Origin of the sequence: Micromonospora sp. NPDC049274 (assembly GCF_040678875.1) — a bacterium.
GTDB lineage: Bacteria > Actinomycetota > Actinomycetes > Mycobacteriales > Micromonosporaceae > Micromonospora.
Genome location: NZ_JBFAQS010000001.1, coordinates 448267 through 505469, shown reverse-complemented (window position 1 = coordinate 505469; position 57203 = coordinate 448267). Strand labels below are relative to the sequence as shown.

The 57203-nt window shown below is 72.2% G+C and carries 52 protein-coding genes, 1 tRNA gene and 2 pseudogenes (1 of these 55 running past the window's edge); 24 read left to right on the top strand and 31 right to left on the bottom strand.

The window, feature by feature from the left end; genetic code table 11:
• Positions 1-486 carry the end of a glycosyltransferase family 87 protein gene (locus AB0K10_RS02295; protein WP_363679108.1) on the top strand. Its footprint begins 801 nt before the window's first position, so the window shows 486 of its 1287 coding nt (coding positions 802-1287); its start codon lies off the left edge, out of view; the stop codon is at positions 484-486.
• A 27-nt stretch (positions 487-513) separates the two neighbouring features.
• Here the strand turns inward: AB0K10_RS02295 and AB0K10_RS02290 are convergent.
• From AB0K10_RS02290 to AB0K10_RS02280, 3 genes and pseudogenes are all read right to left on the bottom strand, one after another.
• Positions 514-1052 (bottom strand): annotated as a pseudogene (locus tag AB0K10_RS02290) (hypothetical protein); the annotation flags it as partial.
• A gap of 679 nt (positions 1053-1731) precedes the next feature.
• Positions 1732-2469: a YcnI family protein gene (locus tag AB0K10_RS02285; RefSeq protein WP_363679106.1), complete on the bottom strand. Its 738-nt coding sequence runs from the start codon at positions 2467-2469 to the stop codon at positions 1732-1734.
• A gap of 17 nt (positions 2470-2486) precedes the next feature.
• Positions 2487-4151, bottom strand: a complete 1665-nt coding sequence (locus AB0K10_RS02280; RefSeq protein WP_363679566.1) for a copper resistance protein CopC — start codon at positions 4149-4151, stop codon at positions 2487-2489.
• A gap of 202 nt (positions 4152-4353) precedes the next feature.
• Here AB0K10_RS02280 and AB0K10_RS02275 point away from each other — a divergent pair, with 202 nt between their 5' ends.
• From AB0K10_RS02275 to AB0K10_RS02260, 4 genes are read left to right on the top strand one after another with little or no spacing between them, the layout of a single operon-like run.
• Positions 4354-4935, top strand: coding sequence for a sigma-70 family RNA polymerase sigma factor (locus AB0K10_RS02275; RefSeq protein WP_363679104.1), 582 nt, complete (start codon positions 4354-4356; stop codon positions 4933-4935).
• 31 nt (positions 4936-4966) lie between these two features.
• Entirely contained in the window at positions 4967-5491 is a 525-nt protein-coding gene (locus AB0K10_RS02270) for a MauE/DoxX family redox-associated membrane protein (protein WP_363679102.1), read from the top strand.
• Positions 5484-6200 carry a thioredoxin domain-containing protein gene (locus AB0K10_RS02265; RefSeq protein ID WP_363679100.1) on the top strand — a complete coding sequence of 239 codons (717 nt, stop codon included), beginning with the start codon at positions 5484-5486 and terminating at the stop codon, positions 6198-6200. Before AB0K10_RS02270 ends, AB0K10_RS02265 begins: the two co-directional genes overlap by 8 nt.
• Entirely contained in the window at positions 6197-7297 is a 1101-nt protein-coding gene (locus AB0K10_RS02260) for a hypothetical protein (RefSeq protein ID WP_363679098.1), read from the top strand. Before AB0K10_RS02265 ends, AB0K10_RS02260 begins: the two co-directional genes overlap by 4 nt.
• Here AB0K10_RS02260 and AB0K10_RS02255 read toward each other — a convergent pair.
• From AB0K10_RS02255 to AB0K10_RS02240, 4 genes are read right to left on the bottom strand one after another with little or no spacing between them, the layout of a single operon-like run.
• Positions 7273-8031 (bottom strand): ABC transporter ATP-binding protein, encoded by a 759-nt coding sequence (locus tag AB0K10_RS02255; RefSeq protein WP_363679096.1) that lies wholly within the window; start codon positions 8029-8031, stop codon positions 7273-7275. The genes AB0K10_RS02260 and AB0K10_RS02255 overlap by 25 nt on opposite strands.
• Positions 8028-8798, bottom strand: coding sequence for a cobalt ECF transporter T component CbiQ (gene cbiQ, locus AB0K10_RS02250; RefSeq protein WP_363679094.1), 771 nt, complete (start codon positions 8796-8798; stop codon positions 8028-8030). Before cbiQ ends, AB0K10_RS02255 begins: the two co-directional genes overlap by 4 nt.
• A gap of 15 nt (positions 8799-8813) precedes the next feature.
• A complete protein-coding gene (locus AB0K10_RS02245) occupies positions 8814-9260 on the bottom strand; it encodes a PDGLE domain-containing protein (protein ID WP_363679092.1) in 447 nt (148 codons plus the stop codon).
• Positions 9257-9973, bottom strand: a complete 717-nt coding sequence (locus tag AB0K10_RS02240; protein ID WP_363679090.1) for an energy-coupling factor ABC transporter permease — start codon at positions 9971-9973, stop codon at positions 9257-9259. The genes AB0K10_RS02245 and AB0K10_RS02240 overlap by 4 nt, the downstream gene beginning before the upstream one ends.
• Positions 9974-10236: 263 nt before the next feature.
• Here AB0K10_RS02240 and bcp point away from each other — a divergent pair, with 263 nt between their 5' ends.
• The 4 genes from bcp to AB0K10_RS02220 all read left to right on the top strand — a co-directional run bounded on the left by bcp (position 10237) and on the right by AB0K10_RS02220 (position 11628).
• Positions 10237-10713, top strand: a complete 477-nt coding sequence (gene bcp, locus AB0K10_RS02235) for a thioredoxin-dependent thiol peroxidase (RefSeq protein WP_363679088.1) — start codon at positions 10237-10239, stop codon at positions 10711-10713.
• Between the two features lie 31 nt (positions 10714-10744).
• A complete protein-coding gene (locus AB0K10_RS02230) occupies positions 10745-10942 on the top strand; it encodes a hypothetical protein (protein ID WP_363679086.1) in 198 nt (65 codons plus the stop codon).
• A tRNA-Leu gene (locus tag AB0K10_RS02225) sits at positions 10928-11010 on the top strand. Before AB0K10_RS02230 ends, AB0K10_RS02225 begins: the two co-directional genes overlap by 15 nt.
• A gap of 90 nt (positions 11011-11100) precedes the next feature.
• Complete coding sequence (locus AB0K10_RS02220; RefSeq protein ID WP_363679084.1) at positions 11101-11628, top strand: GNAT family N-acetyltransferase; 528 nt, start codon at positions 11101-11103, stop codon at positions 11626-11628.
• Between the two features lie 49 nt (positions 11629-11677).
• Here the strand turns inward: AB0K10_RS02220 and AB0K10_RS02215 are convergent, their stop codons facing one another.
• Complete coding sequence (locus AB0K10_RS02215; protein WP_363679082.1) at positions 11678-12724, bottom strand: expansin EXLX1 family cellulose-binding protein; 1047 nt, start codon at positions 12722-12724, stop codon at positions 11678-11680.
• Positions 12725-12832: 108 nt separating this feature from the next.
• Positions 12833-13651 carry an MOSC N-terminal beta barrel domain-containing protein gene (locus AB0K10_RS02210; protein ID WP_363679080.1) on the bottom strand — a complete coding sequence of 273 codons (819 nt, stop codon included), beginning with the start codon at positions 13649-13651 and terminating at the stop codon, positions 12833-12835.
• 109 nt (positions 13652-13760) lie between these two features.
• Between AB0K10_RS02210 and AB0K10_RS02205 the strand changes: the two genes are divergently transcribed.
• On the top strand, positions 13761-14840 hold the full coding sequence (locus AB0K10_RS02205) for an LCP family protein (RefSeq protein ID WP_363679078.1): 1080 nt from the start codon (positions 13761-13763) through the stop codon (positions 14838-14840).
• A gap of 99 nt (positions 14841-14939) precedes the next feature.
• Here the strand turns inward: AB0K10_RS02205 and AB0K10_RS02200 are convergent, their stop codons facing one another.
• The 6 genes from AB0K10_RS02200 to AB0K10_RS02175 form a co-directional block, all read right to left on the bottom strand.
• On the bottom strand, positions 14940-16394 hold the full coding sequence (locus tag AB0K10_RS02200; protein ID WP_363679564.1) for a sugar transferase: 1455 nt from the start codon (positions 16392-16394) through the stop codon (positions 14940-14942).
• A 172-nt stretch (positions 16395-16566) separates the two neighbouring features.
• The gene (locus tag AB0K10_RS02195) at positions 16567-17781 is read right to left on the bottom strand and encodes an endo-1,4-beta-xylanase (RefSeq protein ID WP_363679562.1); all 1215 of its coding nucleotides are present in this window, start codon (positions 17779-17781) and stop codon (positions 16567-16569) included.
• Between the two features lie 14 nt (positions 17782-17795).
• Positions 17796-18974, bottom strand: coding sequence for a polysaccharide pyruvyl transferase family protein (locus tag AB0K10_RS02190; RefSeq protein WP_363679076.1), 1179 nt, complete (start codon positions 18972-18974; stop codon positions 17796-17798).
• Complete coding sequence (locus tag AB0K10_RS02185; RefSeq protein ID WP_363679074.1) at positions 18964-20286, bottom strand: oligosaccharide flippase family protein; 1323 nt, start codon at positions 20284-20286, stop codon at positions 18964-18966. Before AB0K10_RS02185 ends, AB0K10_RS02190 begins: the two co-directional genes overlap by 11 nt.
• A gap of 46 nt (positions 20287-20332) precedes the next feature.
• Positions 20333-21214: a glycosyltransferase gene (locus AB0K10_RS02180; protein ID WP_363679072.1), complete on the bottom strand. Its 882-nt coding sequence runs from the start codon at positions 21212-21214 to the stop codon at positions 20333-20335.
• The gene (locus AB0K10_RS02175) at positions 21211-22668 is read right to left on the bottom strand and encodes a hypothetical protein (protein WP_363679070.1); all 1458 of its coding nucleotides are present in this window, start codon (positions 22666-22668) and stop codon (positions 21211-21213) included. Before AB0K10_RS02175 ends, AB0K10_RS02180 begins: the two co-directional genes overlap by 4 nt.
• Positions 22669-23110: 442 nt before the next feature.
• On the opposite strand from AB0K10_RS02175, the gene AB0K10_RS02170 reads away from it, so the two are divergent.
• The gene (locus AB0K10_RS02170) at positions 23111-23932 is read left to right on the top strand and encodes a glycosyltransferase family 2 protein (RefSeq protein WP_363679068.1); all 822 of its coding nucleotides are present in this window, start codon (positions 23111-23113) and stop codon (positions 23930-23932) included.
• A 24-nt stretch (positions 23933-23956) separates the two neighbouring features.
• Here the strand turns inward: AB0K10_RS02170 and AB0K10_RS02165 are convergent, their stop codons facing one another.
• The 3 genes from AB0K10_RS02165 to AB0K10_RS02155 all read right to left on the bottom strand — a co-directional run bounded on the left by AB0K10_RS02165 (position 23957) and on the right by AB0K10_RS02155 (position 26954).
• A complete protein-coding gene (locus AB0K10_RS02165) occupies positions 23957-26020 on the bottom strand; it encodes a trypsin-like peptidase domain-containing protein (RefSeq protein WP_363679066.1) in 2064 nt (687 codons plus the stop codon).
• Between the two features lie 75 nt (positions 26021-26095).
• Positions 26096-26311: a hypothetical protein gene (locus AB0K10_RS02160; protein WP_363679064.1), complete on the bottom strand. Its 216-nt coding sequence runs from the start codon at positions 26309-26311 to the stop codon at positions 26096-26098.
• Positions 26312-26495: 184 nt separating this feature from the next.
• The gene (locus tag AB0K10_RS02155; RefSeq protein WP_363679062.1) at positions 26496-26954 is read right to left on the bottom strand and encodes a hypothetical protein; all 459 of its coding nucleotides are present in this window, start codon (positions 26952-26954) and stop codon (positions 26496-26498) included.
• Positions 26955-27472: 518 nt separating this feature from the next.
• On the opposite strand from AB0K10_RS02155, the gene AB0K10_RS02150 reads away from it, so the two are divergent.
• The 7 genes from AB0K10_RS02150 (at position 27473) to AB0K10_RS02120 (ending at position 36600) form a co-directional block, all read left to right on the top strand.
• Complete coding sequence (locus AB0K10_RS02150; protein WP_363679060.1) at positions 27473-28318, top strand: MurR/RpiR family transcriptional regulator; 846 nt, start codon at positions 27473-27475, stop codon at positions 28316-28318.
• A 16-nt stretch (positions 28319-28334) separates the two neighbouring features.
• Positions 28335-29990, top strand: coding sequence for a urocanate hydratase (hutU, locus tag AB0K10_RS02145; protein WP_363679058.1), 1656 nt, complete (start codon positions 28335-28337; stop codon positions 29988-29990).
• On the top strand, positions 29987-31189 hold the full coding sequence (locus tag AB0K10_RS02140) for an allantoate amidohydrolase (RefSeq protein WP_363679056.1): 1203 nt from the start codon (positions 29987-29989) through the stop codon (positions 31187-31189). Before hutU ends, AB0K10_RS02140 begins: the two co-directional genes overlap by 4 nt.
• Entirely contained in the window at positions 31180-32547 is a 1368-nt protein-coding gene (locus tag AB0K10_RS02135; RefSeq protein WP_363679054.1) for a formimidoylglutamate deiminase, read from the top strand. The genes AB0K10_RS02140 and AB0K10_RS02135 overlap by 10 nt, the downstream gene beginning before the upstream one ends.
• The gene (gene hutI / locus AB0K10_RS02130; RefSeq protein ID WP_363679052.1) at positions 32544-33740 is read left to right on the top strand and encodes an imidazolonepropionase; all 1197 of its coding nucleotides are present in this window, start codon (positions 32544-32546) and stop codon (positions 33738-33740) included. Before AB0K10_RS02135 ends, hutI begins: the two co-directional genes overlap by 4 nt.
• On the top strand, positions 33737-35275 hold the full coding sequence (hutH, locus tag AB0K10_RS02125) for a histidine ammonia-lyase (protein WP_363679050.1): 1539 nt from the start codon (positions 33737-33739) through the stop codon (positions 35273-35275). The genes hutI and hutH overlap by 4 nt, the downstream gene beginning before the upstream one ends.
• A gap of 101 nt (positions 35276-35376) precedes the next feature.
• On the top strand, positions 35377-36600 hold the full coding sequence (locus AB0K10_RS02120) for a hypothetical protein (RefSeq protein WP_363679048.1): 1224 nt from the start codon (positions 35377-35379) through the stop codon (positions 36598-36600).
• A 32-nt stretch (positions 36601-36632) separates the two neighbouring features.
• Here AB0K10_RS02120 and rdgB read toward each other — a convergent pair whose 3' ends face one another.
• The 10 genes from rdgB to AB0K10_RS02070 all read right to left on the bottom strand — a co-directional run bounded on the left by rdgB (position 36633) and on the right by AB0K10_RS02070 (position 44893).
• Complete coding sequence (gene rdgB / locus AB0K10_RS02115) at positions 36633-37247, bottom strand: RdgB/HAM1 family non-canonical purine NTP pyrophosphatase (RefSeq protein ID WP_363679046.1); 615 nt, start codon at positions 37245-37247, stop codon at positions 36633-36635.
• 52 nt (positions 37248-37299) lie between these two features.
• On the bottom strand, positions 37300-38025 hold the full coding sequence (gene rph / locus AB0K10_RS02110; RefSeq protein ID WP_363679044.1) for a ribonuclease PH: 726 nt from the start codon (positions 38023-38025) through the stop codon (positions 37300-37302).
• Positions 38026-38164: 139 nt separating this feature from the next.
• Positions 38165-39310 carry a glycosyltransferase family 1 protein gene (locus tag AB0K10_RS02105; protein WP_363679042.1) on the bottom strand — a complete coding sequence of 382 codons (1146 nt, stop codon included), beginning with the start codon at positions 39308-39310 and terminating at the stop codon, positions 38165-38167.
• Positions 39311-39400: 90 nt separating this feature from the next.
• The gene (locus AB0K10_RS02100) at positions 39401-40144 is read right to left on the bottom strand and encodes an MBL fold metallo-hydrolase (protein WP_363679040.1); all 744 of its coding nucleotides are present in this window, start codon (positions 40142-40144) and stop codon (positions 39401-39403) included.
• 224 nt (positions 40145-40368) lie between these two features.
• On the bottom strand, positions 40369-41334 hold the full coding sequence (locus AB0K10_RS02095; protein ID WP_363679038.1) for a cysteine synthase: 966 nt from the start codon (positions 41332-41334) through the stop codon (positions 40369-40371).
• A gap of 11 nt (positions 41335-41345) precedes the next feature.
• Positions 41346-41741, bottom strand: a complete 396-nt coding sequence (locus AB0K10_RS02090; RefSeq protein WP_363679036.1) for a MoaD/ThiS family protein — start codon at positions 41739-41741, stop codon at positions 41346-41348.
• Between the two features lie 65 nt (positions 41742-41806).
• Positions 41807-42295, bottom strand: a complete 489-nt coding sequence (locus AB0K10_RS02085; protein WP_363679034.1) for a M67 family metallopeptidase — start codon at positions 42293-42295, stop codon at positions 41807-41809.
• A 52-nt stretch (positions 42296-42347) separates the two neighbouring features.
• Positions 42348-42842, bottom strand: coding sequence for a DUF2017 domain-containing protein (locus tag AB0K10_RS02080; protein ID WP_007456109.1), 495 nt, complete (start codon positions 42840-42842; stop codon positions 42348-42350).
• Between the two features lie 61 nt (positions 42843-42903).
• Positions 42904-43194: an ATP-dependent Clp protease adapter ClpS gene (clpS, locus tag AB0K10_RS02075; protein WP_039905549.1), complete on the bottom strand. Its 291-nt coding sequence runs from the start codon at positions 43192-43194 to the stop codon at positions 42904-42906.
• Between the two features lie 148 nt (positions 43195-43342).
• Positions 43343-44893, bottom strand: a complete 1551-nt coding sequence (locus AB0K10_RS02070; RefSeq protein ID WP_363679032.1) for a hypothetical protein — start codon at positions 44891-44893, stop codon at positions 43343-43345.
• 196 nt (positions 44894-45089) lie between these two features.
• Between AB0K10_RS02070 and AB0K10_RS02065 the strand changes: the two genes are divergently transcribed.
• Genes AB0K10_RS02065 through AB0K10_RS02050 form a run of 4 tightly spaced genes read left to right on the top strand, consistent with a single transcriptional unit; the run spans position 45090 to position 50979 of the window.
• Entirely contained in the window at positions 45090-47768 is a 2679-nt protein-coding gene (locus AB0K10_RS02065; protein WP_363679030.1) for a LuxR C-terminal-related transcriptional regulator, read from the top strand.
• Between the two features lie 16 nt (positions 47769-47784).
• Positions 47785-49071, top strand: coding sequence for a nicotinate phosphoribosyltransferase (locus AB0K10_RS02060; protein WP_363679028.1), 1287 nt, complete (start codon positions 47785-47787; stop codon positions 49069-49071).
• Between the two features lie 35 nt (positions 49072-49106).
• Positions 49107-49688, top strand: coding sequence for an isochorismatase family protein (locus tag AB0K10_RS02055; protein ID WP_363679026.1), 582 nt, complete (start codon positions 49107-49109; stop codon positions 49686-49688).
• A 40-nt stretch (positions 49689-49728) separates the two neighbouring features.
• Positions 49729-50979: an MFS transporter gene (locus tag AB0K10_RS02050; RefSeq protein WP_363679024.1), complete on the top strand. Its 1251-nt coding sequence runs from the start codon at positions 49729-49731 to the stop codon at positions 50977-50979.
• 347 nt (positions 50980-51326) lie between these two features.
• Here AB0K10_RS02050 and ctaD read toward each other — a convergent pair whose 3' ends face one another.
• Together ctaD and AB0K10_RS02040 are read right to left on the bottom strand one after the other, a co-directional pair.
• Positions 51327-53084 carry a cytochrome c oxidase subunit I gene (ctaD, locus tag AB0K10_RS02045; protein WP_363679022.1) on the bottom strand — a complete coding sequence of 586 codons (1758 nt, stop codon included), beginning with the start codon at positions 53082-53084 and terminating at the stop codon, positions 51327-51329.
• 129 nt (positions 53085-53213) lie between these two features.
• Positions 53214-54320 carry an FAD-dependent monooxygenase gene (locus tag AB0K10_RS02040; RefSeq protein ID WP_363679020.1) on the bottom strand — a complete coding sequence of 369 codons (1107 nt, stop codon included), beginning with the start codon at positions 54318-54320 and terminating at the stop codon, positions 53214-53216.
• A 300-nt stretch (positions 54321-54620) separates the two neighbouring features.
• On the opposite strand from AB0K10_RS02040, the gene AB0K10_RS02035 reads away from it, so the two are divergent.
• Together AB0K10_RS02035 and AB0K10_RS02030 are read left to right on the top strand one after the other, a co-directional pair.
• Complete coding sequence (locus tag AB0K10_RS02035; protein ID WP_363679018.1) at positions 54621-55742, top strand: cellulose binding domain-containing protein; 1122 nt, start codon at positions 54621-54623, stop codon at positions 55740-55742.
• Between the two features lie 313 nt (positions 55743-56055).
• On the top strand, positions 56056-56898 hold the full coding sequence (locus AB0K10_RS02030) for a helix-turn-helix transcriptional regulator (RefSeq protein ID WP_363679016.1): 843 nt from the start codon (positions 56056-56058) through the stop codon (positions 56896-56898).
• A gap of 66 nt (positions 56899-56964) precedes the next feature.
• Here the strand turns inward: AB0K10_RS02030 and AB0K10_RS02025 are convergent.
• Positions 56965-57203, bottom strand: a pseudogene (locus AB0K10_RS02025) (hypothetical protein); the annotation flags it as partial.

The window sequence follows — 57203 nt, the reverse complement described above, 5'->3', positions numbered from 1 at the left end:
CCGGAGAAGCCGGCCCACCTGCTCTGGCTGCTCTGGCTGCTGATGGTCGCCGTGGTCGCCGTGTACGGAATACGGCGGGCCGCCCGCGCCGCGCGCGGCGGTGACCTGTTGACGGGTCTGACGCTGACCGGCCTGGTCGGCGCGCTGGTCAGCCCGATCACCTGGACCCACCACATCTACTGGTTCGTGCCGGCGGTGGTGCTGCTCGTGGACGCGGTCCTGAGCACCGGCCGCCCGGACGAGGTACGCCGGCGTCGGTGGTTGGCCGGGCTCGCGCTGGGCACCGCCGCCCTGATCATCTACGGCGTGGTGACGTTCCAGGACTGGGGCACGGCAGCGGTCCGCACCCACGGCCCGGTGGACTTCGTCCTGCAGAACACCTACGTGCTGCTCAGCCTGCTCCTGCTGGTGGCCCTGCCGGTCCGCGCGGCCCGCCCGATCCGGACCGTGGAAAAGTCGCGCCAAATGGACACAACTCCCCAGTAGCGACGATCGGCGCTAATCTGGACTCACCTACCTCAAGCGTCGCTCGGGTAGCACCGATCCCCCGGTGAGAGTGGCCCTCCGCGTCGGCAGCGCGGAGGGCCACTCGCCGCCGCCAGCTAGTCCCTTGGCACCGGCCGTGCCGTGGGTTCGGCGCCGGCGGGCGGCCACGCCAGGCTCAACGCCACCTCCGGCGGTCGGGGCAGTCGCGACGGCGCGTCCAGGTCGGCGAGGGTGACCAGCCGGGTCGATTCGGCGTCGGTCGCCGACCGGGGCCACTCGGCCGCGCCACAGCCGACCGGAGCGAGCTGCCGCACCGCCGGCGGCGGTGCGTCCGCCTGGGGCGCCCGGGCGCTCAGGCCGGTGAGCGACGTGACCCCGAGCCGGCCGGCGAGCACCGGCACCTGATCCGGTTCGACCACGAAGACCACTTCGCGCGCACGCGGCGGGCGCAGCAGGAGCAGCACCGCGCACGCCACCAGCAGCACCCCCGTCGCCAGCAGACCCCAGGTGACCGGCGCGACCCAACCCGCGCGCAGTTCGGCGTGCAGCTCCAGGCTCAGGTCAGCGCGACCGTCCGGGCGCATCACCACCAGGCTCATCGACTCGGCGTCCAACTCGTCGGCACTCCACTCCAGGGTGCCGACCCCCTCGCGTACCCAGAAGGGAAGCCCGAGCGGCGGGAGCGCCGCACCGGCGGTCGGGGCCGCGGCCGGGACCGCCGGGTCCATGCGGACCGGCAGCGGACCTCGGGCCAGGGCCACCCGGCGGACCGAGGCGTACGGCACGGGCTCCAGCCATTTGCGCACCTCGGCGGTGGGCGCGAGCCCCACGAAGGCCGGTCCGTCGGGCGTACGGGCGTCGAGCCGGAGGCGGGTCTGCGCGCCGCGCGCGAAGGGCGCCTCCCGCCGCAGCAGACGGTCGAGGTCGGTGACCACGACCGCGTGCCCGGGTGTGCGGACCGTCTCGAACCGGGCGGCGAAGGCCCCACCGGGGTCGGCGTGGCGGGTGACGAGCCACAGCCCGCCGCCGACGGACAGCGCCAGAATCCCGATGACCAACAGCAGCATTCCGCTGATCGCCCGCACGAACCGCATTCGCAGCGTCCCCCTCCGTAGCCAGATACCCGGCCGACCTTACCGACGTACATCGGTTGATCAGGGGATATCGACGGCACGGCCAGCTTTGGTTCCGGGAAGCACGCTGGCCCGCCGGAAACTCCGGCGGGCCAGCGGGTGAGCGAGGCGGTCAGGACTTGACGACCGGGCCCCGGCGGGTGCGGGCGAACGCCAACCCGCCGAACACCAGGCCGGCCAGGCCGGTGGCGACGCCGGCGATGCCGAGGCCGACCGCGGCGCCGACGCTCTCGTCGTCGTCATCATCGTCGGCCGCGGCGACGGCCGAGGCGGCCGGGGCGCCCGACGCCGACGGCGCCGCGGCGGCGGCAAGGGTGAGCACCGGAGCGGGCTTCTCCGGCTCCTCGCCGCCCGGCTGCGGCTCGTCGATCCAGCGCACCACGTTGCCGTCCGAGTACGTCTGCAGGGTCTTGAAGACCATGGTCTCGACCTTCGGCAGCGGCCCCATGGAGACGCCGAACTCCTGGAACTGGCCCGGCTTGACCGCCGCGTCCCCGGTGGCCGTCCAGGTGATCTTGGAGACCGCCTCGGTGAGCTGGCTGCCGTGCACCTCGATCGGCGGGTTCACCTTGCGCTTCTCCGTCGCCACGGTCCAGCCGGGCACCGGGATGGTCGACACCGACCCGACCGGAGCGTTCTCCGGCAGCACGACCTCCAATTTGGTGGTCGACGCGGAGTCGCTCTCGTTGGGCACCCGGAAGGCCACCCGGGCGTAGCCGCCCTGGGTCGCCTCCTTCGGGTTCACCGTGACGTGGGCGGACGCCGGCCCGGCGAACCCGAGCACGGCGGTGGCGACGGCGGTGAACGCCAGGGCGGCAGCGGCGGATGCGGTACGCCGGAGTCGGGTCATGAGCGTGGGGAACCTCTCTAACGGATGGGCACGGTGGCGGTCACCGTGGCCTGGTCGATGTCGGACGTGCGAACGGTGATCTTCAACTGCCAGTCGCCGGCGGCCGGCAGGCTGACGTCGCCGTAGGAGTGGCTGTCGGTCAACGGCAGCAGCGGCAGCTCGATCGGCTCGATCCCGGCCGAGGGCAGCGCGGCGGTCGCCCGCCACTCCGCCACCGGCAGCGGCTGGTTGTCCTTGCCGTACGCGTACAGGTGCACCGAGTTGTTGCCCCGCCGCGCCGGATCCAGCTCGACCTGGAGGGTGAAGAGCGAGCTGGTCAGGGTGGTGGAGAAAAGCCCCGACTCGGTGCCGGACGGGCCGGCCACGGCGGTACGGGCGGGCGTGGTCTGCACAAGCGTCGCCGACAGCCCCAGCACCACCACGGTCACGGCCAACTCCACCAGGACCGCCCGGCGCACCCGCGTCGGTTGCTGCGCCGCCGTGCGCCGACGGACCAACTGCCGGGAGTACGCGGCCACGCCGATCACGATCGCGAACAGCGCGATCTTGGCAAGCAGCAGTTGCCCGTACGTGGTGGTGAACAGGGCATCCGGGGTGGCCACCTCGATCAGCGCCTGGACGGTGCCGGCCAACAGCAGGGCCGAGACGGCCAGCGCCGCCCAGCGCGACCAGATCGGCAGGATCGCGCCCAACTCCCGCTCGTCGGCCTGACGCAGCAGGAAGACGGCGAGCATCAGCAGGCCGCCCAGCCAGACCGCCATGCTGCCCAGGTGCACCGCGTCGACGACCACGGAGACCGCCGGCGCCGGGGAGGCCGCCGGGTGCCCGGCCAGCGGCCAGGTCAGCAGGGCCGCCACGCCGAGCACGGCCAGGATGATCGCGTCGGTACGACCGGCCGGCCGGGTCAGCAGCGGCCGCAGCAGGAACGCCGAGGCCGCGAGCAGGCCGAGCCGGACCAGGTGGGCGGCGCCGAAGGCACTGCCGAACACGCTGCCGAACCCCTCGCCGGTCACCTCGAAGAGGCCACCACCGGCGGTGTAGGGCACCTGCAACCACAGGTCGGCGAGGGTGGCGAAGGCCACCAGGCCAAGGCCGGTCCAGGCCAGCCGGGCCGGACCCCGCCGGGGAAGCCGACGCGGCCACAGTGCGGCGAGCACCAGCGCCGGCCCGACCAGCAACACCAGACCGCCGTAGCCGAGGAAGCGCGCCACCTTCACGGCGTTCTCCACCACCGGGTCGGCGCGGCTGTCGTTGCCGGAATCGACAGGCGGCGTCGAGGGCGCCCCCACCGAGTAGGTGAACGCGCCGGAGACCGGGTGACTGTCGGCGGAGATCACCCGGAATGTCACCAGGTACGTGCCGCGCTGACCGGCCGGATCCACCGGAATGGTGACCTTGGCGCCGTCGAAGGACGGCTCACCGCGGTCGGCCCGGGAGCCGTCCGGCCCGATGACCCGGACCTTGTCGGGGACCTTGCGGACCGACTCGCTGAACGTGAGCACCACCTCGCCCGGCCCGCTCGGCACCACCGACGAGGCGGCCGGGCTGGTGCTCGACAGCACCGCGTGGGCGCTGGCCGGGGTGGCGGGCGCGATCAACAGGGCGACGACGGTGACCAGGAGGCCGGCGGCGGCAGCCAGCCGGGCGATCCAGCGGCGGGGTGCGACAGTCATGCCGGCCATGGTCGCCGACGGACCTGTCAGTCGGCGACCCGAGGCGGAGGAACGGCTCACCTCTGGCCAGCCGCCAGCGCCGCGCACGAGGGGTCGCGTGTCATGAGCAGGTAGTCGAACGGCGGCGGGAAAAAGTTCCCGACGTGGTGCAGACCATCCAAGCGGCGAAGAATCCTGACGCCATCCCCGGCGGCGCGTAACCTGGTCTGTCGTGATCCCCGTCCCGCGTGACTCCGCAGCCGCCGGCGCGACAGATGACGTCGCACGGGACCCGGCGACCGAGTCTGCCCTGACCGCGCGCGACGGCGACCCCGCAGCCCAGGCCGTGTTCGTCCGCCTGACGCAGGCCGAGGTGTGGCGCTTCGTCGCCGCCCTGGTGGGCCCGGACAGCGCCGACGACCTCACCCAGGAGACGTACCTGCGGGCGTTTCGGGCCCTCCCGGCGTTCGAGGGCCGCTCCAGCGTCCGCACGTGGCTGCTCGGCATCGCCCGACGGGCCTGCGCCGACCACCTGCGGACGGTGATCCGGCGTCGTCGTCTCGACGAGCGGCTGGCCGCGAACGCGTACACCGACCGTCCACACCCCGACCCGGCCGGGCAGCTCGGGACCACCGACCTCGTGCGTCGGCTGAGCCCCGAGCGACGCGCGGCGTTCGTGCTCACCCAACTGCTCGGCCTGTCGTACGCCGAGGCCGCCGCCGTCGAGGGGGTGCCGGTGGGCACCATCCGCTCCCGGGTCGCCCGAGCCCGCGACGAGCTGGTCGAGGCCGTCGGCGACGCCCAGACCGGTTGAGCCGGAACTTCCGGCACCGACGGGACGACAAATGAACGTGACCGCACCCCCCACCCGGGCCGGCCGTTGGGCGGCCGTCCGGCCCTGGCTCAGCACGGCGGCCCGCCTCGGCCTCGCCGCCGTCTGGTTGGTCGCCGGGGCGTCGAAGGTCGGCGACCTGGCCGCCTCCGGCCGGGCCGTGAACGCCTACCAGGTGCTGCCCTACGACGTGGCGACAGTGGTCGGCGCCGCGCTGCCCTTCGTCGAGCTGGCCCTGGGCGTGCTGCTGCTGCTCGGGCTGGCCACCCGGCTCAGCGCGGCCGTCTCCGTGGCGCTGCTGCTGGTCTTCATCGCGGGGATCTCCTCGGCCTGGGCGCGTGGCCTGGCCATCGACTGCGGCTGCTTCGGCAGCGGCGGGCAGCTCGCCGAGGGACAGGCCCCGAGTTACCTCCCGGAGATCCTGCGGGACCTGGGATTCTTGGGGCTGGCCGGATTTCTGGTGATCTGGCCGCGTACGCCCGTCTCGGTGGACGGGTGGCTGTCCGCCGAACCCGCCGTGGAGGACGAGGATGAGTAGTCGCAAGGGGCAGCGGGACGCGGCCCGCGTGGTCCGCGAGCAACTGGCCCGCGAACGACGCCGCCGCCGCACGCTCTGGGTCTCCGCCGCCGCCGTCGCCGTGCTGGTCATCGCCGGCCTGATCGGCTGGAGCGTCTGGTCCAGCCAACGCTCGGACAGCTTCACCACCCCGCCCGGCGCCAACGGGCCCGGCACCGGCATCGTCACCGGGGGCGGGCCGGTCACCGTCGACGTCTACGAGGACTTCCTCTGCCCGGTCTGCAAGCAGTTCGAGCAGAGCACCGGCGCGACGCTGGAGCAGCTGGTGTCCGACAACAAGGCGAAGGTCGTCTACCACCCCGTCGCGTTCCTCAACCGCTTCTCCACGACCGAGTACTCGACGCGCTCCTCCGCCGCCTCCGGCTGCGCGGCGGCCGGCGGCAAGTTCCGCGAGTACGCCAAGGCGCTCTTCGCCAAGCAGCCACCCGAGGGCAGCGCCGGGCTCGGCAACGACGAGCTGATCGACATCGGCGTCGGCGTGGGACTGGACCGGGGCTCCTTCGGAGGCTGCGTCTCCGACGGCACGTACAAGACGTGGACCGAGCACGTCACCGACGAGGCCGGCCGCAGCGAGGTCACCGGCACGCCCACAGTCCTGGTCAACGGCCAGCCCCTCGCCGACCGCAGCCCGCAGGGCCTCACCGCAGCCGTGGCGGCGGCCGGCAGGTGATCCGTACGCTGCTGGCGCGCGCCACCCTGATCGCCGCCACCGCCTGCGCGGCGACGCTGCTCACCGCGGCGCCCGCCGCCGCGCACGGCGCGGACGCGCCGGACGGCACCGACTACCGCACAGGCGTCACAGGCGTCACGCCGGCCCGGCCCGGCCTGACGGTACGGGCGATCGAGGCGGGCGCCCGGCTGGAGCTGACCAACCGCACCGGCCGTGCGATCGAGGTGATCGGCTACTCCGGTGAGCCCTACCTGCGCGTCGGCCCGGACGGCGTGTACGAGAACAGCCGGTCCCCCGCCACCTACCTCAACCGCACCCTCGCCGGGGACACCGCGCTGCCGGCCGACGCGGACCCGGCCGCCCCGCCGTCCTGGCGGCGCGTCGACGACGGGGTCACCGTGCGCTGGCACGACCAGCGCGCCCTGTGGCAGGAGTCGGCGCCACCCGACGCGGCACGCCTCGCGCCGGAGCGTACGCACCGGGTGCGGGACTGGACGATCCCGCTGCGCGACGGCGCAGACCCCGCGCAGATCACCGGCACGCTGGACTGGGTACCGCCTCCGGACGCGTACACCTGGTGGACCGTGACAATCGTCGGCCTGCTCGCGGTGGGCGCGCTCGGGCTGCTCGCCGCCACCTCCACGGCCGGCGCCCGGGCATTGTCCGCGGTGGGCGTGCTGCTGCTCGTCGGCGGCGCGGTCGCCGTGCTCTACCCGGTGGGGCGGGAACTGGACGCCGGCGCCCGGGGCGTCGGCGGGGTGCTCGCCGGGCTGCTGGGTGGTCAGGTCTGGGCGCTGCTCACCGGCCTGGGCGCGCTCGCCGCCGGTGGTTACGCGCTGGCCCGCCGCCCGGCCGCCGACTTCGCGGTGGCGCTGGCCGGCGCCTGCCTGGCCCTCTTCGCGGGCGTGGCGAACGCGTCGGTGTTCACCCGGTCGGTCGTCGGAGTGCCGTGGTCAGCCGGGGTCGCCCGCGTCATGGTGGCCGCGGTCCTGATCACCGGCGTCGGCGCGACAGCGGCCGGGGTCCTCCGCCTGCACGCCGCCTCCCGCGCCGCCACAGCACCAGCGGGGCGTTACGGCCGGGGAGTGAAGCCGTAGGGGAGTTCGAGACGGTGGCGTGCCAGCAGGGGCTCGTCGCCCAGCAGGTCGAGGGTGGGGGCGTCGGCGACGATCCGGCCGCCGTCCAGGATCACCGAACGTTCGCACAGCTCCGCCGCGTACGGCAGGTCGTGGGTGACCATGAGCAGGGTCACCGGCAGGCCGCGCAGGATCTCGGCCAGCTCGCGCCGGGCCGCCGGGTCCAGGTTCGACGACGGCTCGTCCAGCACCAGGATCTCCGGGTGCATGGCCAGCACCGTCGCCACCGCCACCCGCCGTCGCTGCCCGAACGAGAGGTGCTGCGGCGCCCGGGCCCGATGCTCGCTCATCCCGACGGCGGCCAGCGCCTCGTCCACCCGGGCGGCCAGCTCGGCGCCGCGCAGGCCCAGGTTGGCCGGCCCGAACGCGACATCCTCCGCCACGGTGGGCAGGAACAGCTGGTCGTCCGGATCCTGGAAGACGATGCCCACGCGGCGGCGCACCTCGGCCAGGGTGGCCCGGTCCGGCGTGACGGTCAGCCCGCCGACGTGCACGCTGCCCTCGGTCGGGGTGAGGATGCCGTTCAGGTGCAGCACAAGAGTCGTCTTACCGGCGCCGTTGGGCCCCAGCAGTGCCACCCGGTCACCGCGCGGCACCGTCAGGTCCACCCCGTGCAGGGCCACGTGCCCGTCCGGGTACGCGTACCGGACGCCACGAACGTCCAGCGAGAGAGCGGTCTGCACGACACCGATCATGTCAGCACGACGGCGGCCGCGGCGATGGAGGCCGCCACCACCGGCACGGTCGCCGCGACCAACCACTGACCGGCGGTCGCCGCGCCGTCGCCCTGCCACACGGCGGGCATCCGCCCCGTGTAGCCCCGCGACAGCATCGCCAGGTACACCCGCTCGCCGCGCTCGAAGGCGCGCAGGAACAGCGCCCCGATGCCGGCGGCGAAGCCGCGCAGCTGCCACAGGAAGCGTGGGTCGTCGCCCCGGGAGATCCGCGCCACCCGCATCCGTCGCGCCTCGCCGACCAGCACGTCCAGGTAGCGCAGCATGAACGTGGCGATCTGGGTGAGCACCTGCGGACAGTGCAGCCGGTCCAACCCCACGATCAGGTCCCGGGTGGTGGTGGTCGCCGCGAGCAGCAGCGAGGCGAGCACACCGAGGGTGCCCTTGGCCAGGATGTTCCACGCGCCGTGCAGGCCGTCCTCGGACAGCCGCAGTCCCAGCACCTCGACCCGGTCGCCGGCGCCCAGGAACGGCAGCGCCACCGCGAACAGCACGAACGGCAGCTCGATCAACGCCCGGCTGAGCAGCCAGCGCGGCGCCACCCGGGCCAGCGCCGCCACCGCCGCCACCAGCAGGGCGTACGCCCCGAAGGCCCAGAACGCCTCGCGCGGGGTGGCCACCACGGCGATCGTGAAGACCACCATCGCCACGATCTTGACCTCGGGCGGGAGCCGGTGCACAGGCGAGGTCGACTCGCGGTACAGCACGTGCCCGTGACCGGCACCCATCGACGTACCCCCTGCTCAGCTGGTGTGGCGCGCGGCGGTGACCGCGTCGCCGGTCGCGCCCTCGGCGGCCGTCGCGTCGCCGGTGCTCGACGTGCCGTCGGCCGTGTCGTCGCCAGTGGTCGACGCGTCGCCCCGGCGGCGCAGCAGCCAGAAGGCGCCGCCGCCGATCGCGAAGGTCACCAGCACCCCGAGCACACCGGAGAGACCTGTCGAGACGAAGCTGTTCTCGATGCCCCGCACGCCGTAGTCGGCGAGCGGGCTGTCCCCCAGTTCGTGGTCGCGGGCCTGCTGCGCCGGGCAACTGCCACCGACGATGTTGTCGTCGGCGTCGACGGTGCAGCCCTTGAGCAGGGACGAGTCCAGGCCGTCCGGGTGCGACGAGGCGTAGTTGCTGACGACACCGGCGAGCAGCAGGGCGACCAGCAGACCGCCGGCCAGGAACGCCCAGGTTCGGTTCTTCATCGGACACCTCCGGAGACCTCGACGGCAGGGGTGGCGGGAGTGGGCAGCGCGCGCAGCGCGTACACCAGGTCGGGGCGCACCTTCGCGACGGTGAGCACCGTGGTCGCGGTGATCAGGCCCTCACCGATGCCGATCAGCAGGTGCACGCCGGCCATCGTGCCGGCCAGGCCGGCGAGGTTGCCGCCCAGGTCGGTGGTGCCACCCAGCCAGTACTCGACGACGAACCCCTGGGACGCGACCACCACGCTGAGAAGCGCCGCGACGAACGCCGTGACGGCCAGGCCGGCGCGCGTGCGCGGCAGCACCCGCAACAGCACGGCGATCAGCAGGTACGCGGCGGCGGTGCCGATCAGCGCCATGTTGGTGATGTTCAGGCCGAGCATCGCCACACCACCGTCACCGAAGATCAGCGCCTGCACGACGAGCACCACGGCCACGCAGAGCGCGCCGACCCACGGCCCGACAAGCATCGCGGCGAGCGCGCCACCGAGCAGGTGACCGCTCACACCGGCCGTGAAGATCGGAAAGTTGAGCATCTGGACGGCGAAGATGAACGCCGCGACCAGGCCGGCCATCGGGGCGAGCCGGTCGTCCAGGTCCCGCCGGCCGCGCAGCACGCAAGCGGTGAGCGCGGCGAGCGCCAGGGCCGCGAAGACCGCCGCGACGGGACCGTCGATGATCCCGTTCGAGATGTGCATCGCCAGTGTCTCCACGCGACCTCCCACGCGTCAGCGGACCCTTTCCGGGACCGGCGGGGTCAGCCTATTTCCTAAGACTTGTTGTTGCCAGACTCTGGCAACAACGCATGGCCTTGATCACCTTCGCGGCGCCGGCTCGGTCGCTTGATCGACTCGCTTTCCTGGAAACCGGGGTGTCCGCGGCTCGGGGACACCCCGATTTCACGGAAGGCGAGTTGATCAACGGGCTGGCGCGCCGCCGACGCCGACACCGGCACGCCCGGCGGTAGGGTCGGGCCATGACCGCGCCCGACCGCCTCTCCCCCGGTGACCCCGCACCCGATTTCACCCTCCCCACCGACACCGGCGACCAGCTCTCCCTGGCCGACCTGCGCGGCCGCAAGGTGGTCCTGTACGCCTACCCGGCGGCGATGACCCCCGGCTGCACCAAGCAGGCGTGCGACTTCCGCGACTCGCTCGCCTCGCTCCAGGCGGCCGGCTACGAGGTGGTCGGCATCTCACCCGACAAGCCGGAGAAGCTGGCGAAGTTCCGCGACCGCGACGCCATCACCTTCCCGCTCGTGTCGGACACGGACAGGGCGGTGCTGACCGCGTACGGCGCGTACGGCGAGAAGCAGCTGTACGGCAAGACCGTGACCGGCGTGATCCGCTCGACCTTCGTCATCGACCCCGACGGCAAGATCGAACGCGCGCTCTACAACGTCAAGGCCACCGGGCACGTCGCCAAACTCCGCCGCGACCTCGGCCTGGACTGACCCTGTCGTACGGTCTCGTTACCGTGCGTCAATGGTTCGATACAAGTACACGCCCGAGGCGCCGGCGCAGGCAGCCGCCGTTGCGCGCAACATCACCGAGGTGATGCGCCTGCCCGACGGGCAGTGCACGGTGGGCCACGGCACGATCTCCACAATCCTCAGGGAGGCGGGGCTCAACACCGTCGAAGCCAGACGCTCTAGACTCAGCGAGTTGGCGGGAGTGGCGTAACGGCAGCCGCGATAGGTTTAGGTCCTATTGTCCGAAAGGGCGTAGGGGTTCGAATCCCCTCTCCCGCACAATTCAACACAGGTTTCGTACGCGGGGCCCGCTGTCGAACGCGTCACGGTCGCGGGCCATGAGCCTGGTCGAGCAGCCAGGATGGCGCCGTGACTCTGCGCTTCGTCCTCGATCCCGAGCTGACCCCACGGCTGCGCGCCGAGATCGTCGCCCTCTGGGTGGACGTCAGCAACGCCGGTGGCGCTGTCGGCTTCGTCCCCCCGGTCACCGCCACCGATGTCCGTACGATCGCCGACCCGACATTCGCGGGCATCGCCGACGGGCCGGACCGGCTGCTGGTCGGGTACGACGACGGGCGGCCCGTTGCGGTGCTGGTCTTCTCTGACAACCGGTTCGGCCTCAAGGCGCACTGGTGTGTGCTGAAGCGGGTGATGGTCCACCCGGACACCCAGGGTGCGGGCCACGGGTCGGCGCTCATGCGCGAGGCCGCCCGGCTGGGTCGCGCGTGGGGCCACGAGGCGCTGCACGTGACGGTGCGCGACGGGTTGGGGCTGGACGGGTTCTACCGCCGTCTCGGGTACCGGGAGATCGGCCGGCTGCCGGGAGCGCTGCGGGTGGCGCCGGGCGACGACCGCGACGAGATCCTCATGTGGCTCGACCTGACACCAACCGACTGACAGATCGAACACACCAGGCCGGCGGCCACACCACACCGACACCGACAGATCAGCCGCACCAGCGGGCGGTTGCCCCGGCCGGTCGGGTGGAGGGTCCCTCGGCGGCCGGGGTGGCCGGGGCGTTGGCCTTCGCCACCTCGGCCGGGCGGCGCGCCGGTGTCGGCGTACCGCCGGGTCGGGCCTTCGGCGGGTGGGCCGTGGCGGACGGGCGCGGGATCTTCGCCACGACGCCCCGCTCGTACATCCGCACCACACTGTTCTGGACCTGGCCGGGCGTCATGCGGATGCCGGAGACGGTGACCCGGTGTCCGTACACGTCGGTGACCCGAACGCTGTACGGGCCGGGACCCGCGCCGGAGGCCAGCAGCCAGTAGTTGTAGTCCTGTCGGGCGGTGGCGCGCCACGGCCCGTCGTCGTCCTTGCGCACCTCGACGGCGCGCAGTGGGTTGCCGTGGTTGCCGACCCGCACGGCGAACCAGAACTGCGACGCGCCCTCCTTGATCCGGAAGGTCAGCGGGCCGGGCAGCGGAGGGTTGACCACCGCACGGTAGGTGACCTGGACGAGGCCCTGGACCGGGTCGGCGATCCGGGCGAACGCTTCTCGGGACAGGTCGAGGTGCCCCGGCTCGCACTCCGGGCACTGATCCATGATCAGGACCCGGACGGCGCCCTTCGGGCCGGTGACGTCGAGGAAGCCGCCGCAGGCGGCGCCGGCAGCGTACTCGGTGGGGCCGAGCGCCACGTAGAGCCGGTTGGCCGGCGCCGCGGGGTTCGAGCAGTTACCGCCGGCGCCCTTCGAGTCGTAGAAGGTCGCCTTGCCGCTGTGGGTGGCGGTGCCGGTGGGTGGCGCGGCGGCGAGCGTCCGCCCGGCCGCGCAGGCCGGGGCGGAGCCGGACCGCAGGGCCAGGGTCAGCCCGAGCGCCGCCGCGAGCACTGTGACGCCGGTGGCGACCAGCCAGGGCAGCGGGCCGGACGGGGACGCGGGCCGCTCCTGCGGAGCACGGTCGAGGTCGAGGTCGATGTCGACGCCCCTGACGTCCACACCTCTGACGTCGCTGCTGCTGTCGACGCCGCCGGGAGCGCTTCCGTCCGTCACGTCGGCGATGCTGCCGGACCCCGTGTGAGCGGACAAGCCGGATAAGCGAAAGCTAAGACAGCATCGACGGACGGTGACGGGTGCTCACCTGTTCGCTGAGCCGGCCGGTCAGGGTTCGATGACGACCGGGTCGTCGACCCGCAACGGACCACTGTCGAGGGGCACCACGTTCAGTCCGAAGAGGAGCTTCTTGCCCACGTGGCGGTGGCGTCCGAGGGTACGCAGCGGTTCCTTCCCGCGTACCCCGGTTTCCTGGTCGGTCGTGGTGACCACGCAGCGGTCGCACGGCCCGGCGGCGCGCAGCCGCCGGTCGCCGATGCGCAGTGACCTGCCGGCCCAGCCGTCCTCCGCCCAGGCCGGCACGCCGTCGACGACCAGGTTGGGCCGGAACCGGGTCATCGGCACCGGCTCCTCCCCCGCCTCGGCGAGCCAGCCGTTGAGCGCGTCGAGGGAGGCGACGTTCGTCAGCAGCAGCGGGTAGGCGTCGGCGAAGCTGACCCGGTCGCCGGTGTCGTGCTCGCGCGTGCCTGCGGCCAGGTGCCGGGCCGGGCTGGCCAGCCAGACCAGTCGGACCGGCCGGCCGAGGAGCGCGCCGAGCCAGGCGTCGGCCGCCGGGCCGGCGGGCAGCGCGGGCACCCGGATCGTCCGGCTGCGGAAGGTCCGCACCGGCACCGGTACGCCGCCGGCCGGCTCCGGCACGTCCAGGTCGGGCTGCCCGTCGGCGCGCAGCACCAGGCCGCCCGGGCGCACGGTGGCGCGCAGGCCGACCAGCCTGGTGGTCTCCCGCTGGGTGACGCCGACGCCGTCGGCGTCGACCACCATCCAGCGTCGGTCGCCGGCCAGGCCCCACGGCTGCACGAACGCGCCGTCGTGGTCGAGTCGGTGACAGCCCTTGACGGGGTACGTGTGGATCGAGGTCAACCGCACCCGGCCACCATGCCACGCCGATGCCGGCGCCGGGGCATCGGTGGTGGGCGTGGCTGGCCCGGTGGGCGAGGGTACGCGGCGGAGAACCAGCTTCAGTAGCATCGCGCCCATGCCACATCGTGAACAGACCTCGGAGCCCGGGACGGAACCGACGACCGGCACCGCCGGCTCTCCGGAGCCCACCGAGGGATCCACGCCGGACGGTCCGCGGCCGCGTCGCCGGTGGCGGCGGATCATCCTGATCAGCCTGCTGGTGCTTGTGGTGCTAGGCGCCGGTGGCGCGGTGGCCGGAGGGCTCTACCTACGTTCGGTCGAGTCCGACATCGAGCGGGTCGACGCCTTCGACGGCGTGCCCGAGGAGTCCCGTCCCCAGCCCGCCGTCACGGGTGCCACGAACATCATGATCCTGGGCAGTGACTCCCGTGACCCGGAGCGGACGAGCGGGTCACGTACCGACACGATCATCCTGGCCCACCTGCCGAAGGACCGGTCGAGCGCACAGCTGATCTCGATCCCCCGGGACACCTGGGTGCCGGTGCCGAAGTCGAAGGACGGCAACCACGGCGGACGGGACGCGAAGGTCAACGCGGCCTACGCCTGGGGTGGGGTACCGCTCATGGTGCAGACCGTGGAGTCGTTCACCGGGGTCCGGGTGGACCATGTGGCCCTGATCGACTTTGCCGGCTTCAAGGAGATCATCGACGCGTTGGGCGGCGTCGACATCGACTCGGAGAAGAGCTTCACCTCGATCCATCCGCCGTTTCGCACGTTCAAGCAGGGCGTGCAGCGGATGGACGGTGAGGCCGCCCTGGACTACTCGCGTCAGCGCAAGCAGTTCGCGGAGGGCGACTTCGCCCGGATCCGGCATCAGCAGCAGGTGATCCGCGCGATCATCGACAAGGCGTCGTCCGGCGGCATCCTCACCAACCCCGCCAAACTCAACAGCTTCCTGAAGGCCACCTCGAACTCGGTATCGGTGGACAAGGAGCTGTCCCTGCTGGACATGGCGACGCAACTGCGCGGGGTCCGGGGCGGCAACATGACGTTCCTGACCAGCCCCACCAAGGGCACCGGTCAGGTCGGCTCGGAGAGCGTGGTGTTCGCGGACAAGGCACGGGTCAAGACGTTCTACGACGCGGTCCGGCGGGACTCGGTCCGGGAGATCGTCAGCCTCGGCTCCAAGAAGTGACAGGCGGCCGGCGCGGGACAGGCCGGCCGATCGGGGTATTCGACGGGCGGTGGCCGTGGGGCCGCCGCCCGTCGCCGTGGGGCGGGTGCGGGCACCCGGTCAGTACGCGCCCCTGCGGGCCAGCACCACGCTCACCGTCTTCCAGAGGATGGCCAGGTCGTACAGCAGCGACCAGTTGTCCACATAGTGCAGATCCAGGCGGACCGCGTCGTCCCAGGTCAGGTCGGAGCGACCGGAGATCTGCCAGAGGCCGGTGATGCCCGGTCGCACCAGCAGCCGTCGGCGTACGTCACCGCGGTAGTCGTCGTCCTCGGTGGGCAGCGGGCGCGGGCCCACGAGCGACATCTGCCCCAGCAGCACGTTGATGAGCTGGGGCAGCTCGTCCAGTGAGAGCGCCCGCAGGTGTCGGCCGATCGGGGTGACCCGGGGATCGTCCTTCATCTTGAAGAGCAGCCCGTCGCTCTCGTTGCGGTCCCGCAGGGTCGCCAGCCGCTCCTCGGCGTCCAGGTACATGGTCCGGAACTTCCAGACCTTGAACGCCCGGCCCTCGTGGCCGATGCGGGTCTGGCGGAACATCACCGGCCCCGGGCCGCTGGCCTTGATGGCCACCGAGATGGCGAGCAGCACCGGGCTCAGGACGACCAGGCCCACCAGGGCGGTGACCCGGTCGAGCACGTTCTTGGCCAGCAGTGACAGGCCCGAGATCGTCGGTTCGTCCACGTTGAGCAGCGGCAGACCCTCGATCGGCCGGACGTGGATGCGCGGACCGGTGACGTCGGTGACCTGCGGGACCACCACGAGGTTGAGGCCGGTGCCCTCCAACTGCCAGGCCAGCTTGCGCAGCTCGTACGACTCCAGGCTGGCGGGGCCGCACACCGCGATGGTGTCGGCGCCCAGCTGCTGGACCAGCGGGACCAGGTCCCAGCCCACGTACACCGGCACCGGGGCCGTCACCCGCGCACCCGGGCTCGGGTGACGGGGCAGGTGGATGGCGACCGGGTGCAGCCCGGCACCGTAATTGCGGGTCACCACCTCGTGCAGGGCGAGCGCGTCAGCGAGCCGTCCGACCAGCAGCACCTTCTGCGCCGCCCGCCCGGTACGCCTGATGCGGCGCAGCACCACCCGGGCGGCGAACCGCACCACAAGCGTGTACAGCAGCAGGCAGATGATGATGGCGGCGACCGTCGCCCGGGACAGGTCCTTCTTGAAGCCGAGCGCCAGGAAGGACACCGTGGCGGCCATCGCGAGGTTCGCCCGCGCCACCCGCTTCAGCTCCTCGGTGCCCAGCCCGAGCGCCCGCCTGTCGTACGCCCCGGCCGCGACGAGCAGGACCAGCCACCCCACCGGCACACCGATGTTCGTCACCAGGGTGAAGGAGCTGACGTTGCCCAGCACCCGCTGGTCCCAGAAGCCGGCATCGGCCTCGTCGAGCAGGGCGATCACCGTTCGGCTGGCGGCCAGGGCGGCGAGCACGTCGAGGAGCACCAGCCAGGCCACGTACCGTCGGCGCCAGTTGGCCCGCGGCGCGGGACGCGCGAAAACGGATCGGGCCATGCCGTTGGAGGGGGGCGTGATCACCCCCAGGTCGGGGTCGAACCTCGGTGCTTGCTGTGGGGTGACAGCAGTGAGGAACTGGGTGTGCGCGGACACGATCTTCCTTTCACCGACGCATGTCGTCAACGCTCGGGGGTCGGTGGCCGGCGCCTTCGGCCACCGAGGGGTGGGCTCAGCCCGGGCCTGGCCCGGCTCCGGTGGGTGACGGGAGCCGGCGGAGTTGGTCCATGAGAGCGGCGTGGGCCGGTTTGGGGACCAGGGCCGCGTCGAAGATGCAGGCGGCACCGTAACCCGGGTGGTAGCTCGGGATCCAGCTACGGGCGTCGCTGAAGCCCCAGACGGTGAATGAGACGCAGGCGGTCACGGCGAGGCATGCCTGGAGCACCTGCCGGTAGAGCGCCGCCTGGCGATCCCGCTTCGCGGCGGTCTCCGGCAGCGCGATGCGCACGTCGAGTTCGGTGATCGCCACCGAGACGCCCAACCGCGCGAAGCGTCGCAGGTTGCCCACCATGTCGCGGGGCTGCTCGTCCCAGCGCAGGTGGCTCTGGAACCCGACCCCGTCCACCGGCACACCGGCGCGACGCAGCTCCCGTACCAGGTCCAGGAGTCCATCGGCCTTGCGGGTCCGGCCCTCGATGCCGTAGTCGTTGATGAACAGCCGCGCACCAGGGTCGGCCGCGTGCGCCCACCGGAACACCTCGGCAATGTAGCCGGGGCCCAGCTTGCGCAGCCACATCGTGTCGCGCAGCGAACCGTCCTCGTCGAGCGCCTCGTTGATCACGTCCCACGCCCAGACCCGACCGCGGTAGCGGGACACCACGGTGGTCACGTGGTCCCGCAGGACCGTTCGGAGCTGCTCCGCGGACCACTGCGGGTCCACCCACCGGGGTACGTCGCTGCGCCCCAGCAGCGTGTGGCCGTAGACCGACTGGTCATGCTGCTCGGCGAAGCCGACCAGCTGATCGGCACCCGCCCACGTGTACACGTCCGGCGACGGCTCGAGGTTGGCCCACTTCATGGCGTTCTCGGGGGTGATCGCGTCGAACTCCGAGCCCAGCAGCTCGACGTAATCGGCGTCCAGGCTCACCCACCGGCCGTCCGCCGCCGAGCCGACCCGGACCGTCGGCGGCATCAGGTCGCGCAGGGCCGGCGGTCGGGACGCCGTCGGCGCCGGCACGGTCGGCACAGCGGGGGCGGTGGCCCCCCCGGGCGTGCGCTGGATCCCGTACACCACCGTCAGGCCGGTGGCCAGAAGCGCGACGACCACGAGGACGAGGGCCACGGCCAGCACGGCCCGGCGCGGTCGGCTGGCCGGGGTCGTCGCCGGTGCCACGACAGGCGGAAGGGGCGCGGCCGGCGCTGGTGTGGTCGGCTCGCGCTCCTGCATGGACACCCGGCTGGTCACCCTGCGGACGGATCTGCCACGGCGGCGAGCGCCCAGGGCGCCCGAGTGAAGTTCCACCGTGCCCGCTCGGTGAACTCCTCGCGTGTGAGACCGGGCACCGCGTCGTCGGTGAGCATGCCGGCCAGCACCCGCGTCACCTCGGCCGGATCCTCGGGGACCCGCCCGAGCCGCAGGGACGGCGGCTGGTCGATGTCGTCGAGGAAGTCGTCACACTTCTGCTGGTAGGGCACCAACGCGAAGGGCACGCCGGCCAGATACGCGAAGACCGCGCCGTGCAGCCGCATGTGCAACCCCAGGTCGCAGCGCTTCATCTCGTCCCAGCAGGCTCGTACGCCGTCGCGCGCGGTCACCACGCGCACCTCGCAGTCGTCGGCCACCGCCGCGCGGAGCCGCTCGCTGATCTGCTCGTCGCCGTGCTCGGCATGGGTGTTGAAGACGAAGACGGTGACGTCCACCGGTTCCTTACGCACCAGTGCCCGCACGCCCTCGACCAGTGCGGTCTCGCGCCGTCGCACGTCCGGCGCGGCGGCCTCGTAGTCCACGCCGAGCAGGGTCACCCCGAGGCGGGCCCGAGCGCCTGGCGCCGGGCGGGGCCGGCGGAGTGGGATCGGCTCGCCCAGCGCCTCGGGCAGGAGGCCGGCGAGGTCACCCGCCTGGATGAGCAGACCGGGATAGCCCGCGCGGCGCAGGACCTCCGCGGAGGCGGCGTCACGGACCCCGATGACGTCGATCCGCTTCAGCACCTCGACCAGGCGGCGCTCCGCGGCGGCGGACAGGAACGGGCCGATCGAGACACCGACCGCTGCCATCGGATGCCCGGAGAATCGGCTGAACAGGCTGAACAGCCTCTTCTCGCTCAACGGTCCCATGTCCCGGAAGACCGAGCCGCCACCGAAGATCAGCATCGAGGAGCGGCTCAGCAGGGTCGCCTTGCTCAGCAGCGCCCCCGCGCGATCCCTGGCACCCCGGCCGCCGTACCACCGAGGGCTCATGCCCACGCTCGCCCCGGGCAGGTCGACCATCGGCGGAGCGGCGAAGACCGGGTGAGTGGCACCCCAGTAGCTGCGGGTCGCCCAGTCCAGGACGACACAGAAGGCGTTGTCCCCGACGTTCTCCATGCCGTAGTACCCGACCACGAGGGGACGCCGAGCCGCGGCACTCGGTTCAGGACGCACGCGGGGCCCTCCTCGGAAGTCGCTGGCGCAGATCGTGCCACGACGGCAGCTCGGCGTCCCCGACGACCCGTCGGCGGACCGCCGTCCAGAACAGCACACAGAGGACGATCTCCGCCGCGACGGTCGCCGCCGCCGCACCCATGATGCCCCAGAGCGGCGTGGCGACGGCGAGGGCCACCAGGAACACGAGGGCGCCCACGCCCTGATAGGCCACCTTGCGACGCAGCAGGCCGCCGCTGGTGAGCAGCGAGGCCACCGCCGCGCCGGCGAACCGGAACGGAATGGCCAGGGCGAGCACGGCCAGGACGGCAGCGGACTCCGCGTACTCCCGACCGAGCAGGAACGGCAGCACCGGCATCCCACCGAGCGCCACCAGCGCCGCGATGACCACACCCAGCACGAACATCCCGGTGCCGCCGTAGCGGTACGCCATCAGGATCGCGCCCCGGTCGGTCTGCGACCAGCGGTGCAGCTTGGCCAGGAAGTACTGCTGGAAGACCACGCGGGGCACGAGGTACACGGCGGTCAGCACGGACATCGGCACGGACAGCACCGCGGCCGCCTCGGGACCGCGCACCTCGGCGACGGTCACCGTGCCCAGATAGATGCCGAGCAGGTAGAACACGTTGCCCAGCACGAACGGGGTCGCGGCCCGGGCGACAGCGGTCACCGGCACCGCCGGGCCGGGTGGCCCCGTGGCTGCCGCGTGCCCCTCCAGCGGCATGTCCCCACGGAGGAAGGGCCGCATGACGACGGCACAGGCCACCACGGTCAGCAGGGCGACCAGGGCGTAACCGGCCGCCGCCACCACCACCGAGAACCCGAACAGCCACACCGCCAGCACCACCAGCACCCGGCCCAGGTGCGGAGCGGCCTGCAGAGCCGACAGGCCGGCGTACGCGCCGCGCAGTTGCTGCACCGATGCGACGAGCGCGAGGCCCGCCTGCGCGACGACCACGCTGGCCAGCAGCGCACGCACCCCGCCCTCGGCCGGATCGTGCATCTCGGCGCCGCTCCAGGCCAGCGTGCCCGCGACGAGCAGCACGCAGGCGATAAGCACCAGACGCAGCGACGGGCGCACCCAGCGGTAGGCCCGCTCCCCCTCCTGCCCGAACCGCTGCAACCAGAGCTCGGAGACACCGAAGACCGCCAGCGGCGCGGTCAGTGACACCACGGCGAGGGCGGCGGTGAACGTCCCGAACGCGGCCGGGGGCAGGCTGCGGGCCAACACGATCTGGGTGGCGAAGGCCGCGACGGTGACGCCTACCTGACTCAGGCCCAGCATGCCCAGATGGCCCAGGACCCGGGTCACCCGTCCGCGCGACGCCGCCGGGCGCACCGGGCTGCCGGGGTCGAGGTCAACGGATGCGGGTGACAAGCCACTTGCCCGTCTCGCTCAGCGCCCGCAGCGCCTTCATGCTCAGGCCCACCCCGGGAAACCGCCACGGCCGGTACATGTCGATCAGTCGGAACCAGAAGACCAGGCCGCCGAGACGGCCTCGGGTGACGTTGCCGTCGTGGCGCTGGAACCGCACGATGGGGTGGTCCAGGTGGCAGGGGTGCACACCGGACCGCAGCGCGCGCAGCACCAGCTCGATGTCCTCGAAGAGCCGGAAGGTCTCGTCGTACCCGCCGATGGTGTCGAGCACCTGCCGGTCGATGGTGGTGCCGGAATGCTTGAACGGCAGGCGCGGACGGGTCAGGACGCCGAGCAGCATGCGGTCGGCCGAGGCGTACTCGGGCAGCCGGATGGGCCGGTCCACACCCTGGGTGATCTCGGTGTAGTCGGCGTACACCCAGCTCCGCCCGGTGGTGGTGAGCAGCCGGTGCAGCCGGGCCAACGCGTCCTTGGTGAGCTCGTCGTCGGAGTCGAGCACGGTCAGGTACCGCCCGACCGCGGCGCGCAGCCCACGGTTGCGGGCCTCGGCGATGCCGGTGGGCGGTTGGCTCAGCACCCTGATCCGGCGGTCGGTGGTGAGCCCGGCCTCGGCGATCACCTGCGCGACCGGCACCTCGGAGCCGTCGTCGACGATGACGAGCTCGAAATCCTGGTAGGTGTTGGCCAGCACGCTGCGGACCGCGTTGACGAGCAGGGCGGCCCGGTCCCGGACGACGATGCAGACCGTGAAGGTGGGCCGGACGACAGGTGTGGTGGCCGCGTCCGCCTCGCCCCGGTCGGCCTGTCGGGGCGGGTGGGGGTGGTCCGCACGAAGGGATGCGGGGACCGAGGGGTTCGTCATGTCGGCCCGCCCGACGCCACCGACCCGCTGTCGTCGGACCGCAACGACGACCCCGGCCGCGTGTCGTCGTCGTTCTCCGCGTCGACCGCGAGCACTGCCAGCATGCCGAGGAAGAAGAGCCAGAGGAAGTACGGGTACGCCAGGGGCTTCTGGGTGAGCCCGAAGATGAGGAGCGTGGCGAAGAGCACCAGCAGCGGCAGTCGACCGGACGGGCCGAGCTGCGCACGGGCGAGGCGGTAGAGCCCGACGAGGATCGCGCCGACCAGGACGAGCCCGGTGACTCCCCAGATGATCATGACGCGGATCAGGTCGTTGTGCATGTCCCACGGCTCGTAGCCGAAGCCGAACAGCCACACGTCCGCGGACGAGCGACCCAGGATGTCCGCCACGTCGTTCCAGATCGCGCCGCGGCCGTGCATGAAGGTGTCGGACCGGACGTCGAGCGACCCCACCTCCGTGAGGGCGACCCGGACCCGCTCCCAGATGGCCCCGCCCCACAGGCCACCGGCAGTGGCAGCGACCGCCGCCACCCCGCCGCCCACCAGCAGCGCCGACCTGCGGTCGACCCGGCCACCGGCGCGCCGGGACGCGATCAGGCCACGGACGCGTCGCGCCTCGAAGGCGGCCACGATGACGATCAGGCAGAGGATCGTGAAGCGGTGCAGGGACACGGCGCCGGTGGCGACGAAGAGGCCGATCAGCGCGTACCGCACGGCGGCCGGCACGCGGAGCCGATCGCCCAGGACGTAGATCAGGAAGACCGAGAAGATGAGCAGCCGGCCGAGCGACATCGGGTGGTAGTAACCCCCCGAGGCACGCCCGATCTTCTGCCAGTTGGCCAGCTCGAAGTAGAACGAGTACGGAATGACTCCGGCGACCTGAAGCCACGCCAGTGCACAGTGGACGACGGCGCCGGCCAGCACGACCCCGGTGACCAGGACGAGTCGCCGCGAGGAGACGAGGGACCGCCGCATCAGCAGCAGGCCGAGCAGCGCGATCGGGGCGAAGCCGACCACCAGCCGCAACGCCTCGGCCGGGATGGCCGAGCGGGGCTCCAGGTGCGCGCCGTAGATCGGATAGCGACGCACGTCGAATAGATCGAGCAGGTCGCCGCGGGCGCCCACGAGGAGGTAGCTGACCGCCGAGCTGACCAGGAGCAGCACCAGCGCACCCGCCACCAGCAGCAGCGGCCTGGGCGGCAGCCGACGGGCGCCGAGGGCGACGAACCCGTACGCGGCGAACATCAGCGCGGCGCCGACGGCGGTGAGCACCACGCCGAGGTCGATCCCGCCGCCGGCGTCCTTCTCACCGATGTCGAGCAGTGGCTTCACCGCGATGAGAGCCAGGGCGCCGACGGCCAGGTACCCGGCGATCTGCTCGTAGCGGGGCGTCGGCCCGTCCCGGTGCCCCACCTCCGACCGTGGTCCTGGGGCCGGAGTGGTCAAGGTTCCCATCGCGGGCGTGTCTCCTCATCAGTGTCCGCCGTGGGCGCCGGCCGGCATCGTGGGCGCGCCGTCGCTCCGGCCGATGTCGTCCGACCATCGATCCCTGGACGAGAGCAGCTGGCAACAGACACCGGATGAACCAAATGTCGCTACGGAACATCCACAGTGGCCTGCCGCCGCCCGGTCCCAGAATCACGAGGACGATACCAGCGTTCTCCGATATTCCGGGGCCCCCGGCCATGGTCCGACACACTTGCCGAGCTGCGATCTCAGCCGGCTGGACGGACATTTCGGATTGACCAATTCGACCGCTTTTTCGGCTGTCTTGCGAGGCGCGACCGTCTCCGGCAAGCTGGACCGTCGTACCCGGTCGGCCCGGCATGACCTGCGACCTGTCCGGCCGCCAGCACGAAGCGACCGGTTTCCTCGATTGTGGATGGTGGCTACTTCGATGATCTCCGTGGTGATCGCCGCCCACAACGAGGCACGGGTCATCGGTGGTTGCCTCGACGCGCTGCTCACCGACGCCGGCCCGGACGAGCTGGACATCGTCGTCGTGGCCAACGGCTGCACGGACGACACTGCGCTCGTCGCTGCCCGGCGCCCGGAGGTACGGGTCATCGAGGTGGCCGAGGCGGGGAAGGCCCACGCGCTCAACGTGGGAGACACCGTCGCCCGCGGTTTCCCCCGGATCTACCTCGACGCGGACGTCGTCCTGAGCCCCGGAGCGCTGCGCCGGATGGCCGCGACGCTCACCGAGGGCGACTCCCCGCCCCTGGCGGTCATGCCGCGGCGGCAGATGGTGACAACCGGCCGACCGGCGGCGGTGCACGCGTACTACGCCATCAACACCAGGCTGCCGATTTTCGCCGATGCGTTGTTCGGTCGCGGCGCCATCGGCATCTCGGAGGCCGGGCACCGGCGCTTCGACCAATTCCCCGAGCAGATCGCTGACGATCTTTTCCTGGATTCGCAGTTCTCGTCTGAGGAGAAGCGCGAGGTCGGCGATGCGACGTCCTATGTGCAGGCGCCCCGCCGTACCCGTGATCTGCTCCGCACCCTGGCGCGGGTGCGGGCCGGCAACACGATGCTGCGGGCCAGCCATGACGGGGTCCGGGCGTCGGTACCGTCCTCCTGGCTGCGCGACGTCGTCCTGCCCCGGCCGTGGCTCGTCCCGGCGGCCACGGTCTACGTGGCGATCACGGTCGCCGCGGCGCTGCGCGCCCGCCGACACCCGCGCGACGGGTGGGGGCGGGACGACTCCACCCGCTGACCGCTGCCGTGCGGGGCGGCCCGGTCAGTACCGGGGGCGCCGGCGGAGGAACACCACCACGAGCACGATCAGCCCGACCAGCAGCACACCACCGAGCCCGGCGAGCAGCGTCAGCAGGAGCCGGGGCGGGCCGTCCGATTCCCCGGCGAGCCGGGCGCGGTCCACGGCGTTCTGCCGGTACGCCTGTGCCAGGAGGTTGACCGGCGATGCGTCGGCGACGCGGTCGAAGTTGGCGATGGCATCGGCGTTCCGACCGGCGAAGAACGCGTCCAACCCGTCCCGGTACACCCTGTCGGTGTCGGCGCGGCCGTTGCTGGTGCCACCCGCCTCGAGCAGCCCGGTGACCACCGACACCGGCACCAGCGCGCGGTTGGGTGTGCCACTTGCCGCACGGTCGGTGTCCAGCACGCCGACCACCCGGCCGGTGGTGTCCAGGGCGACGCCACCGGCGGAGTAGATGCCGACGTCGTCGTTGAGGCGGGAGACGCTCACCGATCCCTGGCTGGCCGTGCCGGCGACCTGGGCCGGCTTGCTCTCCACGGTGTAGGTCGCGGCCCGGAAGTCCGCGTCGGTGGTGCGGTAACCCATCACGAGCAGCGCGGCGCCCGGTCCGGGCACGCCGCCGTCGGCCAACTCCACCGTCGGGAGGCTGGGTTGGGTCAGCTTGACCAGAGCGAGGTTGCCGGCATCGGGCTCGAGGACCCGGACGATCTGGCCGGGGATGGCGGGGCTGGCGGTGAGGTCGCCGCGGGCCACGTTGAACTGGGCGAAGACCTGGCTGACGGGTTCCGAGCCGGGCTCGGCACCTGTGAAAACACTGCTGTTCAGCTTGCTCCGGACGTACCCGTCGAGCTGGGGCGCGGTCAGCCTCTTCTGCTCGATCAGGATCCGACCGAGCGTGTAGAGGGCGCGCTCCCGGGCCGCCTCCACGGCCGGGCGAACGCACTGACCGTTGGTGACGATGTGGCCGTCCGCGTTCACCACGAAGCCGCTGCACCGCCGCTTGAAGGTGACCGGCGTCACACTCAGCGGAACGTTGGACTTCGCCTCTCGCAGGGTGCCGGTGAAGACTGCCTCGACGAACACCATGGACGGCCCGGCGATGGCGAGGGAACGCTCCTCGACGCTGTACGGCGCGGCCTGGGCCCAGGGCTTCAGCCCAGGGTTGATCGCCGGGGCGCTGGGGAAGGCCGCGCTGCCGGACGCCGTGGGCAGGGTCTGCGGCTCGGTCGGCTTCTCGTCGCCGGAGACCGCCCAGACGGTGGCGCCGGCGCCCACAGCCACCGCCAGGGCCGCGGCGGCGACACCAACCCAGAGGCCGGTGCGGCGCGGGGGCGGCGCGGACGGCTTGATCCGCCGGACCGGGCCGGCGAACGGGTCGCCGGAGGACGGCCGGTCGTCATCCGGGAACACCGGGTCCACGGTGGACGCCTCCGCACCGACGCCGGAGACCGGTTGTGGCGCGGCGGAGATCGGCTGTACGGGAATCGGACCACCGTGCATCGCCCAGGGCGCGTGGGGCGGCGCGGACACCTGTTGCGGAACACCCGAGACCTGCTGCGGCGGCGCGGACACCTGGTGCGGCACACCCGAGACTGACTGCGGCGGTCCGGAGACCTGCTGCGGCGGCCCGGAGACCTGCTGCGGCGGCGCGGACACCTGCTGCGGCACACCCGAGACGGACTGCGGCGGCCCGGAGACCTGCTGCGGCACCGCATCGGTCGGGCTGACGGGGGCGAAGGTCGACGGCACGTCGGTGCCGGATGACGTGGCTTCAATCGGAACCGGTTGGTAGTCCATGCCCAACGCACGGAAGAGCCTCTCCGCAGCCGGTCCCGCCTCGGCCGAGTAGGCGACCCACGGCGCGGTGGCGGCGAAGTCAGCGTGGACGAACGGCTGACCGCCCTGCGTCTGCGCCATCGCTTTGGCAGTGGCGAAGAACGCCTCCCGCCAAGCGGGCGTGGCCACGCTGGCGTCCAGGACAGCCACGGTCACCAGCCGGCCCTGCTCGTCGATGGCCGCCCACGCCTTGCCCACCTGACATCCGCCCAGCACGTGGGTGAACCTGTACGGGCCATCCGGCTGCATCCGCACTCCTCCGCTCAACCGCCGTGCGGATACTACAGAGAAGGTGCCACTCCTTAGCTCAGCCGCCTTGCGATCTTACAGACTCCGCGACAGCGCGGTGTCCAGCGGTCGGACGCCGAACGGCTCAGCGGACGACGCTGTCGGCTGTCGAAAGTCGACGTGCGGGGTCGGTTCGGCGGGTCGGCCGCAGGTGATCGTCACGGGCTGCGCCAGCGGACCGCCGACGACGGGCTGTCCGTCGAAGCTGAAGCAGCTCTTCGCGGTGATCACCCAGTACGAGTTGACCAGCACACCGGTGCAGCCACGCTCTCCGGGCCGATGTCGACCTTGGCGAAGGCGTAGGAGCCGTCATCGACGGCTGTTCCCGAACTGACGGCTTCGGGCGGAAGATCCCACCTGGGTTGGCAGGGCGTAATTGGCCCAGCGCCGCCAGCCGCTGCCGACAGACGCACGGGGCATCCCGCACAGAAGCCGGCTAGCCCCGAGGCCGTATCCCGAGCGACTTCGGGAACGTGGGGAGGCGGTAGAGATCCAAGATGTGGGCATCAACGGTCTCCGACAGCTCCGCCAGCCTCAGCCCTTCGGAGACCTTGCGATAGAGGACGTGGACGCCAGGCTCCCAGCCCGCCATTGCCCGGTCCAGATGAGCCTCAACGGAAGAAGCAACCTCACAAGACATCTTCGTGAAGGTGAGCATGATCTGAATGCCGATCTCGTTGCTCAAGAAAGGACGCAGCGAGATCGGCATCCTGATCGTCTTGCGAATGTCCGCCTGCGCCCCGCTGCCCTGCGGCTCGAAGACAAGATGAGGATACAGCTCGCTGTCCGGACCGAAATCGTAGTCGAGTTTAATCGTCGTCGCATAGTCGCCCAACGCTCGGTCGCAGTGCGACAGCGCGGCGACAACGTCGACAGCAACCGACTCGGGTGTCACGCTTCGCTCCTCCGTGGAGATCCGCATCTTCGCCTCAACCTGCCCTGACCAACTCAGAGCGCCTTGATGGATCTTACGACCCAATCTCGCCTGTGCCGCTGCTAGCCCTTGTTCGTTTGATCACCGGCAGCACCGCGTACGCGCGTCATTTGCCTCGGACTCGCCCTGCCTTGCCACGCGGCCAACTCGATGGTCGAACTTCAAGCTGTATTCGTTCTCGGCACCGGGTCGGGCCGCACCGGCCCAATTGTTGATTTTGTCGATGCTGTCGGCGACTACCTCGTCGACCGTGGCCTGCGCCTACCGCTCGCAAAAGCCTGCGCCAGGTCCGACGAGGCCGCGTGGAAGCGAGACAAGGCAGGCTGCACGCTCTAGAGAACCATCAGGATCCACAAGGTGCGGAGCTCCCTTACCGACCGGGTAGGTCGGCAGGCCGGGCGACACTCCGGTCGCGCCTGCGGACGGCAGCCCGGCGCCCCGGTCTTGTCGGTGAAAGTTCTCATGCTTAGAGTCATGCCGTGAATGAAAGCGGTGCAGGAGCCACCGACCTGCTGGAGTTGTTCGACGGGATTCGACTCACCCCGACCCAGCGTCGGATCGCGCACTGCCTCGTACAACACGCCCCGGCCGTGGCGTACCTCTCCGCGGCGGAGGTCGCCGAGCTGGCCGGGGTCAGCCAGCCCTCGGTCACCCGGTTCGCCGTCGCGCTCGGCCACGACGGCTACCCCGCGCTGCGCCGCCGGCTGCGCGACCTCACCAGCACGACACCGGGCGGTCCTACCGACGCCGCCAACGAGCTCCAGCAGGCCGTACGCGCCGAGATGGGCAACCTGGACCGGCTGGCCGGTCAGCTCGCCGACACCGACCGGATCGCCGAGACCGGGCGACTGCTCGCGGCCAGCCGCCCGCTGCCGGTGCTCGGGCTGCGCGCCGCCGCGCCGCTGGCCGCGTACTTCGCCTACTTCGCCGCCAAGGTGCACCCGGACGTGCGGGTGCTCGACGACGGCGGCAGCCTGCTCACCGACCGCCTGGAGCAGGCCGCCGAGTCCGGGGCGTCCGCCGTACTGGCCTTCGTGCTGCCCCGCTATCCCCGGGAGACCCTGGACGCGCTGCGCGACGCGCGTGCCGCCGGACTCACCGTCGTGGCGATCACCGACTCGCCGGTCAGCCCGGCCGTCGAACACGCCGACGTGGTGCTGCCGGCCGCCGTCGGCGCACAGCTCGTCTTCGACCTGCACACCGCCCCGATGACCCTGGCCATGGTGCTGCTGCAGGCGATCTGCGACGCCGCGCCGGCCGACACCCAACGCCGTCTGGAGGCGTTCGAAGCCTCCGCGGCCCGCCGACAGTTGTTCCTCGGTTGACCGGAGGAGACCGCAGATGACCCAGCCCATCCGTGCCGCACGGGGCAGCCAGCTCACCACCCGCGGGTGGCAGCAGGAGGCCGCCCTGCGAATGCTGATGAACAACCTCGACCCGGAGGTGGCCGAACGCCCCGACGACCTGGTCGTCTATGGCGGCACCGGCAAGGCGGCGCGGGACTGGCCGTCGTACCACGCGTTGGTCCGTACGCTTAGCGACCTGCGCGAGGACGAGACGATGCTTGTGCAGTCGGGCCGCCCGGTGGGGGTGATGCGCACCCACGAGTGGGCGCCCCGGGTGCTGCTGGCCAACTCGAACCTGGTCGGTGACTGGGCGACCTGGCCGGAGTTCCGCCGCCTCGAACAGCTCGGCCTGACGATGTACGGGCAGATGACCGCCGGTTCGTGGATCTACATCGGCACCCAGGGCATCCTCCAGGGCACCTACGAGACGTTCGCGGCGGTGGCCGCGAAGAGGTTCGACGGCAGTCTCGCCGGCACGTTGACCCTGACCGCCGGCTGCGGCGGAATGGGCGGCGCGCAGCCCCTCGCGGTCACCATGAACGACGGCGTCTGCCTGATCGTGGACGTGGACCGCACCCGGCTGGACCGTCGCGTGCACGACCGCTACCTCGACGAGGTCGCCGACTCCCTGGACGACGCCGTCGAGCGGGTTCTCGCCGCGAAGCGGGACCGGCGGGCGCTGAGCGTCGGCGTGGTCGGCAACGCCGCCGAGGTCTTCCCCGAGCTGCTCCGCCGGGGCGTCGAGATCGACATCGTGACCGACCAGACCAGCGCCCACGACCCGCTGGCGTACGTGCCGGTGGGGGTCGAGCTGGCCGACGCCCGCGACTACGCCACGGCCAAGCCGGCCGAGTTCACCGACCGGGCCCGCGCGTCGATGGCGCAGCACGTCGAGGCCATGGTGGGCTTCCTCGACGCCGGCGCCGAGGTGTTCGACTACGGCAACTCGATCCGGGGCGAGGCGCAGCTCGGCGGCTACCAGCGTGCCTTCGACTTCCCGGGCTTCGTGCCGGCGTACATCCGGCCGTTGTTCTGCGAGGGCAGGGGTCCGTTCCGGTGGGCGGCGCTCTCCGGAGACCCGGCCGACATCGCGGCCACGGACCGGGCCATCCTGGATCTGTTCCCGGAGAACGAGTCGCTGGCCCGGTGGATCAAGCTGGCCGGCGAGCGGGTCGCGTTCCAGGGTCTGCCGGCCCGGATCTGCTGGCTCGGCCAGGGTGAGCGGGACCGGGCGGGTGTGCGGTTCAACGACATGGTCGCCTCCGGTGAGCTCTCCGCCCCGGTGGTGATCGGTCGGGACCACCTGGACACCGGCAGCGTCGCGAGCCCGTACCGGGAGACCGAGGGGATGGCCGACGGCTCCGACGCCATCGCCGACTGGCCGCTGCTCAACGCCCTGGTCAACACGGCGAGCGGCGCGTCCTGGGTGTCGATCCACCACGGCGGTGGCGTCGGCATCGGCCGGTCGATCCACGCCGGGCAGGTCTGCGTGGCCGACGGCACCGCCCTCGCCGGGCAGAAGATCGAGCGGGTGCTCACCAACGACCCGGCGATGGGCGTCATCCGGCACGTCGACGCCGGCTACGACAGCGCCCGCGAGGTCGCCGAGCGCACCGGCGTCCGGGTCCCCATGACCGAGGCACCCGCGTGAGCGACGACCTCTCCTCCCGTTTCCGGGCGTTGTGGGACGAGATCGCGCCGGTCGGGCGGGACGCCGGCAGCGGCGGCTACCTGCGCTACGCGTTGACCGAGCCGGAGACGGAGTTGCGGGCCTGGTTCCGTGCGCAGGCGCGGCGGCGGGGCCTGCCGGTCACCGAGGACGGCAACGGCAACCTGTTCGCCCACTGGGGTGACCCCGAGGGCGCCGACGCGGTGCTGACCGGAAGCCACTTCGACTCGGTGCCGCACGGCGGGGCGTACGACGGGCCGCTCGGCATCGTCAGCGCGTTCCTGGCCGTGGACGAGCTGCGCGCCGCCGGGGTCACCCCCGTCCGGCCGCTGGTGCTGGGCGCTTTCGTCGAGGAGGAGGGCGCCCGTTTCGGCGTACCCTGTCTGGGGTCGCGGCTGCTCACCGGGGCGCTGTCGGCCGACCGCGCGGCCGGCCTGCGCGACGCGGCCGGGGTGAGCTTCGCCGACGCGCTCGGCGACCGACCGGCGGGCGCCCGACCGGAGCTGCTGGGCCGGTTCGGCGCCTTCGTGGAGCTGCACGTCGAGCAGGGCCGCGCGCTTGCCGACGTGGACGCGCCGGTAGGCGTGGCAAGCGCGATCTGGCCGCACGGCCGCTGGCGCTTCGACGTTGTCGGCGAGGGCAACCACGCGGGTACGACCCGGATGGCCGACCGCCGCGACCCGATGCTCACCTACGCGTTCACGGTGCTGGCGGCCAACAAGGAGGCCCGGCTGCGCGGGGCGCACGCCACAGTGGGCCGGGTCTCCGTCGAGCCCAACGCCACAAACGCCATCCCGTCGAGGGTGACCGGCTGGTTGGACGCCCGCGCCGCCGACCCGGAGACCCTGACCGGGCTCGTCGACGCGGTCCGGGGCAAGCTCGCCGAGCGGGCCCGCCGCGACGGTACGGAGGTGACAGTCACCGAGGAGTCGGTGACCCCGCTTGTCGCCTTCGACGGTGGGCTGGCCGAACGCCTGGCGACGCTGCTCGACGCGCCGGTGCTGCCGACCGGTGCCGGGCACGACGCCGGGGTGCTCGCCGCGCACCTGCCCACCGCGATGCTCTTCGTGCGCAACCCGACAGGGGTGTCGCACTCCCCCGCCGAGGCCGCGACGGACGACGACTGCGCCGCCGGGGTACGGGCGCTGGCCCGCGTGCTGGAGGAGCTGACATGCCTGTGACACCGACCCGCTGGCTCGCCGAGTACGCCTGGCTGCCCGATCTCGCCCAGCCCACGCCCGACGTGCTCATCGAGACCGCCGGCGGGGTGATCACCGGTGTGACCGCGTTGGCCGCTCCCGGCCGGCCGAGCGCCGGCGTGGACGTGTACGCCGACGCGGTGCCGCTGCCCGGCCTGACCCTGCCCGGCCTCGCGAACGTGCACTCGCACGCCTTCCACAGGGCTCTGCGCGGGCGTACCCACGGCGGCCGGGGCGACTTCTTCAGCTGGCGGGACCGGATGTACGCGGTCGCCGACCGGCTGGACCCGGACACCTACCTGGCGCTGGCCCGCGCCGTCTACGCCGAGATGGCCCTCGCGGGGATCACATGCGTCGGCGAGTTCCACTACCTGCACCACAGGCCCGACGGCGGCGCGTACGACGACCCGAACGCGATGGGGGCGGCGCTTGTCGAGGCCGCCGCGCACGCCGGCATCCGGCTCACCCTGCTGGACACCTGTTACCTGAGCGCCGGGGTGGACGGCCGGCCGCTCACCGGGCCGCAGCGGCGCTTCGGCGACGGCGACGCGGCCCGCTGGGCGCAGCGCGTGTCGGCGTTCGCGCCGGCGGACTCGCACGTCCGGGTGGGCGCGGCAGTGCACTCGGTGCGGGCGGTCCCGGCCGACCAACTCGGCACGGTCGCCGACTGGGCCCGGGAGCGGCAGGCGCCGCTGCACGTGCACCTCTCCGAGCAGCCCGCCGAGAACGACGAGTGCCGGACCGTGCACGGGCGTACGCCCACCGCCCTGCTCGCCGAGCACGGCGTGCTCGGGCCGGACACCACAGCCGTGCACGCCACCCATCCGACAAGCGGTGACCTGACGCTGCTCGGCGACAGCCGGACCGGTGTGTGCCTCTGCCCCACCACCGAACGCGACCTCGCCGACGGCATCGGCCCGGCCCGGCGGATGGCCGACGCGGGGATCCGGCTGAGTCTGGGCAGCGACAGCCACGCCGTCATCGACCTGTTCGAGGAGGCCCGGGCGGTGGAGCTGGACGAACGGCTGCGCACCCGCCGCCGCGGCCACTTCACCCCGGCCGGTCTGCTGACCATGGCGACCGCCGCCGGCCACGCCGCGCTGGGCTGGGCCGACGCCGGGCGGATCGCCGTCGGCGCTCGCGCCGACCTGGTCACGGTACGACTCGACAGCGCCCGCACCGCCGGGGTGCCGCCGGTGGGGGCGTTCTTCGCGGCCGGGGCGGCCGACGTCGAACAGGTGGTGGTGGACGGCCGCGTGGTGGTGGCCGAGGGCCGGCACCTGAGCGTGGACGTGCCGGCCGAACTGTCGGCGTCCATCGAGGCGGTGATCCCCTCATGAGCGCCCTGCTTGTCGACAACATCGGCGAGCTGGTCACCAACGGCGTCGGCGAGGGCCCGCTGGGCATCCGCCGCAGGGCGGCAGTGCTGATCGAGGAGGGCCGCGTGGCGTGGGTCGGGCCGGCCGCGTACGCGCCGGCCGCCGACCGGCGGATCGACGCCGGTGGGGCCGCCGTGCTGCCCGGGTTCGTGGACAGCCACGCGCACCTGGTCTTCGCCGGGGACCGGGCCGCCGAGTTCGCCGCCCGGATGGCCGGCGAGCCCTACACCGGCGGTGGCATCCGGACCACCGTCGGCGCGACCCGGGCCGCCACCGACGACGAGCTGCGGGCCACCGTGCGCAGGCTGCGCGGGGAGGCGCTGCGCCAGGGCACCACGACCATCGAGATCAAGAGTGGGTACGGGCTGAGCGTCGCCGACGAGGCCCGCTCGCTGCGGATCGCCGCCGAGTTCACCGAGGACACCACCTTCCTCGGCGCGCACGTGGTCCCCGCCGAGTACGCCGACCGTCCGGACGACTACGTCGGACTGGTCTGCGGGCCGATGCTGGCCGCCGCCGCGCCGCACGCCAAGTGGATCGACGTGTTCTGCGAGCGGGGCGCCTTCGACGTCGACCACGCCCGGGCCATCCTCGCCTGCGGGCAGGCCGTCGGGCTCGGTGTGCGGCTGCACGCCAACCAGCTCGGCCCCGGGCCGGGTGTGCAGCTCGGGGTGGAGCTGGGTGCGGCAAGCGTCGACCACTGCACCCACCTGTCCGACGCCGACGTGGACGCGCTGGCCTCCACGGCGGTGGCCTGCATGTGCCACAAAGGCCCGCACACGACCACAGTCGCCACCCTGCTGCCCGGCGCCGAGTTCTCCACCCGCTCGCCGTACCCGGACGCCCGCCGGCTGCTCGACGCCGGAGTCACGGTGGCGCTGGCGACGGACTGCAACCCCGGCTCGTCGTACACCTCGTCGATGCCGTTCTGCATCGCCCTCGCGGTCCGGGAGATGCGGATGACCCCGGCGGAGGCGCTGTGGGCGGCGACCGCCGGTGGCGCGCGGGCGCTGCGCCGCGACGACGTCGGCGTGCTCACCCCCGGCGCGCGGGCCGACCTGGTCGTCCTGGACGCCCCCTCGTACCTGCACCTGGCCTACCGGCCCGGTGTCCCCCTGATCCACCAGGTAATACGCAACGGAGTTCCACAGTGACGACCGTGACCATCCAGCCCACCGGTATCACCGCCGACGACGTCCTCGCGGTGGCGCGCGGCACCGCCACGGTGACCCTCGCCCCGGCCACCCGGGACGCGATGGCGACCAGCCGCGCGATCGTGGACGGCATCGAGGCCGCCGGGCGGCCCGTGTACGGCGTGTCGACCGGGTTCGGCGCGCTCGCCAACACCTTCGTCGCGCCGGAGCGGCGGGCCGAGCTGCAACACGCGCTGATCCGCTCGCACGCCGCCGGGGTGGGCGCCCCGATGCCGCGCGAGGTGGTGCGGGCCATGATGCTGCTGCGGGTCCGCTCGCTCGCCCTGGGCCGCTCCGGCGTCCGCCCGCTGGTCGCCGAGGCGCTCGTCGACCTGCTCAACCACGACATCACCCCGTGGGTGCCGGAGCACGGTTCGTTGGGCGCCTCCGGCGACCTGGCGCCGCTGGCGCACTGCGCGCTCGTGCTGCTCGGTGAGGGCTGGGTGCTCGGCCCGGCCGGCGAGCGGCGCGACGCGGCCGAGGTGCTGCACGCCGCCGGGCTCACGCCGATCGAGCTGGCCGCCAAGGAGGGGCTGGCGCTGATCAACGGCACCGACGGCATGCTCGGCATGCTGCTGATGGCCATCCACGACGCGGCGCACCTGTTCGCCATGGCCGACGTGACCGCCGCGCTGGCCATCGAGGCGATGCTCGGCTCGGAGCGGCCGTTCCTGCCCGAGCTGCACGCCATCCGACCGCACCCCGGCCAGGCGGCGTCGGCGGCGAACATCCACCGGCTGTTGCAGGACTCCCGCGTCATGGACTCGCACCGCGACGACCTGGCGCACGCCGTGCAGGACGCGTACTCGATGCGCTGCGCACCGCAGGTCGCCGGCGCGGCCCGGGACACCCTGGACTTCGTCCGCACGGTCGCGGCCCGCGAGCTGGTGTCCGTCGTGGACAACCCGGTGGTGCTGCCCGACGGGCGGGTCGAGTCCACCGGAAACTTCCACGGCGCGCCGCTGGGCTTCGCCGCCGACTTTCTCGCCATCGCCGCCGCCGAGGTGGGCGCGATCGCCGAGCGGCGGGTCGACCGGCTGCTGGACGTCACCCGTTCCCGGGAACTACCCGCGTTCCTCTCCCCCGACGCCGGGGTCAACTCCGGCCTGATGATCGCCCAGTACACGGCGGCCGGGATCGTCGCGGAGAACCGGCGGCTGGCCGCCCCCGCCTCGGTGGACTCGCTGCCCACAAGCGGCATGCAGGAGGACCACGTCTCGATGGGCTGGGCGGCCACCAAGAAGCTGCGTACCGTACTGGACAACCTGACCAGCCTGCTCGCCGTCGAGTTGCTGGCCGGCGTACGCGGCCTGCAACTGCGCGCGCCGCTGGTGCCGTCGCCTGCCGGCCGGGCCGCCGTCGCCGCGCTCGGTCCGGCGGCCGGTGAACCCGGCCCGGACGTGTTCCTCGCACCTGTGCTGGAGGCCGCCCGCGCGGTGCTGGCCGGGCCGGAGCTGCGCGCCGCCATCGAACGGGAGGTCGGCCCGCTGGGCTGACCTCCACGGATCGCTGTCGCCCGCCGCGGGTCAGGCGGCGGGCGGCAGCACCCCGCTCAGCCGTCGTCGGCCTGTCGGCCGGTGCTGCTAGGTTCGCCGCCGTGGAGGTCGAAGAGCCGGGGCTCAGCGAGCAGATCCAGGATTTCGTCCGCCGCCAGGTGGCGCTGGCCGAGTTGCCAGCTGCGGCAATCGTCACCGAGACGGTGGAATACCTGCACGGCGAGGCGAACCCGGCAGAGGTCGAGGCCCGCGCCTGGCCAGCGGTGACCGAGGAGTTGAGCGCGCACCTCGCCGCTCAGGCGCGGTGGCCGAAGGTCACCGACAGCGATCGGCTCACCGCGGCCTTCCGGACGCTCTCGGCCGCTGGGCTGGTGGCCCGGGAAAACTTCACCTGCTGCCAGAACTGCGGGGCCGACGAGATCGGCGACGAGGTGCCCCGGGGACGCACCGCCCGGGGGTACGCCTTCTACCACCGGCAGGACGCCGAGCGGGGCGTCGACGGCGCCGGGGTCTTCGTGACGTACGGCCTGTTCGGGCAGCCGGTGTCGGCCGACATCGGCGAGGAAGTGGCGGCGGCGCTGCGCGCCGAAGGGTTGACGGTGCACTGGGACGGCAACCCCGGCACCCGGATCAGGGTCTCGTTGACCTGGCAGCGGCGCAGGGTCGGCCGGCTGGCCGCGCTGCCCGCCACTGTCGACGATGACCTCGACGTCGACGTCGAGCTGCTGAACCAGTGGCCGGGCGTGTACGCCCCGTCCGACGGACGGTTGTCGGCCGCCCAGCTCGCCGGTCTGCACCTGCCCTGGTTGCCTGCCGACGTGCGGATCCGGGTGGCGCACCAGGACGCCGCCCTCGTCGTACGGCGGGAGGGGGATGCCCTGGTGGGCGCGTATCCGGAGCAGGACGGGCGGGAGCTCACCGTCGGCCGGTACGACGGCATGGATCTGATCCGTTGGTTGACCGGCGAGTCGGTGCGAGCGGCCGTCCCGCCGGCTCCGCCGGATTTCCTCGAGGCGACCTACCAGTACCGCGACGACAGCCAGAAGGACGTGCCGCTGGACGCTGCCGAGGCTTGCCTCCTGGTCCGCGCGATGCGGCCGTTGAGCAGCGACTTCCTGACCGCCTTCGGCCGCTCCGGCGGCTGCGTGCAGGTCAGCTGGGAGAGCGACGGGTTGTGGCTCGAAGAGCTGGACACGGCGGGCGCCACCTCGACCGGCCGGATAGCCACCGTGGCCGAGGCCGAACGGATGCTCACGGTGCTCGCCACGGAGGACCGCGTCCCGATCGACGAGCTGGGCGGCGACCTCGCGACGAAGCGCTGGTGACAGCCGTCCCCCGCCAATAGACCCGGTGGTGCTCAGGCGGGCGGCAGCACCTTCGCGACCAGCTTGGCCAGCTCCCGCAGCGCCTTGCCCCGGTGGCTGACCGCGTCCTTCTCCTGCGGGGTCAACTCGGCGTTGGTCCGGTCCTGCCCGTCACCCAGGAAGATCGGGTCGTAGCCGAACCCGCCGTCGCCGCGCGGCGCGCGCAGCACCCGGCCGGACTGCCGACCGTCGACCAGGTGCTCCTTGCCGCCGGGCAGCACCAGCGCCACCGTGCAGACGAAGGACGCGGCCCGGTGCTCGTCCGGCACGTCACCGATCTGGTCCAGCACCAGCTGGAGGTTGGCCCCGTCGTCGCCGTGCTTGCCGGACCAGCGGGCGCTGAACACCCCCGGCATCCCGTTGAGCGCGTCCACGGCGAGCCCGGAGTCGTCGGCGATCGTCGGCAACCCGGTACGCCGGCAGCCCTCCCGCGCCTTGATCAGCGCGTTCTCGCCGAAGGTGAGGCCGGTCTCCGGCAGCTCCGGGTATTCGGGCACGTCGTCAAGCCCGAGCAGGGCGATCCGGTGCGCGCCGAGCGCGCCGTCCAGGATCCGCTGCAGCTCGACCAGCTTCTTACGGTTACGCGTCGCCAACAGGACCTTGTTCACGCTGAATCACCTTCGTTCGCGACTGCGGGGCTCGCAAGCTCACTCCTCGCGCTCACGCGAGTGCCTTCCGCTGGGCTTCGGCCAGCTCGGCGCACCCGGCCATGGCCAGGTCGAGCAGGCTGTCGAGCTGGTCACGGGCGAACACGCCCGCCTCGCCGGTGCCCTGCACCTCGACGAAGTCACCCGCGCCGGTGCACACCACGTTCATGTCCACCTCCGCGGCCACGTCCTCCTCGTAGCAGAGGTCCAGTCGCGCCTCGCCGGCGATGATCCCGACGCTGACGGCGGCGACCGAGCGGTGCATGACCTTCTCCGGCTTGCCGGCGAGGGCCTTGCGGGCGGCCAACCAGCCCACCGCGTCGTGCAGCGCCACGTACGCGCCGGTGATCGCGGCCGTACGCGTGCCGCCGTCGGCCTGCAGCACGTCGCAGTCGAGCACGATCGAGTTCTCGCCGAGCGCCTTGAGGTCGATGCTGGCGCGCAGGCTGCGCCCGATCAGGCGGGAGATCTCGTGCGTACGGCCACCGACGCGGCCCTTCACGCTCTCCCGGTCCGAGCGGGTGTTGGTGGCGCGGGGCAGCATCGCGTACTCGGCGGTCACCCAGCCGAGCCCGGAACCCTTGCGCCAGCGGGGCACACCCTCGGTGACGCTCGCCGTGCAGAGCACCCGGGTGCCGCCGAACTCGACGAGCACCGAGCCCTCCGGATGGGTGCTCCAGCCCCGGGTCAGGGTCACCGGTCGAAGTTGAGAGGGCCCTCGCCCGTCAGGTCGCGCCATGCCCTGCACCCTATGCGGTGCGGCGATCTCCGTCGCTCGGGGTGCCCCGAGCAGCGTCCGCGTCGTGCACCCGGAGGAACCCCTGGACCGCCGCGGGCCAGGTGCCGCAGCGCGGTGCGGAACCCACCGCCTCTGCCACTCACGACGCGGACCGCAGGTCGACGGTGGCGGACTGGGCACGTACCGCCGAATAGTGCCCGACCAGCTCGTCGCCGACGGCCGCCCAACTACGCCGGCGAACCGCGGACCGGGCGGCCACCCCGTACGCCCGCCGCCGGTCCGCGTCCCCGGCCAGCGCGGCCACCGCGGCGGCCAGGGCGTCCCCGTCGTCCGGCGGGACCAGCAGGCCCGTCGTTCCCGAGTCGACCAGGTCGACCGGCCCACCACGCGCCGGTGCGACCACCGGCACCCCCGAAGCCAACGCCTCCTGCAGAGTCTGGCCGAACGTCTCGTGCGGACCGGTGTGCACGAACACGTCCAGGCTGGCGTAGAGCCGGGCCAGGTCCTCGCCGTGCTGCACGCCCAGGAAGTCCACGGCCGGCAGCGCCCGGGCCAGTTGGTGGCGGGCCGGACCGTCACCGGCCACCACGACCCGCACGCCCGGCAGCCGGGACGTCGCCGCCAGCAGCTCCACCCGCTTCTCCGGGGCCAGCCGGCCGACGTAGCCGACCAGCAGCTCCCCGTCGGGGGCCAACCGCCGCCGCAGCTCCGGGCACCGCTTGGCCGGATCGAACCGGACCGCGTCCACCCCCCGGCCCCACAACCAGATCCGCTGCACCCCGTTGGCGATCAGGTCGGCAGCCGCCCGGGTCGACGGCGCGAGAGTCCGCTGCGCCAGATTGTGGATCTCCCGAAGCCGCCGCCACGCGGCCGCCTCACCCCAACTCACCCGGTACGCCCTGGCGTAGGCCGCCACGTCGGTCTGGTAGACCGCCACCATCGGCAACCCGTACCGGCTGGCGAGCGTGGCCGCGCGGGCGCCGAGGACGAACGGACTGGCCAGGTGCACCACGTCGGGCGCTGCCGACAGCAACGCCCCCGCCAGCCGGGTGGTGGTCGGCACGCCCAACCGGAAGCCCTGGTAACGGGGCAGCGGCACGCTCGGGATACGCACCACCGGGTACGGCAGCCCCTCGATGTCCCGCCGCGCCGCCCCGGTCGGGGCGGGCGCGATGACGACCGGCTCGTGGCCCCGGGCCAGCAGGTGCTCCGCCGTACGCACCACGGAGTGCGCGACGCCGTTCACGTCCGGCGGGAACGACTCGGTCACGATGGCGATCCGCATGCCCACACCGTGCGGGTGCCACGGGTGCGCCAGGCTACCGGCCGCTGACCGGCCGGCGAACAGTACGGCACAACACCGTCGCGACGGGCGTCAGATGTCGTAGCTGGCGCCGGCCCGGACCACCTCGAGCGGCCCGGTGTACGCGGCGGCGGCCGACTCCAACGTGTGCGCCTCGCTGCCCCAGGCCGCGACCAGGTGGGTGAGCAGCAGCTTGCCCACCACCGCCTTGGTCGCCGTCTCGCCAGCCTCCCGGCCGGTCAGGTGCAGGTCCGGAGGATTGTCCGCCCCATCGAGGTAGCTGGCCTCGCACAGGAACACGTCGGCGTTCTGTGCCAGGCGCAGCAATGCGTCGCAGGGAGCGGTGTCCGACGAGTAGCACAGCGACCGACCACCGTGCTCCAACCGCACGCCGTACGTCTCGACGGGGTGGTTGACCCGGTCGACGGTGACCGTGAACGGCCCGATCGGAAAGGTGCCCGGCTGCAACGCGTAGAACTGGTAGACGTCCTCCACGGTGCCGTTGTCGCCGTAGGCGGCGCTGAGCCGGTCCGGTGCGCCGGAGGGCGCGTACACGGGCAACGGCGGGTAGGGGCCGTCCGGGGCGTACCGGCGGACCACCACGTACGACGCGGCGTCGAGGATGTGGTCACAGTGCAGGTGGGTCAGCAGGATCGCGTCGGGGGCGTGCAGCCCGACGTAGCGCTGGAGGCTGGACAGCGACCCCGGGCCGAAGTCGACCAGGAGGCGGAAGCCGTCGGCCTCGACGAGATAGGCGGAGCACGGTGACTCCGGGCCGGGGAAGCTGCCGGCACACCCTAGGACGGTCAGTCGCATCGGGTTGTCTCACTGCTACTGTCAGTAGCATCTATGCCGGCGGTCGTCCCGGCCATGATCTCTACCGACGCGTACGCCACGCTGCGCAGCCTACGCTGGGGTGCCCGGCGACAAGAATCATCCGTTGGAAGTTGTCACGAACGTGACACCTGCTCACAGCGCGGCGGCGACGAGACGGGCCGCCGACGCGCACGCCGACGGCCCGTTCGCGAAGACCCCTGCGGTCAGGCCCAGAGCTGGCCCTCCAGCGCTTCCTCGGCATCCGCGAGAGTGCCGCCGTACGCGCCGGTGGACAGATATTTCCAGCCGCCGTCGCAGACCACGAACGCCACGTCGGCACGGCGGCCGTCGCGGACCGCCTCATGCGCCACCGCGAGCGCGGCGTGCAGGATCGCACCCGTGGAGAACCCGGCGAAGATGCCCTCCACCTCGACGAGTTGACGGGTACGCAGCACCGCGTCCCGGGTGCCCACCGAGAAGCGCCGGGACAGCACCGACGCGTCGTACAGCTCCGGCACGTACCCCTCGTCGATGTTGCGCAGCCCGTAGACCAGCTCGCCGTAGCGCGGCTCCGCCGCCACGACCTGGATGCCCTCGACCTTCTCGCGCAGGTAGCGCCCGGTGCCCATCAGGGTGCCGGTGGTGCCCAGCCCGGCCACGAAGTGCGTGATGGTGGGCAGGTCGTGCAGCAGCTCCGGGCCTGTCGTCTCGTAGTGCGCCCGCGCGTTGGCCTCGTTGCCGTACTGGTAGAGCATCACCCAGTCCGGGTGCTCGGCGGCGATCTGCTTGGCCGTCGCGACGGCCTGGTTGGAGCCGCCCGCCGCCTCCGAGAAGATGATCTCCGCACCGTACATGCGGAGCAGCTGGACCCGCTCGGTGGAGACGTTCTCGGGCATCACGCAGACCAGCCGGTACCCGCGCAGCTTGGCCACCATGGCCAGCGAGATGCCGGTGTTGCCGCTGGTCGGCTCCAGAATGGTGTCACCCGCCCGGAGCCGGCCGGCCTCCTCCGCAGCGCGGACCATGAACATCGCCGCGCGGTCCTTGATGCTGCCCGTCGGGTTCCGGTCCTCCAGCTTCGCCCAGAGCCGCACCGGCGGGGCACCCTCGGGCACCGTCGGAGAGAGCCGGGGCAGACCGACGAGCGGCGTGCCCCCGCACGCATCGAGCAGGCTGTCGTACCGCGCCATGGCGGCCGCCCTCAGCGAGCCGCGACGGCGGCGCTGCGGGAGCCGGCCACGGCTGCCGCGGCGCTGTGCGAGCTGATCGCCGCTGCCGCGGCGCTGTGCGAGCTGATCGCCGCTGCCGCGGCGAAGCCGAACGCGCCGCCGGCCACTGCCGGCAGGATGGTGACGCTGTCGCCGTCGGACAGCTTCGCGTCGAGCGCGCCGAGGAAGCGGACGTCCTCGTCGTTGACGTAGACGTTCACGAAACGGTGCAGCGCGCCGGCCTCGGTGACCAGACGGCCACGCAGCCCGGCGTGCCGCGAGTCCAGGTCGGTCAGCAGGTCGCCCAGCGTGTCGCCGGTGCCCTCGACGACCTTGGCGCCGCCGGTGTAGCTACGCAGGATGGTGGGGATGCGAATCTCGATGGCCATGATGTCGTGCTCCTCAAACGGGTGTGCCAACGGTGACGGGAAGAACGGGTGCGAACGCTGACGGGTCAGCGGCCGGAACACTCGTAGTCGACCGTCGCCGGGCTCTGCCCGAACATGTAGGACTGCACGGCGTGCGGGTCGACCCCGGCCTCCACGATCTGGACCGGCTCCTCGGTGACCACGCCGTCGACGATCCGGAACGACCGGATCTCCTCCGAGTCGGGCTCGCGGGTCGAGACGAGCAGGTAGTGCGCGCCCGGCTCGCCGGCGAAGGAGACATCCGTCCGGGACGGGTACGCCTCGGTGGCGGTGTGCGAGTGGTAGATGACGACGGGCTCCTCGTCCCGGTCGTCCATCTCCCGCCACACCCGAAGATGCTCCATCGAGTCGAACTCGTAGAAGGTCATCGACCGCGCGACATTGTCCATCGGGATGTGCCGGGTCGGGGTGTCGCTGCCGACGGCGCCGGCGACGACGCCGCACGCCTCGTCGGGGTGATCCCGGCGCGCGTGGGCGACGATCGCGTCGATGATCGACCGGTCGATGCTCAGCACGTGCCCCAGCCTAACGCCTACCGGGCAGGCGCTGAAGTGGTGCCGGTCACGCCTAGTCGATCAAGGCGTTGAGCAGCGACTCCTGCAGATATCCGAGATACGCGTAGACCGACAGCTGGAACACCCGGCTCGAGCCCGGATCCTCGGTCACCGCGTCGTCCAACTCCTCACCCAGATCCGTGCCGTCCTTGATCTCCAGCCGGACACCCATCGCCAGCCGCGCGTCGTTGAGCGCCCGCAGCCACGCCTCGGCCGCCTCGGCGTCCAACCGCACCTCGCCGCCGGCCTCGTCGGGCAGCGCGGCCAGGATGGCCCCCGCCTGGTCGATCTTGGCGGTCTTCAGATCGCCCTCGGTGTAGCGGCGGAACTCCGCGGTGCCGCTCGCGTCCTTCGGGTAGACCGCCGGAAACAGCCGACCCACCACCGGGTCCGTGTGGTCGAAACCGTCGGTGAGCAGGCCGACCACCTCGGAGGCGACCTTCCGCAGCACCCGCACCTCGTCCACCGCGAAGGTGGCGACATAGCGGCCAGCCTGCCGCCGGAACATACTCACGATGCCTTCCCTGTTCGCGACTGCGGGGCTCGCAAACCCGGCTCACTCCTCGCGCTCACGAGCGGTCCACCGTTGCCCACAGGCCGTACGCGTGCAGCTGCGACGCGTCGTGCTCCATCCGCTCCCGGGCCCCCGTGGAGACCACGGCGCGGCCCTTGTGGTGCACGTCCAGCATGAGCTGCTCCGCCCTCTCCCGGCTGTAGCCGAACAGCTTCTGGAAGACCCAGGTCACGTACGTCATCAGGTTGACCGGGTCGTCCCACACGATCGTCACCCATTGCCGGTCGGGCGCCGGCACGTCGTCAGTGGCCGGCGTCTCGACCGGTGCAACCTGTGGAGCCGCCATGCCCCCCATCGTGCCACCGGTTTCCCGGAACCGAGGAACCGGAACGCCGGGCGAACCAGGATCACCCGCCATGAGCACCCCACCACCACCCCGCGCCTCGTCGAACGAGAGGTGCGGGGCGAACCCGAGCCGGTAGGTGACCACGCCGTCAGGCGAGCAGGATGCCGTGGTCGACCGCATCGGAGAGCACCACGTCCAGCGAGAGGCGGATCACCTCGAACCGCCGCGAGATCTCCCGGGAAAGCTCCAACTCGACCTCCCGCAACGCCCGCTGGGACCAGGCCCGCGCGGCGTTGTGGTCGTCGTTGCCCGGCGTACGCCACTGCTGCCAGCACCCGCCGGAGAGCGCCACCGCGACCGGAGGAAGCACCTCGTCACGGGTCACCGCCGGATAGCCGGCGAGCGCGTCGATCGCCTCCGCGCCGGTCAGCCCGGCCACACCCGCCGTACTCGTGATCAGCAGGACCCGGTCCAGGTCGCGCCCCGGGCGGTGGTCGGCCAGGCCGTACTGGACGGCGGTGGCGATCCGGCGGCGGACGCCCTCCGCCGGTGTGGCGCCGAACACCTGGGCGGCGGTGTCGGCCACGACGCCCCACACCGCGTGGTCGCACTGCGCGGTGGCCAGCAACGACAGCGCCGCCATCTCCCGGTCGAGCAGGTCCGGCAGGCCCGCACAGCCGACCCCGAAGACGATCTCCTGGACGGCCCGCAGATGGATGTTCGCCAATTCCAGGGCCAGGTGCTGGCGGATTCGCTGGGCGCAGGAGCGGGTCTGCCGGTCGAGCCGCTCGGACCAGTCCCCCGGGTCGGCGGCCACCGCCACCCGGTCGTGCTGCCCCGGCAGCACCGGCGGATCGGCGCTGGCCCGCTGCAACCCCTCGGTCGCCGACCAGCCCACCAACGCCCGGCGCAGGTCGTCGGCGGAATCCGCGCCGTCGACCGGGAACCACCGCGCGCCGGCCAGGGAGGGGACCGCGGCCAGCAGCGCCGCCCGGTGCGCCTCGACGGTCACCGCCACCGGATCCACCTCCCCGGACCGGCGGCCGGATGGCGAGACGGACGCCCCCGCGTCCTCCGTCACCGCCACGCCGTCGGCGACCGGCGCCCAACCGGCCGCGCCCGGCGTCACCGCGAACACGACCTCGACCGGGGCCGCGGCCACCTCGGCGAGCAGATTCAGCTCCTGGGCCGTGAACGCCTGATCCGCCGCGATCACGAACAGCAGCGCCCCGGCCCGGCCGACGGCATCGCGCAGCACCCGGACGCCGGCCACGCCGAGCGCGCCCGTGTCCGGGGTGTCGATCAGTGTGAAGTGGCGCAGCAGCGGCTCGGGCACGCTCAGCTCGACCCGCCGCGGTGGACGGGCCAGCGCCGGGCCGGCGGCGTCCCGATCCGCGCCGTACGAGTGCGGCTGGCGGTAGCCGGGGACGAACGCCGCCCGGGTGGGCACCTGGGCGTGCCGGACCAGCAGCCAACTGCCCGCCGGCACGGTGAGCATCACCGGATCGAGCCCGACGAGGGTGGCGAGGACCGCACGCCGGTCGGCGCCGGCCGGGCCGACGGCGACCACGCCGAGCGGCTCGTCCGGCCGGGGAACGGACACACCGAGCTCGGTGGGCAGCGGGCCACAGCTCGGCAGATCGGCTGAGCTGGCCACGTCGCCGGACGAGTCGAGCGAGGGGAGAGGGCCCTGCTGCATCGGGTGGCCTCCCGGGGCAGGCGACCGGCGCGCCGGTCGCGTGGAAATCCGGTGACACTACCCGGATGTCGGAAGAGTACGTTCGGCCGGCCGACCAGGCGGAACACTTCGGATACTCACCGGTAATTGTGTGGCTACTCAACTTCGGTGCGTGACGGTGCGGGCGCGGACGGGATTCGATGGATATGCTGCGCGGATGAGTCGATGGAAGTTCGTCGGCCGAACCGATGAGCTCAACCGCCTGCTGGCGGCGGTGACCGGCGAGGCCGGCCGGGGGCTCTTCTTCAGCGGCAGCGCGGGCATCGGCAAGAGCCGGCTGCTGCGCGAGGGTCTCAGCACCCTGCCCACCGACCGGTACGCGATCTGGTCCATCGCGGCCAGCGCCACCACGGCGGCACTGCCGTTCGGCGGGCTGGTGCAGGTCCTCCCGGCGGAGCAGCCCCAGGGCCTCTCCCCCGCCGGCATCCTCCGCTGGGCGTTGGGCGTTCTGCAACAGCAGGCCGCCGGCCGCCGGATCGTGCTCGCCATCGACGACGCGCACCTGCTCGACCCGCCCTCCGCGGCGCTGGTCCATCTGGTCGCCCGCGCCGACAACGCCACAGTCGTGGGCACCCTGCGCGACGGCGAACAGATCCCGCTGCCGATCCGCGCACTCTGGACCGACGACCTGGTCGAGCACGTCGAGCTGACCCCCATGCCACCGTCGGAGACCGCCGGCCTGCTGGCGGCGATCCTGGGCGGCCCGGTCGATGCCGGCTCCGCCGACCGGCTCGGCCGGCTGTCGGCAGGCAACCCGCTGCTGCTGCGCGAGCTGGTGCACGCCGCCAACGGCAGCGAGGAGTTGAAGCGCACCTACGGGATCTGGAAGTGGACCGGGCGACTGGAGCTGGCCCCCAGCCTCACCGAGCTGATCGACACCCGCGTCGGGCAGCTCACCGACGGCGTTCGCACGGTCGTCGAGCTGGTCGCCTTCGGCGAGCCGCTCGGCCTGCACCTGCTCAACCAGGCCGCCGAGCAGTCCGATGTGGAGTTCGCCGAGGAGCGCGGGCTGATCACAGTCGTCCAGCACGACCGGCGGACAAACGTACGCCTGGCCCACCCGCTCTACGGCGAGGTGATGCGTCGGCGGTGCCCCGTCAGCCGCACCCGGCGCCTCCAGGCGCACCTCGCCGAGCTGCTGGAGCAGGTTGGCAAGCGCCGCCGCGACGACCTGCTGCGGGTGGCGGTCTGGCGGCTCGACTCGGGCACCGCTCAGGACGCCGCCCTGCTCGTCGACGCCGCGATGCAGGCGTTCACCCGCTACGACGTACCGCTGGCGACCCGGCTGGCCCGGGCCGCGCTGCACGCGGACGGCGGCTCGGACGCGGCGGAGCTGCTGGCCACGATCCTGATGTTCGCCGACCGACCCGACGAGGCGCTCACCGTCCTCGACGCGGTGACCCTGGAGGCCGGGGACGAGCGCCGGCTCTGCCGGTGGCTGACCGTCCGCGGCATGGTCAGCTACTGGGGCCTCAGTCGAGAGTCGACAGTCGAGGAGATCGCGAGCCGGGTCGAGCAGCTCGGCGACTCGGCCGACCGCGCCCGGGTGCACGCCTTCGAGGCGATCATGCGGCTGCACCGGCTCGACACGACCACCGCCGTACGGCTCAGTCAGACCGTGCTCGATCGGCCCGCGGCCAGCATCGCCGCCCGTGAACTGGCCCGCAGCACCATCGCGTACGTCCAGGCCGTCCAGGGTCAGTTGACACGCAGCGGCGCGGCTATCGCGCAGGTGCACTCCGCCGCGGCCAGCTGGCGCACCGACATGCCGTACCTGCAACTGGCCCTGGAGTTGGCCCGCGGCACCCGGCTCATGCTCACCGGCGACCTCGTCGGGATCGACGCGATCGTGGCCGACGAGTTCGCCGACCTGGCGGGCGCCGGCGACTTCCGGCTCGGCACCGGATACCTGGCCATCCTCCAGGCGTACGCCGCGCGACTGCGCGGGCAGAGCGACTCGGCGATGCGGACGTCGTTGGGCGCCTGCGCGGTGCTGGCGACCAGCCGGGTCTACGCCGGTCTGGCCCAGGCCGAGCGAGCCCAGGCGGCGGCACTGCGCGGCGACGCTGCGCAGGCCAGCGAGGCGATGGCCGAGGCCGACCGCACCCACGCGCCGGGCATGGCGGTGCTCTACCCGTGGCTGGAGCAGGCCCGGGGTGCGGTGCTCGCCGCGTCGGGTGACCTGCCGGGCGCGGTGAAGCAGCTCAACGACCTGACCGACCGGCTCCGCGCGGACGGTTTCGCCGGGCACGAGGTGCACGTTCTGCACGATCTGGTCCGGTTGGACCAGGCCGGCGCGCCGGTCGGGCCCACCTGCTCCGACGGCGGGCGGCGCACCGTGGCGCAGCGCCTCGCCGAGCTGTCCGAGCAGGTGGACGGCGTACTCCCGCCGCTGTTGGCCCGGCACGCCAGGGCCGCGGTGACCGACTCCGCCACCGATCTGCTCGCGGTCGCCGACGACTACGCCGCCCTGGAGCTGACCGTGTACGCCGCCGAGGCCACCGCCCAGGCCCTGCAGCGGCTGCGGCAGCAACACTCGGTGTCGGCCGGCGACGCGCGGGAGCGCCTGGCGGGGCTGCTCGGCCGTTGCGATCTGATCCGCACGCCGGCGCTGCGGGCCGGGGCGCCTGTGCTGACCGAACGCGAGTGGCAGGTGGCCCGCCTCGCCGCGCACGGTGCGACAAGCAAGGCCATCGCCGAGCGGCTCTACCTCTCCGCCCGCACGGTGGAGAACCACCTGCAGCGGATCTACACCAAGCTCGGCGTGACAGGCCGGTCCGAACTGTGGGCCGCGCTGCGCTCGATCCCGGGCCACGACGGCGGCGGCGCGGGCTGAACCTTAGGCTGGGGCGGTGAGCACCCTCCGCCCCGCGCTGCTGACCGACCACTACGAGCTGACCATGGTCAGCGCGGCCCTCAAGGACGGCACCGCCGACCGTCGCTGTGTCTTCGAGGTGTTCAGCCGTCGGCTGCCCAGCGGCCGGCGCTACGGCGTCGTCGCCGGCACCGCGCGGCTCATCGAGCTGATCCGTGACTTCCGGTTCGACCCGGCGGAGGTCGACTTCCTGCGCCGCACCGGGGTGGTCGACGAAGCCGCCGCGGCCTGGCTCACCGACTACCGCTTCACGGGCGACATCGACGGGTACGCCGAGGGCGAGCTGTTCTTCCCCGGCTCGCCGATCCTGACCGTGTCCGGCGGCTTCGCCGAGTGCGTGGTTCTGGAGACGGTGGCGTTGTCCGTGCTCAACCACGACTGCGCGGTGGCGGCGGCCGCGGCACGGATGGTCACCGCCGCCCGGGGCCGGGCACTTATCGAGATGGGATCGCGCCGGGCACACGAGGAGGCGGCGGTGGCGGCGGCGCGAGCCGCGTACCTGGCCGGATTCCGGTTCACCTCCAACCTGGCCGCCGGGGAGCGCTACGGCATTCCCACGGCGGGCACGGCGGCACACGCGTTCACCCTGCTGCACGACGACGAGCGGACGGCGTTCGCCTCGCAGGTGGCCACGCTGGGCAAGGACACCACGCTGCTTGTCGACACGTACGACATCAGCCAGGGCATCCGCAACGCCATCGCGGTGGCCGGGCCGGAGCTGCGGGCGATCCGGATCGACTCCGGTGACCTGGCGGTGATCGCGCAGCAGTCCCGGGAACTGCTGGACTCGCTGGGCGCCACCGAGACGAAGATCATCGTTTCGGGCGACCTGGACGAGTACTCGATCGCCTCGCTGGCCGCCGAGCCGGTGGACATGTACGGCGCGGGAACGGCCGTGGTGACCGGCTCCGGGGCACCCACGGCGGGGCTGGTCTACAAGCTCGTCGAGGTCGAGGGCCGGCCGGTGGTGAAGCGGTCCGAGCACAAGGCCACCATCGGTGGGCGCAAGGTGGCGGTCCGCCGGCACAAGCCGACAGGCACCGCGACGGACGAGATCATCGTCCCGCAGGGTGTGCCCGACCGGCAGCCCAATGACCGGCTGCTCCAGCGCTCGTACGTGATCGACGGCGAGCCCGTCGCCCTGCCCACCCTCGACGAGTCCCGGGAGCACCTGCGCGAGTGCCTCATCTCCATCCCGTGGGAGGGGCTGAAGCTCTCCGCGGGCGACCCGGCCGTGCCGGTGACCGTCGTACCCGCCGCCTGAGCCCTCCGCCAACCCGACACGAGAGGCAGATCCCGATGGCCGACGCGCTGATCATCGTGGACGTGCAGAACGACTTCTGCGAGGGCGGCTCACTTGCCGTCCCGGGCGGCGCCGGGGTGGCCGCCGGGATCTCCCGGCTGCTCGCCGCCGAGCCGGACCGGTGGCGGCACGTGGTCGCCACGAAGGATTACCACGTCGACCCGGGCGCGCACTTCGGCGATCCGCCGGACTTCGTGGAGTCGTGGCCCCGGCACTGCGTCGTCGGCACCAGCGGCTCGGAGTTCCACCCGGAGCTCGAGACCGGGCGGGTCGAGGCGATCTTCCACAAGGGTGAGCACGCGGCGGCGTACTCCGGTTTCGAGGGCCACGCCGACGACGGCGAGTGCCTGACCGACTGGCTGCGCAGGCACGACGTGGACCGGGTCGACGTGGTCGGTATCGCCACCGACCACTGCGTCCGCGCCACCGCGCTCGACGCCGCCCGGGAGGGCTTCGCCACCACCGTCCTGCTGGAGCTGACCGCCGCGGTCGCTCCGGAGACCACCGACGTCGCACTGCGGGCGATGGACGGCGCCGGGGTGGTCCTGCAGGGCGAGCCTGTGATCAGGGCCGCATGAGGCGGTAATTGGTTGGCCATCGGTCCGCCGCCCGTCGAGGATGGCGCCGGAGGTACGGACCAACGTGAACATCAAGCCTTACCGGACAGCCCTCGCCCTGCCCGGCCTGCGGTCGCTGCTGCTGGTCGCCGTCCTCGCCCGCATCCCGCTCACGGCGACCGGGGTCACGCTGACCTTCCACGTGGTGCTCGACCTCGATCGGGGCTACGGCGCGGCCGGCCTGGTGGGCACCGCCATCACGGTGGGCGCGGCGATCGGTGGGCCGCTGCTCGGCCGCCTGGTCGACAGGCGTGGCCTTCGTCCGGTGTTGGTGCTCACCGGCATCGCCGAGGCGCTGTTCTGGACCACCGCGCCGTCGTTGTCGTACCCGGTGCTGCTGCCGGCCGCCTTCGTGGCCGGGTCGCTGGCCCTGCCCATCTTCTCGGTGGTCCGCCAGTCGATCGCCGCGCTGGTACCGGAAGATCAACGACGGCCTGCGTACGCGTTGGACTCCATGTCCGTCGAGCTGTCCTTCATGATCGGCCCGGCGCTGGCGGTGGCCCTGGTCACCGCGATCTCGGCGCAGACCACCATGTACCTCGTCGGCGGCGGCATCGTCGCCGCCGGGATCGCCCTGTGGCTGGTGAACCCACCGACCCGCGATACCGGCGCGCCCTCCGGCCCGCGGCGCCACGTGCCTCGCCGGGAGTGGCTGACGCCCCGGCTGTTCGCCGTGCTGACGCTCAGCGCCGCCGCCACCCTGGTGCTCGGCGGCACCGACGTCGCGGTGGTGGCCGTCCTGCGGGCCAGCGGCGAGGTCGGCTGGACCGGCGTCGTGCTGGCCGGCTGGGCGATCGCCTCCCTGGTCGGCGGCTTCGCCTACGGGGCGGTGCACCGCTCGCTCTCTCCGCTGGCCCTCACCGCCGCGCTCGCGCTCTGCACCATCCCGGTCGGGTTGGGCGGCGCACACTGGTGGTTGCTCTGCCTGGCGCTGATCCCGGCCGGCGCGCTGTGCGCGCCGACCATCGCGGCCTCCTCCGACGCGGTCAGCCGTCTGGCCCCTGCCGAGGTACGCGGCGAGGCGATGGGCTTGCACGGCTCGGCGGTCACCGTCGGCATCGCGGTCGGCGCACCGCTCGCCGGCGCGGTGATCGACGGCAGCGCGCCGCTGTGGGGCTTCGTGGTGACCGGAGCGCTCGGCGCTCTGGTCACCCTGGTCGTGCTCCCCGTCGAGCTGCGCCGCCGTCGCCACGCCGACGCCCTCGCGTCGGTGCCGCCCGCCGAGGCGGAGCTCGCCGCCGCCACTCGCTGAGAACAACGCAAACGCCGGCCGGGCCGGGCCGTGCTTGCAGCGGCCTCGCTCGCGCCCGCAATCAGTCGAGCCGCCACAGCGGCTCTGGTCGGCGGCCCACGTGCCAAGAACACGTATGACTGTGAGTCATAAATATGACTCACAGTCATATCGCTCAACAGCACAACACCGTCCGGAGCCTCATCGGCCCGCCGGGTGCCCGGACCACGTCGGCGAGGGCGCTATCCAGGCCAAGCGACGGAACTGGGTCGGGCGACCGGACCCGGCGTGGGCCGGATATGGCGACGGGCGCCGCTCCGGGGTGGTCCCGGGGGCGGCGCCCGTCGTACGGCTGAGCGGGTCGTGCGTCAGTGCCTGTCGATGTCGCTGGCGGTGTCCTCGCTGTAGCGAGCGCCGCCGTCCGACTCACTGGTGAGCGGCTTGGAGCCACCCTCCGGCGGGCCGGCGAGGGTCTGACCGGCGGCCAGCTCCGGGAACTTCATGTCGAACGCCGGCCGCTCGGAGCGGATACGGGGCATCCGGTCGAAGTTGCGCAGCGGCGGCGGGCTGCTGGTCGCCCACTCCAGCGAGTTGCCGTGACCCCACGGGTCGTTCACCTCGACCACGGGGCCGGTCTTGTACGACTTCCAGCAGTTGTAGATGAACGGCAGCGTGGAGATACCGGTGATGAACGCGCCGATCGTGGAGATCGTGTTCAGCGTGGTGAAGCCGTCGCCAGGCAGGTAGTCGGCGTACCGGCGGGGCATGCCCTCGGCGCCGAGCCAGTGCTGCACCAGGAAGGTGGTGTGGAAACCGATCATGGTGAGCCAGAAGTGCACCTTGCCCAGGCGCTCGTCGAGCATCCGGCCGAACATCTTCGGGAACCAGAAGTAGATGCCCGCGAAGACCGCGAACACGATGGTGCCGAAGAGCACGTAGTGGAAGTGCGCCACCACGAAGTACGAGTCCGACACGTGGAAGTCGAGCGGCGGGCTGGCCAGCAGTACACCGGTGAGACCGCCGAAGAGGAAGGTGACCAGGAAGCCGACCGCCCACAGCATGGGCGTCTCGAAGCTGATCTGGCCCCGCCACATGGTGCCGATCCAGTTGAAGAACTTCATGCCTGTCGGCACGGCGATCAGGTAGCTCAGGAAGCTGAAGAACGGCAGCAGGACCTGGCCGGTGGCGAACATGTGGTGCGCCCAGACGCTCATGGAGAGCGCGGCGATCGCGACGGTCGCGGCGACCAGACCCTTGTAGCCGAAGATCGGCTTGCGGGAGAAGACCGGGATGATCTCGCTGATGATGCCGAAGAACGGCAGCGCCACGATGTACACCTCGGGGTGCCCGAAGAACCAGAACAGGTGCTGCCAGAGCATCGGCCCACCGGTCGCCGCGTCGTACACGTGGGCGCCGAGGATGCGGTCCGCGGCCAGCGCGAACAGCGCGGCGGCCAGCAGCGGGAAGACCAGGATCACCAGCAGGCTGGTGACCAGGATGTTCCACGTGAAGATCGGCATCCGGAACATGGTCATGCCGGGCGCACGCAGGGTGAGCACCGTGGTGATCATGTTCACCGCGCCGAGGATGGTGCCCAGGCCGGAGATGGCCAGACCCATGATCCACATGTTGGCGCCGACGCCGGGCGAGTGCTCGACGCTGCTCAGCGGCGCGTACGCGAACCAGCCGAAGTCGGCGGCGCCGCCCGGGGTGAGGAAGCCTGCCGTCGCAATCGTGCCGCCGAACAGGTACAGCCAGTAGGCGAAGCTGTTCAGGCGGGGGAAGGAGACGTCGGGCGCGCCGATCTGGATCGGCACGATGTAGTTCGCGAAGGCGAACACGATAGGCGTCGCGAAGAACAGCAGCATGATCGTGCCGTGCATCGTGAAGAGCTGGTTGTACTGCTCGGGCGACAGGAACTGCAGCCCGGGTCGGGCCAGCTCAGCCCGCATGACCAGGGCCATCAGGCCGCCGATCAAGAAGAACGCGAACGCGGTGACCATGTACATGATCCCGATCTGCTTCGCGTCCGTGGTACGCAGCAGCCGCGCGATGGCCGACCCCTTGACCGGCTCCCGGACCGGCCAGGGCCGGGTCACGACCGGCTTGGGTGCGACGGTGGTCACGAGTGGCCTCCGGTTCTCGGTTGTCCCGCTCGGCACACGCGGTTATCTGCGGGCCGTCATCCGCAAGGAGGATAGTCCTCGGCAGGTCGCAGCGCCGCGTGGGGTGGCGTGACACGATCTACTACGGGCCTACAGCGGGCCGACCAGCAACCGGTAGTGCTCCCCGAAGATGCGTCCGCCGCGTCCGCGCAGCACCGGGTCGCGCAGCGCCGGCGGCACGTCCCTGGTGCGGTTGCGGTCGCGGGTCCGGTCGGCCACCCACCGGGTACGCGGGCGACGACGACTCTCGTACGCCACCAGGGCCGCCTCCACGCTCCCGGCGGCGCGCAGCGACTCGGCGAGGACAACGGCGTCCTCCAGGGCCATCGCGGCGCCCTGGGACAGGGTCGGCGCGGTGGCGTGCGCGGCATCGCCGACCAGCAGCACCCGCCCCCGGTACCAGCGGCCCAGCTCGACCTCGTCGGTGATCCCGGCGTGCACCCGGTCGAGCATCTCCAGCACCTCGGGCACGGGGCCCCGATAGTCGGCGAAGAGTTCGCGCAGCCGAGCCAGCGGGTCGGCGGGCGGCTCGGTCCCCGCCTCGTCGGCGTAGCAGTGCAGCCGACCCTCCCCGATCGGCACCAGCAACAGGCCGGAGCGCTGCCCGAGCAGGGCGGTCCAGTCGGTGACGGGCGGGCCGTCACGCAGGACGGCCCGGTAGACGACGTGCCCGGCCGGGCGGGGCGGCCCGCCGAGCGCGGCCAGTGCCCGGACCGACGAACGTGGCCCGTCGGCGCCGATGACCAGGTCGTACTCGGTGCTGGTGCCGTCGGTGAAGGTGACCCCGACCGCGCGCGACAGCAGATCGAGGGTGCGGACCTCGGCGCCGTGTCGGACGGCCCCGCCGGCGCCGCTGAGCAGCACCCGGTGCAGGTCCGCCCGGGGCAGCGCCCGGCACTCGCCGACGCCGGCCCAGAGGGCGTCGAGGTCCACCTCGCAGAGAGGCAGCCCGGCGGCGTCGAAGAAGCGCTGCCGGTGGATCACCTGCCCGAGAGGCCGGACCGGGTCGTGCAGGTCCAGTCGGTGCAACGCGCGGGCGGCGTTTCCCGGCAGGTAGAGACCGGTCTCGGCCGACTCCCCCGGGGGCAGCTTGTCGGTGACGTCCGGCCGGAAGCCCGCCAGGCGCAGGGCCCGGGCCACGGCCAGGCCGGCGATGCCCGCGCCGACGATGAGGATGCGCAGGGGGGAGCCTGCCATGGTGGTGTACGCCTCCGGAGGGGGAGCGGCACGCGTCGGAGGCAACACGCTACTCGGAGCTATCGACGCACACCAGAGCCCGTTCGGCCCGCCGGACCCGCTCGTCGGCCCTTCGCGCCGCTTAGCTGGCCGCCCTTCGACGCCCGTTCGGCGGCAGGATGGCAATCCTCACAATTCACCAGTTTGACGCGGGCGGTTGCGCACCAGTTTCAGGCATGTAAATGTGTCGTTGAGCGTGGGAGCGCTCCCGCACCACCCCACCACATCCGGCGCCCGGCACGCGCCGAGTCAAGGAGCGTCATGAAACGTCAACTTCGGGCCCTGGCCGCCGCCGGGCTGCTGGTCGCCAGCTCACTCGTCGCCGTGGCCCTCGGCGGCAACGCCTCCGCCGACACCCAGATCTGCGAACAGTACGGCTCGACTGTCGTCGGGGGCCGCTACGTGGTGCAGAACAACCGCTGGGGCACCACCGCCCAGCAGTGCATCAACGCCACCAGCAACGGCTTCGAGATCACCACCCTGAACGGCAGCAGCCCCACCAACGGCGCGCCCACGGCGTACCCCTCGATCTTCTTCGGTTGTCACTACACCAACTGCTCCCCCGGCACGAACCTGCCGATCCAGGTGAGCCAGATCAGCAGCGCCACCAGCAGCATCTCCTACCGGTACGTCAGCGGAGCGACCTACAACGCGTCGTACGACATCTGGCTGGACCCGTCGCCCAAGCGGGACGGTGTCAACCAGATGGAGATCATGATCTGGCTCAACCGTCAGGGCCCGATCCAGCCCATCGGCTCGGTGGTCGGCACGACCAACCTGGCCGGGCGCACCTGGGAGGTCTGGCGGGGCAGCAACGGCTCCAACAACGTCATCTCGTACGTCGCGCAGTCGGCAACCTCCAGCCTGAACTTCAGCGTGCTGGACTTCATCAACGACACCCGCAACCGGGGCGCGATCAGCAACTCCTGGTACCTGACCAGCATCCAGGCTGGCTTCGAGCCGTGGCAGGGCGGCGTGGGTCTCGCGGTGACCTCGTTCTCGGCGAACGTCAACGGCGGCGGGCAGCCGCCGACCAATCCGACCACCCCGCCGCCGAGCGGTGGCGCCCGGTGCGCGGTGAAGTACACGGCGAACGCGTGGAACAACGGCTTCACCGCGGACGTGCAGATCACCAACACCGGGTCCAGCGCGCTGAACGGCTGGACGCTCACCTACAGCCTGCCCGGCGGGCAGCAGGTCACCAACGCCTGGAACGCCACGGTGAGCCAGAGCGGGTCGGCGGTGACCGCCCGCAACGTCAGCCACAACGGATCGGTCGCACCCGGCGGCACGGCCAGCTTCGGCTACCAGGGGACGCTGAGCGGGTCGTACTCGTCCCCGAGCAGCTTCGCGCTCAACGGGACGACCTGCACGCGCAACTGAGCGGTACCACCAGGGCCGCGGGGGCGTGACCGTCAGGTCACGTCCCCGCGGCCCTGCCGTCGGTCGGGGACGGCCGCGGCCCGCCGTCCACCGCGGGAAGTGTCGCCTCGCATTGACTTTTGAGAATCTTGTAAACACCCCGTCACTTCTCCATAATCGCAGGATCCGAATACGGGGGTGTTCAGTGTTGACGACCTTGGGCATAAGTGGATTCGCCGAATCCGTGTACCGGGCCATGCTCGCCGATCCCACGGGCGGTGTGCAAGAACTGGCGGTCCGCCTCGGCGTTACCGAAAAACAGATTCGCCACGCCTTGGACCAGCTCGCCGACCTGGCGCTGCTCACCGACGACGATGCCGGTGGCGGGGTGCGCGTGGTCCGTCCAGCTGTCGGGCTCGGCGCCCTGCTGGCCCAGGCCGAAGCCGAGATGCTGGAGCGTCAGCGCCAGCTCGCGGCGGCCCGGGACGCGATCGCCGCGATCGCCATGGAGCAGGGGCGGCAGTCGCAGCGTGAGAAGTCCGTGCGCCTGGAAGGAATCGACACGGTACGGGCCCGGCTCGAGGACCTGACCCGCGGTGCCCGGGTGGAGTGCGTCTCCCTGAACCCGCGCAACGCACAGACCCCGGACGCCAAGGCGGCCAGCGCCGGGCTGAACGAGCAGATGCTGGCCCGGGGCGTCCAGGTCCGCTGCATCTATCAGGAGAGCTGCCGCAACGAGCCGGCGCTGGTGAGCTACACGCATTGGCTCACCGCCCTCGGCGGCCACCTGCGGACCGTCTCCACCGTCCCGATGCTCGCCATCGTGTACGACCGTGAGGTGGCGCTGCTTCCCCTCGACCCGGGCAACAGCCGGCGCGGCGCGCTGGAGGTGCGTAGCCCCGGCGTGGTGGCCGCCGTGCTCGCTCTCTTCGCTCAGCTCTGGTCGTCGGCGGTGCCGTTCGGGGAAGCCGCCCCGGTCGACGCCAACGGTCTCGATCCGCAGAACCGGCAGATGTTGGAGCTGCTGGCCGGCGGGCAGACCGACGAGATGGCCTCGCGCAAGCTGGGAGTGTCCCTGCGGACAGCGCGCCGGATGGCGGCGGACCTGATGGAGCGGTTGCAGGCACGGAGCCGATTCCAGGCGGGTGCGGAGGCCGCACGGCGCGGCTGGATCTGACCGGCACCCACGGCACGGCTGGCGGGGCCCGGAGAAGTTCCGGGCCCCGCCAGCGTACGGGTGAGATCAGATGCCGTAGACGAACTGGATGTCCACCGGACCGCCGTTGTTGGTGTTGCGGAGGTAGACGGTGTTGTTCGTGGGTCGGCGGACGCCCACTGTGGAGTCGCCGTCGTTGTCCCAGTCGCCCACCACCGGCACGTCGCCCGACGGGCCGTGCCCGAAGATGAAGGAGGCGTCGGTGCTGGTGGTGCCGTTGGTCAGGTACCAGGCCGAGTTGCCCGGCCGGAACACACCCACAGTGT

Coding starts and splice junctions, on each gene's coding strand:
- AB0K10_RS02265 (WP_363679100.1), top strand. CDS start 5,484: ATGAGTAGTCGCAAGGGGCAGCGGGACGCGGCCCGCGTGGTCCGCGAG.
- AB0K10_RS02180 (WP_363679072.1), bottom strand. CDS start 21,214: ATGACGAACCCCTCGGTCCCCGCATCCCTTCGTGCGGACCACCCCCAC.
- AB0K10_RS02055 (WP_363679026.1), top strand. CDS start 49,107: ATGGCCGACGCGCTGATCATCGTGGACGTGCAGAACGACTTCTGCGAG.
- AB0K10_RS02105 (WP_363679042.1), bottom strand. CDS start 39,310: ATGCGGATCGCCATCGTGACCGAGTCGTTCCCGCCGGACGTGAACGGC.
- AB0K10_RS02175 (WP_363679070.1), bottom strand. CDS start 22,668: ATGGGAACCTTGACCACTCCGGCCCCAGGACCACGGTCGGAGGTGGGG.
- AB0K10_RS02035 (WP_363679018.1), top strand. CDS start 54,621: ATGAAACGTCAACTTCGGGCCCTGGCCGCCGCCGGGCTGCTGGTCGCC.
- AB0K10_RS02050 (WP_363679024.1), top strand. CDS start 49,729: ATGGCGCCGGAGGTACGGACCAACGTGAACATCAAGCCTTACCGGACA.
- rph (WP_363679044.1), bottom strand. CDS start 38,025: ATGGCGCGACCTGACGGGCGAGGGCCCTCTCAACTTCGACCGGTGACC.
- bcp (WP_363679088.1), top strand. CDS start 10,237: ATGACCGCGCCCGACCGCCTCTCCCCCGGTGACCCCGCACCCGATTTC.
- hutI (WP_363679052.1), top strand. CDS start 32,544: ATGAGCGCCCTGCTTGTCGACAACATCGGCGAGCTGGTCACCAACGGC.
- AB0K10_RS02170 (WP_363679068.1), top strand. CDS start 23,111: ATGATCTCCGTGGTGATCGCCGCCCACAACGAGGCACGGGTCATCGGT.
- AB0K10_RS02200 (WP_363679564.1), bottom strand. CDS start 16,394: ATGGCCCGATCCGTTTTCGCGCGTCCCGCGCCGCGGGCCAACTGGCGC.
- cbiQ (WP_363679094.1), bottom strand. CDS start 8,798: ATGGGTGCCGGTCACGGGCACGTGCTGTACCGCGAGTCGACCTCGCCT.
- AB0K10_RS02070 (WP_363679032.1), bottom strand. CDS start 44,893: ATGCAGCAGGGCCCTCTCCCCTCGCTCGACTCGTCCGGCGACGTGGCC.
- AB0K10_RS02040 (WP_363679020.1), bottom strand. CDS start 54,320: ATGGCAGGCTCCCCCCTGCGCATCCTCATCGTCGGCGCGGGCATCGCC.
- AB0K10_RS02095 (WP_363679038.1), bottom strand. CDS start 41,334: ATGGCGCGGTACGACAGCCTGCTCGATGCGTGCGGGGGCACGCCGCTC.
- AB0K10_RS02230 (WP_363679086.1), top strand. CDS start 10,745: ATGGTTCGATACAAGTACACGCCCGAGGCGCCGGCGCAGGCAGCCGCC.
- clpS (WP_039905549.1), bottom strand. CDS start 43,194: ATGGCGGCTCCACAGGTTGCACCGGTCGAGACGCCGGCCACTGACGAC.
- AB0K10_RS02205 (WP_363679078.1), top strand. CDS start 13,761: ATGCCACATCGTGAACAGACCTCGGAGCCCGGGACGGAACCGACGACC.
- AB0K10_RS02100 (WP_363679040.1), bottom strand. CDS start 40,144: ATGCGACTGACCGTCCTAGGGTGTGCCGGCAGCTTCCCCGGCCCGGAG.
- AB0K10_RS02270 (WP_363679102.1), top strand. CDS start 4,967: ATGAACGTGACCGCACCCCCCACCCGGGCCGGCCGTTGGGCGGCCGTC.
- AB0K10_RS02280 (WP_363679566.1), bottom strand. CDS start 4,151: ATGGCCGGCATGACTGTCGCACCCCGCCGCTGGATCGCCCGGCTGGCT.
- AB0K10_RS02080 (WP_007456109.1), bottom strand. CDS start 42,842: ATGTTCCGGCGGCAGGCTGGCCGCTATGTCGCCACCTTCGCGGTGGAC.
- AB0K10_RS02285 (WP_363679106.1), bottom strand. CDS start 2,469: ATGACCCGACTCCGGCGTACCGCATCCGCCGCTGCCGCCCTGGCGTTC.
- AB0K10_RS02165 (WP_363679066.1), bottom strand. CDS start 26,020: ATGCAGCCGGATGGCCCGTACAGGTTCACCCACGTGCTGGGCGGATGT.
- AB0K10_RS02255 (WP_363679096.1), bottom strand. CDS start 8,031: ATGATCGGTGTCGTGCAGACCGCTCTCTCGCTGGACGTTCGTGGCGTC.
- AB0K10_RS02090 (WP_363679036.1), bottom strand. CDS start 41,741: ATGGCCATCGAGATTCGCATCCCCACCATCCTGCGTAGCTACACCGGC.
- AB0K10_RS02135 (WP_363679054.1), top strand. CDS start 31,180: ATGCCTGTGACACCGACCCGCTGGCTCGCCGAGTACGCCTGGCTGCCC.
- AB0K10_RS02195 (WP_363679562.1), bottom strand. CDS start 17,781: ATGCAGGAGCGCGAGCCGACCACACCAGCGCCGGCCGCGCCCCTTCCG.
- AB0K10_RS02065 (WP_363679030.1), top strand. CDS start 45,090: ATGAGTCGATGGAAGTTCGTCGGCCGAACCGATGAGCTCAACCGCCTG.
- hutU (WP_363679058.1), top strand. CDS start 28,335: ATGACCCAGCCCATCCGTGCCGCACGGGGCAGCCAGCTCACCACCCGC.
- AB0K10_RS02245 (WP_363679092.1), bottom strand. CDS start 9,260: ATGAAGAACCGAACCTGGGCGTTCCTGGCCGGCGGTCTGCTGGTCGCC.